The organism is Shewanella sp. KX20019, from assembly GCF_016757755.1.
Classification (GTDB): Bacteria; Pseudomonadota; Gammaproteobacteria; order Enterobacterales; family Shewanellaceae; genus Shewanella.
Genome location: NZ_CP068437.1, coordinates 865,073 through 922,743 on the forward strand (window position 1 = coordinate 865,073; position 57,671 = coordinate 922,743).

At 44.5% G+C, this 57,671-nt stretch carries 50 protein-coding genes and 1 riboswitch (1 of these 51 cut by a window edge); of the genes, 26 read left to right on the forward strand and 24 right to left on the reverse strand.

All coding sequences use genetic code 11. The annotated features are described in order from the left end of the window. Positions 1 to 571 precede the first annotated feature (571 nt). Positions 572 to 1,561, reverse strand: coding sequence for a class 1 fructose-bisphosphatase (locus JK628_RS03755; RefSeq protein WP_202287940.1), 990 nt, complete (start codon positions 1,559 to 1,561; stop codon positions 572 to 574). 233 nt (positions 1,562 to 1,794) lie between these two features. Here JK628_RS03755 and JK628_RS03760 point away from each other — a divergent pair, with 233 nt between their 5' ends. Continuing rightward, entirely contained in the window at positions 1,795 to 4,035 is a 2,241-nt protein-coding gene (locus JK628_RS03760; protein WP_202287941.1) for a S9 family peptidase, read from the forward strand. A 341-nt stretch (positions 4,036 to 4,376) separates the two neighbouring features. Here the strand turns inward: JK628_RS03760 and arcA are convergent, their stop codons facing one another. Continuing rightward, the gene (gene arcA, locus JK628_RS03765; RefSeq protein ID WP_202287942.1) at positions 4,377 to 5,093 is read right to left on the reverse strand and encodes a two-component system response regulator ArcA; all 717 of its coding nucleotides are present in this window, start codon (positions 5,091 to 5,093) and stop codon (positions 4,377 to 4,379) included. A gap of 568 nt (positions 5,094 to 5,661) precedes the next feature. Between arcA and JK628_RS03770 the strand changes: the two genes are divergently transcribed. The 4 genes from JK628_RS03770 to JK628_RS03785 all read left to right on the forward strand — a co-directional run bounded on the left by JK628_RS03770 (position 5,662) and on the right by JK628_RS03785 (position 9,566). Then, complete coding sequence (locus JK628_RS03770; RefSeq protein WP_202287943.1) at positions 5,662 to 6,090, forward strand: DUF3293 domain-containing protein; 429 nt, start codon at positions 5,662 to 5,664, stop codon at positions 6,088 to 6,090. A gap of 78 nt (positions 6,091 to 6,168) precedes the next feature. After that, positions 6,169 to 6,350: riboswitch (Lysine riboswitch) on the forward strand. Between the two features lie 158 nt (positions 6,351 to 6,508). Further along, entirely contained in the window at positions 6,509 to 7,873 is a 1,365-nt protein-coding gene (gene lysC / locus JK628_RS03775) for a lysine-sensitive aspartokinase 3 (RefSeq protein WP_202287944.1), read from the forward strand. Between the two features lie 33 nt (positions 7,874 to 7,906). Continuing rightward, positions 7,907 to 9,013, forward strand: a complete 1,107-nt coding sequence (locus JK628_RS03780) for a succinylglutamate desuccinylase/aspartoacylase family protein (RefSeq protein WP_202287945.1) — start codon at positions 7,907 to 7,909, stop codon at positions 9,011 to 9,013. A 79-nt stretch (positions 9,014 to 9,092) separates the two neighbouring features. Further along, entirely contained in the window at positions 9,093 to 9,566 is a 474-nt protein-coding gene (locus JK628_RS03785) for a hypothetical protein (protein WP_202287946.1), read from the forward strand. Positions 9,567 to 9,679: 113 nt separating this feature from the next. On the opposite strand, the gene JK628_RS03790 is transcribed toward JK628_RS03785, so the two are convergent. The 8 genes from JK628_RS03790 to JK628_RS03825 all read right to left on the reverse strand — a co-directional run bounded on the left by JK628_RS03790 (position 9,680) and on the right by JK628_RS03825 (position 18,563). Further along, a complete protein-coding gene (locus tag JK628_RS03790; RefSeq protein WP_202287947.1) occupies positions 9,680 to 13,621 on the reverse strand; it encodes a rhombosortase-dependent M36 family metallopeptidase in 3,942 nt (1,313 codons plus the stop codon). Between the two features lie 562 nt (positions 13,622 to 14,183). Next, a complete protein-coding gene (gene asnC, locus JK628_RS03795; protein WP_202287948.1) occupies positions 14,184 to 14,645 on the reverse strand; it encodes a transcriptional regulator AsnC in 462 nt (153 codons plus the stop codon). A gap of 88 nt (positions 14,646 to 14,733) precedes the next feature. After that, positions 14,734 to 15,411 carry a bifunctional tRNA pseudouridine(32) synthase/23S rRNA pseudouridine(746) synthase RluA gene (gene rluA / locus JK628_RS03800; RefSeq protein ID WP_202287949.1) on the reverse strand — a complete coding sequence of 226 codons (678 nt, stop codon included), beginning with the start codon at positions 15,409 to 15,411 and terminating at the stop codon, positions 14,734 to 14,736. A 261-nt stretch (positions 15,412 to 15,672) separates the two neighbouring features. Further along, positions 15,673 to 16,422 (reverse strand): DUF2182 domain-containing protein, encoded by a 750-nt coding sequence (locus JK628_RS03805; protein ID WP_202287950.1) that lies wholly within the window; start codon positions 16,420 to 16,422, stop codon positions 15,673 to 15,675. Beyond that, positions 16,415 to 17,041 carry a DUF1326 domain-containing protein gene (locus JK628_RS03810; RefSeq protein ID WP_202287951.1) on the reverse strand — a complete coding sequence of 209 codons (627 nt, stop codon included), beginning with the start codon at positions 17,039 to 17,041 and terminating at the stop codon, positions 16,415 to 16,417. Before JK628_RS03810 ends, JK628_RS03805 begins: the two co-directional genes overlap by 8 nt. A 279-nt stretch (positions 17,042 to 17,320) precedes the next feature. Next, positions 17,321 to 17,611, reverse strand: a complete 291-nt coding sequence (locus JK628_RS03815; RefSeq protein ID WP_202289702.1) for a hypothetical protein — start codon at positions 17,609 to 17,611, stop codon at positions 17,321 to 17,323. 27 nt (positions 17,612 to 17,638) lie between these two features. After that, positions 17,639 to 18,178: a class I SAM-dependent methyltransferase gene (locus JK628_RS03820; RefSeq protein ID WP_202287952.1), complete on the reverse strand. Its 540-nt coding sequence runs from the start codon at positions 18,176 to 18,178 to the stop codon at positions 17,639 to 17,641. Further along, a complete protein-coding gene (locus JK628_RS03825; protein ID WP_202287953.1) occupies positions 18,153 to 18,563 on the reverse strand; it encodes a hypothetical protein in 411 nt (136 codons plus the stop codon). Before JK628_RS03825 ends, JK628_RS03820 begins: the two co-directional genes overlap by 26 nt. A 442-nt stretch (positions 18,564 to 19,005) precedes the next feature. On the opposite strand from JK628_RS03825, the gene JK628_RS03830 reads away from it, so the two are divergent. Both JK628_RS03830 and JK628_RS03835 read left to right on the forward strand, forming a co-directional pair. Further along, positions 19,006 to 19,995 (forward strand): 2-hydroxyacid dehydrogenase, encoded by a 990-nt coding sequence (locus tag JK628_RS03830; RefSeq protein ID WP_202287954.1) that lies wholly within the window; start codon positions 19,006 to 19,008, stop codon positions 19,993 to 19,995. Positions 19,996 to 20,196: 201 nt separating this feature from the next. After that, positions 20,197 to 20,934, forward strand: coding sequence for a dienelactone hydrolase family protein (locus JK628_RS03835; protein WP_202287955.1), 738 nt, complete (start codon positions 20,197 to 20,199; stop codon positions 20,932 to 20,934). Between the two features lie 75 nt (positions 20,935 to 21,009). On the opposite strand, the gene JK628_RS03840 is transcribed toward JK628_RS03835, so the two are convergent. Beyond that, a complete protein-coding gene (locus JK628_RS03840) occupies positions 21,010 to 21,534 on the reverse strand; it encodes a DUF3332 domain-containing protein (RefSeq protein ID WP_202287956.1) in 525 nt (174 codons plus the stop codon). A gap of 276 nt (positions 21,535 to 21,810) precedes the next feature. Here JK628_RS03840 and JK628_RS03845 point away from each other — a divergent pair, with 276 nt between their 5' ends. After that, on the forward strand, positions 21,811 to 22,554 hold the full coding sequence (locus JK628_RS03845) for a spermidine synthase (RefSeq protein ID WP_202287957.1): 744 nt from the start codon (positions 21,811 to 21,813) through the stop codon (positions 22,552 to 22,554). A 50-nt stretch (positions 22,555 to 22,604) separates the two neighbouring features. Here the strand turns inward: JK628_RS03845 and JK628_RS03850 are convergent, their stop codons facing one another. From JK628_RS03850 to JK628_RS03865, 4 genes are all read right to left on the reverse strand, one after another. After that, complete coding sequence (locus tag JK628_RS03850) at positions 22,605 to 23,603, reverse strand: MBL fold metallo-hydrolase (RefSeq protein ID WP_202287958.1); 999 nt, start codon at positions 23,601 to 23,603, stop codon at positions 22,605 to 22,607. A gap of 14 nt (positions 23,604 to 23,617) precedes the next feature. Further along, entirely contained in the window at positions 23,618 to 25,555 is a 1,938-nt protein-coding gene (locus JK628_RS03855) for a TonB-dependent receptor domain-containing protein (RefSeq protein ID WP_237524133.1), read from the reverse strand. Positions 25,556 to 25,683: 128 nt separating this feature from the next. Next, entirely contained in the window at positions 25,684 to 26,622 is a 939-nt protein-coding gene (locus tag JK628_RS03860; protein WP_202287959.1) for a LysR family transcriptional regulator, read from the reverse strand. A 67-nt stretch (positions 26,623 to 26,689) separates the two neighbouring features. Further along, positions 26,690 to 27,415, reverse strand: a complete 726-nt coding sequence (locus tag JK628_RS03865; protein WP_202287960.1) for a FadR/GntR family transcriptional regulator — start codon at positions 27,413 to 27,415, stop codon at positions 26,690 to 26,692. A gap of 489 nt (positions 27,416 to 27,904) precedes the next feature. On the opposite strand from JK628_RS03865, the gene JK628_RS03870 reads away from it, so the two are divergent. From JK628_RS03870 to JK628_RS03885, 4 genes are all read left to right on the forward strand, one after another. Further along, complete coding sequence (locus tag JK628_RS03870; protein WP_202287961.1) at positions 27,905 to 29,584, forward strand: FAD-dependent oxidoreductase; 1,680 nt, start codon at positions 27,905 to 27,907, stop codon at positions 29,582 to 29,584. Between the two features lie 71 nt (positions 29,585 to 29,655). Then, positions 29,656 to 30,009, forward strand: coding sequence for a cytochrome c3 family protein (locus tag JK628_RS03875; RefSeq protein ID WP_202287962.1), 354 nt, complete (start codon positions 29,656 to 29,658; stop codon positions 30,007 to 30,009). Positions 30,010 to 30,077: 68 nt separating this feature from the next. After that, positions 30,078 to 31,322 carry an OprD family outer membrane porin gene (locus JK628_RS03880; protein ID WP_202287963.1) on the forward strand — a complete coding sequence of 415 codons (1,245 nt, stop codon included), beginning with the start codon at positions 30,078 to 30,080 and terminating at the stop codon, positions 31,320 to 31,322. 454 nt (positions 31,323 to 31,776) lie between these two features. After that, positions 31,777 to 32,313, forward strand: coding sequence for a hypothetical protein (locus JK628_RS03885; protein ID WP_202287964.1), 537 nt, complete (start codon positions 31,777 to 31,779; stop codon positions 32,311 to 32,313). A 26-nt stretch (positions 32,314 to 32,339) separates the two neighbouring features. Here JK628_RS03885 and JK628_RS03890 read toward each other — a convergent pair whose 3' ends face one another. Further along, entirely contained in the window at positions 32,340 to 33,014 is a 675-nt protein-coding gene (locus tag JK628_RS03890; protein ID WP_202287965.1) for a DUF4937 domain-containing protein, read from the reverse strand. 370 nt (positions 33,015 to 33,384) lie between these two features. Between JK628_RS03890 and ahpC the strand changes: the two genes are divergently transcribed. The 3 genes from ahpC (at position 33,385) to JK628_RS03905 (ending at position 37,019) form a co-directional block, all read left to right on the forward strand. Continuing rightward, a complete protein-coding gene (ahpC, locus tag JK628_RS03895) occupies positions 33,385 to 33,954 on the forward strand; it encodes an alkyl hydroperoxide reductase subunit C (protein ID WP_202287966.1) in 570 nt (189 codons plus the stop codon). Between the two features lie 283 nt (positions 33,955 to 34,237). Further along, positions 34,238 to 35,800, forward strand: coding sequence for an alkyl hydroperoxide reductase subunit F (gene ahpF / locus JK628_RS03900; protein ID WP_202287967.1), 1,563 nt, complete (start codon positions 34,238 to 34,240; stop codon positions 35,798 to 35,800). A gap of 88 nt (positions 35,801 to 35,888) precedes the next feature. Then, complete coding sequence (locus JK628_RS03905) at positions 35,889 to 37,019, forward strand: GGDEF domain-containing protein (protein WP_237524134.1); 1,131 nt, start codon at positions 35,889 to 35,891, stop codon at positions 37,017 to 37,019. Positions 37,020 to 37,055: 36 nt separating this feature from the next. Here JK628_RS03905 and JK628_RS03910 read toward each other — a convergent pair whose 3' ends face one another. The 4 genes from JK628_RS03910 to JK628_RS03925 all read right to left on the reverse strand — a co-directional run bounded on the left by JK628_RS03910 (position 37,056) and on the right by JK628_RS03925 (position 40,321). Then, positions 37,056 to 37,253, reverse strand: coding sequence for a cytoplasmic protein (locus JK628_RS03910; protein WP_202287968.1), 198 nt, complete (start codon positions 37,251 to 37,253; stop codon positions 37,056 to 37,058). A 105-nt stretch (positions 37,254 to 37,358) separates the two neighbouring features. Continuing rightward, positions 37,359 to 38,780, reverse strand: a complete 1,422-nt coding sequence (locus JK628_RS03915) for a thioredoxin family protein (RefSeq protein WP_202287969.1) — start codon at positions 38,778 to 38,780, stop codon at positions 37,359 to 37,361. A gap of 418 nt (positions 38,781 to 39,198) precedes the next feature. Continuing rightward, on the reverse strand, positions 39,199 to 39,645 hold the full coding sequence (locus tag JK628_RS03920; protein WP_202287970.1) for a hypothetical protein: 447 nt from the start codon (positions 39,643 to 39,645) through the stop codon (positions 39,199 to 39,201). A gap of 250 nt (positions 39,646 to 39,895) precedes the next feature. Continuing rightward, complete coding sequence (locus JK628_RS03925) at positions 39,896 to 40,321, reverse strand: organic hydroperoxide resistance protein (protein WP_202287971.1); 426 nt, start codon at positions 40,319 to 40,321, stop codon at positions 39,896 to 39,898. A gap of 115 nt (positions 40,322 to 40,436) precedes the next feature. On the opposite strand from JK628_RS03925, the gene JK628_RS03930 reads away from it, so the two are divergent. The 3 genes from JK628_RS03930 (at position 40,437) to chrA (ending at position 43,543) form a co-directional block, all read left to right on the forward strand. Further along, entirely contained in the window at positions 40,437 to 40,889 is a 453-nt protein-coding gene (locus JK628_RS03930) for a MarR family winged helix-turn-helix transcriptional regulator (RefSeq protein WP_202287972.1), read from the forward strand. A 207-nt stretch (positions 40,890 to 41,096) separates the two neighbouring features. After that, complete coding sequence (locus tag JK628_RS03935; protein ID WP_202287973.1) at positions 41,097 to 42,272, forward strand: glycerol-3-phosphate dehydrogenase/oxidase; 1,176 nt, start codon at positions 41,097 to 41,099, stop codon at positions 42,270 to 42,272. 89 nt (positions 42,273 to 42,361) lie between these two features. Then, positions 42,362 to 43,543 (forward strand): chromate efflux transporter, encoded by a 1,182-nt coding sequence (gene chrA, locus JK628_RS03940; protein WP_202287974.1) that lies wholly within the window; start codon positions 42,362 to 42,364, stop codon positions 43,541 to 43,543. Positions 43,544 to 43,664: 121 nt separating this feature from the next. Here the strand turns inward: chrA and fdhF are convergent, their stop codons facing one another. Beyond that, positions 43,665 to 47,939: a formate dehydrogenase subunit alpha gene (gene fdhF / locus JK628_RS03945; protein ID WP_202287975.1), complete on the reverse strand. Its 4,275-nt coding sequence runs from the start codon at positions 47,937 to 47,939 to the stop codon at positions 43,665 to 43,667. Positions 47,940 to 48,432: 493 nt separating this feature from the next. Here fdhF and JK628_RS03950 point away from each other — a divergent pair, with 493 nt between their 5' ends. Continuing rightward, positions 48,433 to 48,621 carry a hypothetical protein gene (locus JK628_RS03950; protein WP_202287976.1) on the forward strand — a complete coding sequence of 63 codons (189 nt, stop codon included), beginning with the start codon at positions 48,433 to 48,435 and terminating at the stop codon, positions 48,619 to 48,621. A 255-nt stretch (positions 48,622 to 48,876) separates the two neighbouring features. Continuing rightward, positions 48,877 to 49,383 carry a DUF2199 domain-containing protein gene (locus tag JK628_RS03955; protein WP_202287977.1) on the forward strand — a complete coding sequence of 169 codons (507 nt, stop codon included), beginning with the start codon at positions 48,877 to 48,879 and terminating at the stop codon, positions 49,381 to 49,383. Between the two features lie 681 nt (positions 49,384 to 50,064). Here JK628_RS03955 and JK628_RS03960 read toward each other — a convergent pair. After that, positions 50,065 to 51,057 (reverse strand): pentapeptide repeat-containing protein, encoded by a 993-nt coding sequence (locus tag JK628_RS03960; RefSeq protein ID WP_202287978.1) that lies wholly within the window; start codon positions 51,055 to 51,057, stop codon positions 50,065 to 50,067. Between the two features lie 392 nt (positions 51,058 to 51,449). Between JK628_RS03960 and prfB the strand changes: the two genes are divergently transcribed. The 3 genes from prfB to JK628_RS03975 all read left to right on the forward strand — a co-directional run bounded on the left by prfB (position 51,450) and on the right by JK628_RS03975 (position 54,774). Next, positions 51,450 to 52,548, forward strand: a protein-coding gene (gene prfB, locus JK628_RS03965) for a peptide chain release factor 2 (protein ID WP_202287979.1) whose coding sequence is annotated in 2 segments (ribosomal slippage) — positions 51,450 to 51,524 and positions 51,526 to 52,548 — 1,098 coding nt in all. Because the reading frame shifts where the segments join, the coding sequence is not laid out codon by codon here. Positions 52,549 to 52,560: 12 nt separating this feature from the next. Continuing rightward, complete coding sequence (lysS, locus tag JK628_RS03970; RefSeq protein ID WP_202287980.1) at positions 52,561 to 54,063, forward strand: lysine--tRNA ligase; 1,503 nt, start codon at positions 52,561 to 52,563, stop codon at positions 54,061 to 54,063. A 351-nt stretch (positions 54,064 to 54,414) separates the two neighbouring features. Then, positions 54,415 to 54,774, forward strand: coding sequence for a nuclear transport factor 2 family protein (locus JK628_RS03975; RefSeq protein WP_202287981.1), 360 nt, complete (start codon positions 54,415 to 54,417; stop codon positions 54,772 to 54,774). Positions 54,775 to 54,987: 213 nt separating this feature from the next. Here JK628_RS03975 and JK628_RS03980 read toward each other — a convergent pair whose 3' ends face one another. Then, a complete protein-coding gene (locus JK628_RS03980) occupies positions 54,988 to 55,656 on the reverse strand; it encodes an NAD(P)-dependent oxidoreductase (RefSeq protein WP_202287982.1) in 669 nt (222 codons plus the stop codon). Between the two features lie 71 nt (positions 55,657 to 55,727). On the opposite strand from JK628_RS03980, the gene JK628_RS03985 reads away from it, so the two are divergent. From JK628_RS03985 to JK628_RS03990, 3 genes are all read left to right on the forward strand, one after another. After that, positions 55,728 to 56,681 (forward strand): LysR family transcriptional regulator, encoded by a 954-nt coding sequence (locus JK628_RS03985; RefSeq protein ID WP_202287983.1) that lies wholly within the window; start codon positions 55,728 to 55,730, stop codon positions 56,679 to 56,681. Between the two features lie 55 nt (positions 56,682 to 56,736). After that, positions 56,737 to 56,949 carry a GDCCVxC domain-containing (seleno)protein gene (locus tag JK628_RS23250; protein WP_237524135.1) on the forward strand — a complete coding sequence of 71 codons (213 nt, stop codon included), beginning with the start codon at positions 56,737 to 56,739 and terminating at the stop codon, positions 56,947 to 56,949. Between the two features lie 189 nt (positions 56,950 to 57,138). Beyond that, positions 57,139 to 57,306 carry a hypothetical protein gene (locus tag JK628_RS03990; protein ID WP_202287984.1) on the forward strand — a complete coding sequence of 56 codons (168 nt, stop codon included), beginning with the start codon at positions 57,139 to 57,141 and terminating at the stop codon, positions 57,304 to 57,306. A gap of 70 nt (positions 57,307 to 57,376) precedes the next feature. On the opposite strand, the gene JK628_RS03995 is transcribed toward JK628_RS03990, so the two are convergent. Next, positions 57,377 to 57,671, reverse strand: partial view of a hypothetical protein gene (locus JK628_RS03995; protein ID WP_202287985.1) — the 3' end only. Its footprint extends 782 nt past the window's final position; the window shows 295 of its 1,077 coding nt (coding positions 783–1,077); the start codon falls outside the window, past its right edge; its stop codon occupies positions 57,377 to 57,379.

Genomic DNA, 57,671 nt, shown 5'->3' on the forward strand with positions numbered 1-57,671 from the left:
CGCACTTAGGCTACCTCGCTGGGAAAGGGATGTTTTCGTTGAGCCCACAAGACCAATTCTGTTCCATACAGAAGTTGGCATTTCCTCCGTCCTTAGAGGTTAGACGTGCTTGCGGCGAGCCTCTACAGTGTCAGCACATGCGGTCGTTCGTTCACATCTGACCCATAGGAATATGGGAAATGTCATGATGATGTCGGGAACATCATCGATCATGTGATCACGACATTCGGACATCCTGTCCAGCACCACCGCAGGTCATTAGAACCACCTTTGCTTAAAGGTAATTTATGAGTATGCAGAATTTAGTTTTTCCAAATTAAAGTCACAAAAAAAGCGCAATTCCCAAAAAGGAACTGCGCTTTTTCTTTTAGAGTCTGCTAATTCTTAAGCCTAGATCCTTTCCGTCTCAGACTTTACAGGCTGTATCGTCTTTGCTCTTCCTAGAACCTTCTATGAACTTTCCGTCTCAGATTTTACCGGCTGTTCCGTCTTTGCTCTTTCTACCTTCTAGAACCTAGAACCTAGAACCTAGAACCTAGCTCCTAGAACCTAGAACCTAGCTCTTAGCATCTTAGATCGTTGGCTCTTCGCTGTAATCTTGAGTGTGATACTCAAGGCAAGCATCAACTTCGTTGGCTGAACCTAAGATCACAGCGACACGTTGATGGATCTCTGTAGGCTGAATATCCATGATGGTTTCATAACCCGTAGAAGCCTTACCACCTGCTTGTTCTACAAGGAACGACATTGGATTAGCTTCGTACATCAAGCGCAGTTTGTATGGTTTGTTTGGGTTCTTGTTATCAGTCGGATAAGTAAAAATTCCGCCGCGACAAAGTACGCGGTGAACATCGCCGACCATGGCCGCAATCCAGCGCATGTTAAAGGCTTTCTCACGCGGTCCAATAGTACCCAGCAGCAGGTCGCTAATATAGGTCTGCATTGGTGCTTCCCAGAAACGCTGGTTTGACATATTAATCGCAAACTCAGCCGTATCTTTGCTGATGCTCATGGCTGCATCTGTTAACAGGTACTCGTTAGTGTCTGGGTTTAGGGTAAACAGCTGCACGCCCTTGCCAGTGGTCAATGCCAACATGGTTGATGGGCCGTAAAGCACATAACCGGCAGCGACTTGGTTGCGGCCTGCTTGCAGGAAGCTCTTTTCTGAAAACTCACCCGCTGGTGCAGGTAGTACCGAGAAGATGGTGCCAACTAATGAGTTGATATCGATGTTTGACGAACCATCAAGTGGGTCAAAACAGACTAGAAACTCACCGTTAGCATCTGCATCAACGACATAATCTTCCTCTTCAGACGCGATTCCACGTACTGTACCGTCAGCTTTTAGCGCATCTTTGAGCATATCATTGGTGATGATATCCAGTTTCTTTTGGGTTTCACCTTGAACGTTCTCTTGCTCTGTAGCGCCCAGAATGCCTGCTAAAGCACCGTGGCGAACGGCGTGGCTGATCTCGATTGAGGTTTCAGCTAGGGTCAGGATCAGTTTTTCAAGAGCGGGAGAAATCGCTTGCGATGTCAGGTTTTCAGCCAGAGTCTGCATGTTGTTTCCTATGACAATTTAATAGCACTAAATTGAGTTAGAGGTCGGGAATTGAGGTTTTAAACTTATAATTGCTGGCGATGATACCTGAGAACGGCAGTTTTTTCAGCTGTAAAGCACGCCCGCCAGTGCATATTGTCTGCATTGTTTTTGTTTTAGTTATGATTGAGGCACAATGTAGTCGAAATTTCAGTCAAAACGTGCCTCTTTCGCACGTTATCCAAGGAATAATAATGAAAAAAAATTGGATGAACTTGCTGCTTGCTACTCTCCCCATGGTGATGGCATCGACGGCAGTTGCACAATCTTCAGCATTAACGGGTGGCGACAAACCGCTCACTATCGAACGTATGTACGCGTCCCCTGCACTTGCAGGGACCAGTCCTCGCGGGCTTAAGTTATCGCCGGACGGTAAGAGAGTGACCTATTTAGCGGGTCGGAAAGATGACCAACATTTTTATGACCTGTGGCAGATGGATGTGGCCAGCGGCAAGCAGAGCCTTCTGCTTGATGCGGATAAGCTTGTTGCTGGCGAATTATCAGATGAAGAGAAGGCGCGCCGTGAGCGTCAACGTATCTATGGCCAAGGGATCATGGAGTATTTCTGGGCAGACGATAGTCAAGCTATCCTTATACCAGCATCTGGGCAACTGTATTATTTTTCTGTTGATAGTAATCAAGTCAAATTGCTTAACACCGGTGAGGGCTTTGCAACTGATGCGAGGCTGTCTCCTAAGGGCAATTTAGTCTCTTTTGTGCGTGAGCAAAACTTGTATGTGCTTGACCTCAAGAGCGAGAAAGTCACAGCGCTAACAACCGATGGCGGTGGTGCAATCAAAAATGCCATGGCTGAATTTGTGGCTCAAGAAGAGATGGGCCGCATGACGGGCTATTGGTGGTCACCGGATGAATCGTCGATTGCTTATACCCGCATCGACGAGTCTGGCGTTGAGCAGGTAACGCGCAACGAGATCTATGCCGATGGCATTAAGCTGACTGAACAGCGTTACCCCTATGCAGGCAAGAATAACGTTAAAATTGACTTGGGTGTCGTTTCACTTAATGACAAAAAGGTCGCTTGGGTCGATTTGGGCAAAGAGACTGATATCTATCTTCCGCGGGTTAAGTGGTTACCAGATAGCAAGCAGTTGTCATACCAATGGCAAACTCGTGATCAGCAAGCGCTCGATCTAAGAGTGGTCAACATTGATGATATCAAGCGTAATAAAAACCTAGTTCAAGAGCGCAGCCAAGCGTGGATTAATCTCAATGATGACCTGCACTTTTTAAAGCAACAAAAAGCCTTTATCTGGGGATCTGAGCGTGATGGCTTTAACCACCTCTACTTGATTGGACTTGATGGCAAAGTTATTCGTCAGCTCACCAAGGGCGAGTGGGCAGTAGATGGAGTTGAGTTCATCGATGAAACAGCCGGTCAAGTTTACTTTACTGGCCGCCAAACTAAAGTGACAGAGAAGCAGTTATACCGCGTCGCTATTGCGGGTGGCAAGGTGGAGCCAATCAGCACTCGTTCTGGTATGCACTCAACGGTGTTTGCTGACAATCAAGCGGTCTACTTGGACTATTTCAGCAGCTTATCACAACCACCTCAGGTGAGTTTGCATAACAATTCTGGCAAGCGATTAGCGTGGGTGGAGCAAAACGAAGTGAAATCAGGGCATCCGCTCTACGATTACTTTGGTCTATGGCAGGTACCTGAGTTTGGTGAGTTAACCGCTGAAGATGGTCAAGCATTACAATATAGAATGTTTAAACCGACGCATTTTGATGCCAGCAAAAAATATCCGGTGGTGGTACGTGTTTACGGCGGCCCACATGCTCAACTGGTGACAAACAGCTGGAGTCATCAGGATTATTTTACTCAGCATCTACTGCAGCAGGGCTTTATCGTTTATCAACTGGATAACCGTGGTTCTGCCCATCGTGGCACTAAGTTTGAGTATGTCATCTATAAGCAGTTGGGTGAGGCTGAGGTGAACGATCAAAAGGTTGGGGTAGATTATCTCCGCAGTTTGCCTTTTGTTGATGGCGACAATATTGCTATCTACGGTCATAGCTATGGCGGTTATATGGCATTAATGAGCTTGTTTAAAGCGCCTGATTACTTCAAGGCCGCTATTTCAGGTGCGCCGGTGTCTGATTGGTCGCTATATGACACTCATTACACTGAGCGTTATCTGAGCCATCCTGACACGAATGCTAAAGGTTATGAGGCCAGCAGTGTATTGCCCTATGTTAAAGGCTACCAGTCTGGATTGCTGATGTACCATGGTATGGCAGATGACAATGTTCTATTTGAAAACAGCACTCGAGTTTATAAAGCCTTGCAAGATGAAGGCAAGTTATTCCAGATGATTGATTACCCTGGTTCAAAACACTCTATGCGTGGTGAGAAAGTCAGAGTGCACTTATATCGTTCTTTAGCTGACTTTTTAGAGCGCGAACTCAAATAGTAAAATCGGTATTTTCAAAATAGGTCTGGAGGTGCTTTTTATGACTTTCAGCCTATATTTGATTAACTGAAGATTAAATATCGTTAATAAGAAGATTATTTATTCTGAAAATTTAAAGGCAGAGCGGAAGAGTACTCCTAAATATATATAGAATAATGACCATCATATTTGACAAATCAAGTTTATCTGCTAGCGGAATTTAACTGGGTAGAGAATGTTTTTAAGGTTTAATTAAGCTTAAAGTTGTTTTTTATAAGGCTACTTTTACTATTGATGAATTCAGATTATAGAAACAAAAAAGCCAGTCAATTGACTGGCTTTTATTTCATTCGATTATCGAATTAGTCTTCTAAGTTACCACAAAAACGGTAGCCTTCACCATGGATCGTAGCGATGATTTCTGGCGTATCTGGCAAGCTTTCGAAGTGCTTACGGATGCGACGAATCGTTACGTCAACAGTACGGTCATGTGGCTTAAGCTCACGACCAGTCATCTTCATTAGTAAGTCAGCACGGCTAAGGATCTTGCCTGGGTTTTCTACAAAATGCAGCATAGCGCGGAATTCACTACGTGGCAGCTTGTATGACTCGCCCTGTGGGCTAACAAGAGAACGGCTGTTTATTTCTAAGCTCCAACCGTTAAAACGGTAGAACTCAACTGCGCTTTTCTCTTCAGACTCAACACCAGTGCTGTTCACTCGTGTTAGTAGGTTGCGAGCACGAATAGTCAGTTCACGAGGGTTGAATGGTTTAGTGATGTAATCATCTGCACCGATTTCAAGTCCAAGGATCTTGTCTACTTCGTTATCGCGGCCCGTTAGAAAAATAAGGCCAATGTTATTTATTTCACGAAGCTCACGAGCTAATAAAAGTCCGTTTTTACCTGGTAGGTTAATATCCATAACGACCAAGTTAACTTTATTGTCTTGCATAGCTTTATGCATTTCAGCGCCATCATTGGCTTCAGAGACCACATATCCTTCTGCTTCAAAAATACTTCTAAGTGTGTTTCTTGTAACGGCTTCATCTTCAACAATCAGAATGTGCGGGTTTTGCATATTAATTACCTAATGTCTGTCAATTCTATTCTAACCATGAGTATAAATATTTTTATACTCCATCGATTCATGCTGATATTTCACTGATACACGTTGGTGTTTTCAAAAATTATTCTGAAACGGCAACACACTTCATGATAAGTAAAGTATGGGTATCTCACATATGGAAAACGTGAACTGTATTAGCTTCGATAAACAATAAGTAGAATAAGTTCCTTAACTATTGTTTTTTTCTGAAGTATAAATGTTAAATCAAACATAGATCACATTTGATACAGCTGTGTGGATTACTCTTCTATCTGTTTCAGATATATGTAACAAGATGTGTCATTACATGTATTCAGTGTGAGTCAATCAACAAGACCTATTGTACTCGTTTTAGGCATTTGTTAACAAATGAAATGTTAACAAATTTACTGCAAGATATGATTTAGATCACGTGAATACACCTAAGTGCATGATAAATAAGACATGCAGAATTTTATTTACTGTGACCGATATCACGCACCTAGGCAGCCCTAACGATTTTGCTATAATAAAATCACTTCAAGTGGAGAATTTGTTAGCAATGAATCAGTCAATCGAGTGCCTTTGGCGTAAGTATCAGCAAACGCAATTCCTGTTCACGCAGTGTTTGTCCTCTAAAATATCATTCGCCATTATCACTGCGCACAACCCAAGAGGAGAGATACTGGCTCCTTGCCAAAATCGATTGTTAGACCGAAAACTGCAGCAAGAGATCCTAAAATTGCGCCGGCCTTATCGCGCCATGGTGGGGGCGTCGCAAGATTGGAAACACATGGAAAAAAGCTGGGCTGTATCGACCGACAAGGCCTCCGCCATTGAGCTGGGGCGTAAGTTTAATCAAAACGCCATCTATTATGTTGATGCCGATAAGTTACAGTTAATCCCATGCTTATTGTCACAACTAGAAACCTCGCTCGGCGCTTTCTCGCCGCGGGTCAATGTAGTGCATGAGTTACCCTATATGGTGTAATTCTAAAGTTGTATAAAATTCGTTTGACTTAGTAGCGTAATTTATATACTTTTCACTTTCTTGATTTGTATACAGATTGAGTACAGAAGAGGAGCGTTAACTAGGTAATGAATGATAGGGGACCAAACCCCATTGACCATTCATGATGGAGATTGACGCCGAGATACATAAAACGATTTGGAACTGTCTTATGTATTGGTCGCTCAGGCTGAATCCTGACGATTGTCACCTATTTATTATGGTGGAGAGCTTCTGGTGACGATCGCTGTTTCCCATCTCTGGGGTGCATATCTTAGCACCAGGCTCTTCGAACGAAGTTAGTTCGGAGCTTATTCATGCTTTTTTTCAAGTTAGTTTTCAAGCCAGTTTTAAACAATACCTTATCCACACTGTGCCCACTTAATGTGGAGGCATCTTTATGTCTGTAATCCACGGTTTAACTGTTGCTAAGTTTGGTGGCACCTCTGTTGCCGATTACGACGCTATGCATCGCTGTGCCGATATCATCATCAATAACTCAGCAACTAAAGTTGTGGTAGTTAGTGCGTCTAGTGGCGTAACGAATAAGCTTGTGGCGTTAACTCAAGCGACAACAACGGGCGAGCAAAGTAAACAGCTGATTAAGCAGATCGCTTCAATTCAATATCAGATCCTCGACAGGTTAGGCAATCCAACGGATGTAGCCGCAAAAATTGACGCGGTACTCAGCCATATCGCCGTTTTAGCTGAGCGATTAGTGTTAACACGTAGCAAGGCGGTTATGGATGAACTGTTATCTCAGGGAGAGATGTGTTCATCGCTGTTTTTTGCTGCGGTACTTCGAGAAAAAGGTGCATCAGCCTCGGCATTTGACGTTCGCCAGGTGTTGCGTACCGATGGTCATCATGGTCGTGCAGAGCCACAAATTGAGTCCATTGCTCAACTTGCTGAAGAACATTTAGCGCCATTGTTGAGTTCTCAAGTAATAGTTACCCAAGGTTTTATAGGGGCTGATGAAGAGGGAGCAACCACGACTTTGGGGCGTGGCGGCAGTGATTATTCAGCAGCACTATTAGCAGAAGCGCTGCGGGCAACCGCGGTTGAGATCTGGACTGATGTTGCAGGGATCTACACCACTGATCCAAGACTTGCACCCAATGCTAAGCCTATTGCTGAAATCAGCTTTAATGAAGCGGCTGAGATGGCCACTTTTGGCGCCAAGGTTCTGCATCCTGCTACTATTTTGCCCGCGGTACGGCAAAAAATTCAAGTCTTTGTGGGATCTAGCTGGGCGCCCGAGCAGGGAGGGACGTGGATCCGTCATCAAGTGTCCGATGAGCCAGTATATCGAGCAGTAGCTGTAAGAAGAGATCAAACATTATTGAACCTGCACAGCTTGCAAATGTTGCATGCGCAAGGGTTTCTAGCCGAGACGTTTGCAACACTAGCACGGCATAAAATCAGTGTTGATTTAATCACTACCTCAGAGGTTAATGTGGCATTAACACTAGATAAAACCGGATCAGATTCAAGTGGTCATGGTTTATTGAGTGAGCCATTGTTGCAAGAGTTGTCGCTGCATTGCCGGGTTCGTGTTGAAGATGGTTTAGCACTGGTAGCGATTATTGGTAATAAAATTGCTTCAACGGCGGGTGTATGTCGCCGAGTGTTTGAGGTTCTTGAGCCGCATAACGTGCGCATGATCTGCCAAGGGGCTAGCCCTCATAATCTGTGCGTACTGGTAGAGGAAGCTGAGGCAGCTGATGTCATTCGCGCCTTGCATGAAAACTTATTTGAATCTTAAACCACTGTTGAAGCAGGGAATAGAGTACACAAAATGAAATTTACCCAATCTAGCCTCAATGTTGGCGAGCTTGCGACGGGGCAAGAGCTGAGTATTCCGGTGTACCATTTAGCAGCAAAAGATCCATCTGCGCCCAAAGTGTTCGTGCAAGCCAACGTTCACGGAGCTGAAGTGCAGGGCAATGCGGTTATTTTTCAGTTGTTGAAGCAGTTGGAAAATATGGATGTGCAAGGTGAAGTGACCTTACTACCGCTTGCCAACCCTTTGGGGATAAATCAAAAGAGTGGTGAGTTTACACTCGGGCGTTTTGATCCCATTACTGGGGTGAACTGGAATCGAGAGTATCTAGAACACTCCTTTGATATTCCAACATGGTATCAGCAACATTGCGATCTAGATAACGGGCAGCTGGCAGAGGCATTTAGGGCTCATCTGCTTGCCTCTTGTGAGGCTCATTTAGCCAACCCTTGGGGCGTTACCACGGGGAAGCGATTAGCGATAAGCTTACAAATGCTGGCCCATCAGGCTGATATTGTCATTGACCTACATACAGGCCCTAAGTCTTGTAAGCATCTCTATTGTCCGGAGTACGAACGCAGCTCGGCACGATTCTTTTCTATCCCCTATAGCCTTATCATCCCTAACAGTTTTGGCGGCGCGATGGATGAAGCCGCATTTTGTCCCTGGTGGGAGTTAGTGGAGTATGCCGCTAGTCAAGACCGAGATATGCCTGTGCCGGTATCCGCTTTTACGCTGGAACTCGCAAGCCAAGAGCGTATTGATATGGAAGATGCCTTAGAGGATGCGATGGGCATTTTGGCATATTTTAGTCATCGTGGCGTGATCATGGATAGAGTGGTTCCAGCTGATATGGATCGCTTTGGTTGTTTACTCGAAGACTATAAAAAATATTACGCCCCTAAAGGCGGCCTAGTTGAGTACCTAGCTCAACCAGGAGTGCCGTTAAAAGCTGGCGCTCCGCTGGCCAATATTCTCAGGCTTGACTGCTATGGGACCAAAGAGGAACTAACCTCTTTGCAGCTTGAGCAAGACTGTGTGCCTATTCTTCATTTTGCCTCAGCTTCAGTCTATCAAGGGACGGAGCTTTATAAGTTGATGACCAATCTGTTTGAGCTTTAATATCATCCACTAGGTAAGGGCTGTTTAATGTTATGCTAATGTTTAAATAAAACATTATCGATAAAGGATGGTGCGAATTATGCGACTAATCCCACTATGCGCAGTGTTATTGCTAGCTGCGGGTTGCACTGCTGACAAAGCGACTCAAAATAAGAATGTGGAAGCTAAAGTGACTAAAGTCGCTGAGGTTGAAGCCATCGCTATAGGCAGAGATAAGATATCGGCAAGTCATTCGATTAGCTTCCAGCTAAACGGCGGTAAGTTTTTTGCGGAGTCTACTTTTTTAACCAAAGGAACTCGGGTCTTCAACCCCGAAATGAGCCAGGGCGGAGTGTTAAAAGGTAGTTTTGTCGTTCAAAGCGAGATTGGAGTGGATGAGCAGAAGAAGCTTTTTTATATTGAGCAGATAGCGGCAGAAACTTACCGACTAATACCAATGGGCGAAAATGTTGACCTGTTAGTCTTGTATAAATCATTACAACAGGATGTCAGCTTACGTACAGTCGAAATTGAAATAGATTATAGCCGCCCTATAGAAAGGGACGAATACTAATACCTCTTCAAGTTAGCTAATGATAGGCAATAAAAAAGCCATAACTTTCGTTATGGCTTTTAGTTATCTGTTACATTTCTCAATACATTTGATAATTGTCGATTATAGCAGGCTTACTTGCGGCGACGGAACGCTGCAAATGGCAGTAGCATCAATGCTATCCAGCCCATAGAGCCACCGCTTGAAGAGTTCGATGCTGGCTTGGCAACTTCTGGAACATCCTTAACGTAAACTTTGATTTCAGATACGACATCGTCTGTACCATCATTTACCGTTAGGTTGAACTCCAAGGTTTCGCTGCTAGCGACTGTTGGTGCAATAAAGGTCGCTTCGTGAGTATCAGCTCCCGTTAATGTTGCTGATGTGCCAGCTGTTTGTACCCAGCTATATGTATGGCTATCAGCTGCATTAGCATCGACAATGACTGACGATAGCGTAACAGAATCACCTTCATTAACGCTTGAAGCGCTTGCGCTTATTGAGACGTTAGGTAAGCGATTGTCACAAGCATTGGTATCACCAGCGATTTGTGTATGGAACACATTAGAAGTGATATTGCTGAATGTAACGTTATCGACAATCCAACCAAATGAGTTAGTGTTGCTATCAGATACAATACGGAAGCGGAATTGAACTTCATTGCCATTCAGTGCCGTGCCAAAGTTAAGTGATTCGGTCTCTCCTGGAATAGGTAAATTACCTGTAAATGCTTTTCTACCCGGTAACAGGTTTTCAAGCTCAGCAGAGTAACCTGTGCCACCAAATACGCCCCCCATTTCTGTTACATCTGCCCACTCGCCGCCATTGACACGTATTTCAACAACGCCACCATCATACTCGGTTTCGATTTGATAGAATTGGAACCAGCTCACGCTGAAATCGCCGCCATATCCAACAGTAAATGGTTTAGTCTCAAAGGCTACATCAGATGTAAAGCCGTTGTTTCTAATGTACATGTACTGCTCGCCAACAGGGAAGTAGCTTGTATAGCGTGAATCAAGTGACGAAGTGCCTTCTGCTAGCTCTCCACCGCTTAGCACCACTTCTTGGAAGTCGGCTAGGCCTGAGTAATCTTCCATATCGCTGGTAGACATACTGTTTTCAATATCTTTACTTGCAAAGTCCATGTTTACAGCTGTACTTAGGATATAGTCAGCTGGTTTGATATCTTCATCGAGATCAGGGAAAGATAACTCGAAAGTGACTTCGTCGGCAGTGCTTGCTTCATCTAATGTAAATTCAATCGGAGTACTCGTCGCATCATTATATGGAAGTACGTTAGAGAAACTGACTTTGCCTTCATTCGCTAAAGTGACTTTATGATCACTGGTGACTTTAACAACAGCATCGATAGTTTCAAATACTTCGCTACCTTTGTTGGCGACTGTAAATGAGATGGTAGCAGTTTCACCTTTATCGACGATGCCATCTTTTGAGCAGTAACCTACAGTCATGCCTTCGTAATCGGCATCGATTTCATGATCGGCAACAATGAATTTTGCCAGTGTTGCTTCGTACGATTCAACAACACCCGTGTGCTTTTTGTCATGACGAGCTGGCGATACTGCTCCAAAACCCATACCGCGGCGCGCAAACGCTGCCATGATTAATTCGTAGTCCGCCACATCGTTTGCATAGGCTGCAGCAAGAATTGCATCACGAGCTTCAGTATAGGTTGGTGCGACTGGAGTCATCTTATAACCAGTAACGAGATAGTCCATCATCAAGCTACGCGCTTCAGCAAAAGAATGGCGCTCATCATTGATAAGGGCTACATAGCTATCCCAAAGCATTGCTGCCCATGGTTCACCAGCATCATGTACTTCTGCGTTTCCGTACTGATCTGGACCAGTACCGTTACCTAATTCAACATTGGCAAAGGTGAGTGGGTTAACTTTCATATCAGTACTATACGGGTAGTTACGAATACCTGTGTAGAAAGACCCTACGTAAGATACTGCAGCGTATGCTTTCTGGAACATTTCGTTGCCTTCAAGCATTGCATCGTCTGCTTCAGAAACTAACAATAGTGCGTGGAAGTCACCCCAACCTTCACCCATTGAGCGACCTTGCTGGTTATATAGACCTGAAGCGTTGCCTACTAAACGGTTAGAGATGTAATGTCCCCATTCATGGGCAACAATTGCATTATCCCAAGAACTTGCCTTGTAAGGCTTTTGGTTAAACATCGACACAGTGACGTCTTCACCACCATCAAGTAAAGCATCGATAGCTTTAGCATCATTGAGTGATAATCCCATGCTTGGGATTGTCACTGTATCATCACTGCCACCCATTGGAGCGGGCTCAGTTGTACCAGAATTATTAGCAATTAATACCGCGATTGCACCGGCATCCTGCGCGTGCTTAACTTTCTGGGTAAACGCACAAGCGCCGCGATCAATTAGTGCTATATTGCCTGCTATCTCGACTCCGTTGGTGGTTGCTTCACAACCATCTTTAACAGTGCCGTCAATTGTTCCGCCTTCACCGTCATCAGTTAAAATTGACCCATCGTCGACACGAACAATAGAGCCTGAAAGGTCAAATTGACCTTGTCCAAAGCTAGCTCGCTGCGATGAGAGAAGTAAGCCTACAGAGTCATCAGAGGTTACCGTTACACCGTAATGTTCACCAACAACGGCATCTTTGCTATCCCAAAGGTACATTTGCATACGTGGCGATGCACCATCAGCAGGTGTGCTCATATTGGCGTTATTAAAGCCGGAGTTATCTTGCACTTCTGCACGTATTGGGTCGCCCTCAACACCACCACGGTCAAAGTTTAGTGCTTGTGCATTACCTGATGCTTCATCAAAGCCATGATCGTAGAAAGTATCATGTAAGTAGTTGTTAATATAGAAAAGATTAACGATTGCTGCTTTACGGTTATTGACAGAGCTTTCTGCTTCTTCAGTGTTGTATTTATAGTCGAACGAGTTAGCACTAGTCACTTCAGCAGCAAAGTCACCATTAGAGAATCCATCTGGTGCGATAGCATCCACATAAGCATTAACGTTATTACCTGAAGTGGTAGTGGCATCAGCTGCAAGCCAAGCATCTTTAGTGCTGATAGGGCCATGGGTCATTGTCACCATTGGTGCATCAAGGTATGCAGTGGCGTCAACTTGTTCTGCGCTTGCCGCTGGAATCACATTGCCGTGTGGGCTGTCCCAAGGTACACCCGTTTCATCTGCATATACACGGTAGTTAAAAGCTGAATCTTCAGAAGTTAAGTTGTGTTTGAACAGTACTTCCTCTGTATTGGCGTCGATAATGAAACTGTAGAATTCAGAATCAACACTTTCAGAATCTGCAACTTCTAGCTCAACATAATGAGCTGCAACGAGGTCACCTTTCTTATCGAAGTAAACTTTTTTAGCTCTAGGTTCTCCAACTATTTGTTTGGAACCTGATGCATTTGAGCTTAAATATGATTGATACTTTTTAGAGTCAGAATCTACAGCTGTTAGAGTGACTAAATTGCCGCCCATGTCCGAGAATGCAGTGTTAATGGCCGTAGAAGCTTCGCCAAAGTTGTGCTGAATACCGGTAATACTGTTGTTTGAGTGAGAAACGTTAGCAAATTTACCAGAACTGGCGACAAGGTTGAATTCACGATCCATCATGATGTTTACTTCATGATTAAATACTTCAACGCCATTAATCTCTTGGCTGTATTTAGCAACTGAAGCCCCGCGACCATTATCATGCATGCTGGTCAATACCGCTTTTGCAGCACCTTTATTAGCAGATGAAATTCCAGTAACTTTATTTAGGTAGTAGTCTGCAGCCGTTGCAGCTTTGTACTTTTGTTCTAGAGCGCCTAATGCGGGTGCTTGCTGGCCTTTTTTAGCCCACTGAAAGGTAGCCTTACCTGATTTTGCATCATATTGATCGCGCATACCGCTGATGCTTGATGTTGTCACTTGCGACTGATGTGCGACAGTTTGAGGTATTTGGCTAATAGTTGCATTGCTTGCAGAAGCTGCAACCGCGTAGGTAGCCGATGAAATAAGCGCAGCCGAAATGGCTATTGATAGTTTAGTTTTCACAACGATTTCCTTGTCAATTTTGTTGTAACTCCAAGACCTACGTGGGTTTTGGTTATTTTTATTTGTTGGTTTTTTGTTATGGTTGCGCTGTTGTATCCACAGGCTACCACCGGCTTTGTAACACAAAAGACTTATTTTAGTAACAAATGTGTTAAAAAAGGTCGTAATTAGCGTTTTTGTTGATACATTCGACTGATTTTTGAGCCGTGATTATGGGTTGGCTAACAGAAAGCTAGCTATAGCAGGGGGTTGAACTAGTAAAAAGTATATTTGTGTTGTTTGCTATTCAATGAAGTGACAACTGATAATCTGGGCTGGTAATGGAAGAATGGAACATTGGCTTTACAGGTGGATAGTTATTGTCGCTATTTTTCTGCTTTATTTCGATATTTTATATAAATTTAATAGAAAGTACTGCCTAATTTGAATGCTCATAGATAGGTCTTTTGTTAACGATAGAGTTTGCTCGCAAGTCAATGCTTTCGTTTACTTCAACTCGATGATTTAAAAACGTTATTGCTACCACGCATATTGATATACGTGGTAATTCAGTCTGCAGACGTTAAGGCTTAACCGCTCTAACAATCGGGTTTTGTAGGCTAATGAGTGTTTCCGTAGATTGAATCTCATCAATCGATTGAATACGGTTAATGAGAACATGCTGCAGTCCATCAATGGATTGGCACATCACTTTGACAAACACGCTGTAATTCCCTGTGGTGTAATACGCTTCGACTACCTCTTCAAGTGCATTTAGCTTAGATATGGCTGCGGGATAATCGCCAGCGCTTTTTAAGTTAATACCGATAAAACAGCAGACATCATAGCCAAGCGCTTTCGGATTGACGGTGATTTGAGCCCCGGTGATTATTCCTGCTTGCTTCATTTTTTCGACGCGAACGTGGATCGTGCCAGCGCTTACACCAAATCGCTTAGCAAGCTCAGCAAATGGGGTGCGTGCTTCCTGCATAAGTGCAGAAAGAATTTGATTGTCGAGAGCATCTCTTTGAAATGAGGTTTCCATAATAAATACGCATATTATTTAAGGGAGTTGTAAGTAATTTACGTATTTTTGTATGGATAATCTAGTGATTTATGCTTTTAATGGTGAATTATTGCTCTGGCTCAGCATCCATAAAAGGTGCTTCACAACTAAATGTCATACTCTCTTTGGTATAAGGGTGAGTAATCGTTAATGATTGGGCATGTAGTAATAAACGCGCTGCTAAGCGTTTCGCTAACGGATCAGCATAAAAATTATCGCCCAAAATAGGGTGGCCTAATGCCATCATATGTACCCGTAGTTGGTGAGAGCGGCCGGTGATGGGGGTGAGCTTGACCAAGGTCGAACGTTTGTCACGGCTGACAACATCGTAATGTGTCTGTGATGCTTTGCCAATTTTATGGTCGACCTTTTGTTTGGGTCGATTAGGCCAGTCACAAATCAGTGGCAGGTTAACGGTGCCTGTGTCTGCTTTTACATGGCCCGCAACGCGTGCATAGTAAGTTTTAGCGGTTTCACGGTCTCGAAATTGTCGCTTAAGTTCAGATTCTGCGCTGCGCAGTAGTGCTACCACAATGACGCCAGAGGTGGCCATATCGAGCCGATGCACAATCTTAGCGTCTGGGTACTCGGCTAATACGCGACTATAGGTACTATCATGATGCTCAGGCGCCCGGCCAGGCACAGATAATAGGCCTGAGGGCTTGTTGACTACCATTATATCTTTGTCTTGATGCAAAATATCGAGCCAAGGGGTCGTCGGCGGTGAGTATACGAAATCAGTCATGATAGAACCTTTTTGAAAATGCGCCGCAAAGATACCTCTTTGGCTGTTCTTCATGCAAGTAGATTATCATTTTTGGGTTAACTATCGATGGTATTTGGACAAAGCCTACACTCTATGCTGGCTGCAAGATGATGTCGCCAATGGCGCTTTTATCAGAGGCTAAACTGATACCGCTATGAACGTAAATCATTTCCTGCGCTGTGTAACAAGATCAAGCGGGTTTGTTATTGAATAATGGGGCTGGTAAAACCAAAGTCAGCGTTAAATCAAGTAATAAAAGCCGGCCGCAACTAATATGCAACCAATCACCCGACTCGAAAACCTGCCAAAAGGCAGTAGCTTCTCCAGCATCACCAATAAGGTAAGCAACAATATCCATTTAAGGTTCATCACTCCGGTTGCAAACAGCAATGCCATAAGAAACCAGCAACAACCTAAGCAATACTGTCCATGCTTAAAGCCCATCCAGATAGCGCCATCTATACCCTCTCGCCATTGGCTGCTAATAAAGCTAATGGGCGAGCGACACTGGCTTAAACAGGCTTGTTTCAATGGAGTGAATTGGTATATCCCAGCGATTAAAAGCAGTGCCGCGGTAAAGGTATTATTAGCGCTGACCATCATGCTGTTAAGCAGTGATAAATGATGTAGCGCATATTGTACTAGGGTGATTATCGCACTATAGAAGCTCCAAGCGAGCAGGTAACCCAACATAAAGTATAAGCTAGGAACATAGGTGCTGTGGCGGCGTTTACGTTGTTGATTGAGCTTTTCAACTAATAAAATAACCGGCGCGGCTGATGGCAGCATCATGCCTGCCATCATGATTGCCCACATTACAAAAAGCATCGCAATATCATATAGCTGCCACTGCCGCACCGGTTCCATATTCATGCTCATTGCAAACAGCATGTAATACCAACTTAGGGTAATGGCTAAAAGTAACGTTAACGTTACTAGGCTGCGTTTGAGTCCATATGGAGATAACCATTGCTGAAACAAACTAGGCATTACTCCAGTTAACAACGGCTTTAGCAGCAAATTGACCGACATGCTCGAAGGTAACGTCGCCATAATTCATCGACATTTTATCGGTAGTTCCTATAATTCCGTCATTCCACATAAAGCCGCCATCGGGGAAGGTAATGTGGACATTTTGGTCTTCACCGGAGACTGGGTTTTTTAAGGGACGCTGCTGTGCTTCGGTTACACCTGCGATAGAAAACCATGAATGAGTATCCGAGGCATCCATTTTTATATCTTTTATAATTGGCCCTTCAAATGCACTAAAAGTGGTGGCCAAGGCTTCTAATGGCATCCCATTAGCTTGACCTGACATAATGGTCGCTAAGGCTGTAATTTGGTCATTATTGGCTGCAGAGTCGATAAATAACACACCTTTACCGTTACCCTCATGCATCGCTTTAGGCCACATCGCGGCAAACACCATTTTTAACCCTGACAGATCTAAATCGCCGTAATGTCCATCAATAATCAAAAAACCCAAAATCGCTTCACAACCGCCATTCTCGCTATCTGGAAATCCACCAAATTGACAGCCACAACCATGGCTGCAGCTACAGTTTTCAATTTGATGCATCGATAAGGCCCAATCTTTAATATCCGACATATTACTTCACCTTGAATAGTCAATATTCGCTTGAGTATAGTTCAGTTGAAGTCTGTCGCTGTGGGGGCGAACCGGATGAGTTGATGCATCAAACAGGCATTAGCAGTAAACAATACAACTTTCACTATTATTCAATCGTCTAGGGTGATATCTATGCTCAAATTTCATTGATAGAATAAATTTGTCTATTAACGACTAATGACCAGCGAAAAGGTGATTTACCCTCAGTTGGAGGGCTCGAACAGATTAATAAAGTGGTGTTTAAAGGCTGTAGGCGATTTATGAAAAACCACGGCCGTTGACGTGCATGATGCAAAAAGTCCACACCACAAACGCCAGTGAACAATGCACCAGTGCATAGAAAGATTGATCGAGTCGGCCCATGCTTCTGGCATCCCAAATAAGGACCAGATGGATGAATATCACAAGGGGAAATAGAGCTAACAGTGGGTAGAGGCTAAAAGTGCTGGCATCGCCAAAAATTAATCGACTTAACAGTGCCCAGACTACCATGGCTCCAGTAATGATCGGAGGGGCTGCAACACGATACCGCTCTGGGTAAGGAAATATCATTCGCTACTCATCCTTAGCTGCTGTTTACATTGGTTTTTGCGCGATTATCTGTGCTTTGTAACTTGCATTTGCTAATTCACCCATTAGACCCTCAGAGTAATGTAGCCAGCGCCAGTTAGCAAATAAAGCTTTTAATTCGCCCGCTTTGAGTAAGAAGTTTGGATTACGCGGTCGACCTATGGTGGCTTGCTCTGTGGTAAATGTTTCGTAGATGATTAAACCGCCGGGCTTTATAGCATCAATTATCTGCGAGAAGAGCGGCCGGTGTAAGTAGTTAAACACCACAATCACATCATAGCGGTTAACGGGGAGTGTGGGCGCATCGTTAGTTTCGAGATCCCACTCTAATAATGAGATATTAGCGCTGTCATCACTCTGCTCAAGTCGACTTAAATCGCGATCCAAATAGGTAACTTGGCAGCCTTGCTCTGCAAACCAATTGCCATTTCGACCGGTGCCACAGGCTAAGTCCAGCACGTGACTACTTGCTGAAACCAAGCCTTTGAGTTCCGTAGATTGGCTAATTAACGCTGCGGTTTTAGCCTTTAACTTCTTTTCTGCCATCTATTCTGCGTCCATGTACAATTGAAAAGTGTCTGAGGCCTGCAGGCCCATGCGAGACAACAACCGACAATAACACAACCGTGATCAGCAGTTCTGGTTTATAGGTGGCCAAGGGGATGAATAGGCAGAGTAGCCCAAGTTTTACCAAGGTGAGCACCCCTTTTAATTGGATCAGCCAGCGCCAGTCTCGAACGACTTCCCAAAGCATCATGGCTGCACCTGTGCTCATCGCCATTATCCAATAAACAAGCCATTGCTCTTTGGGTACATGCATTAAAATGCCGCCGCCGGCCCCGGTTATGCCCAAAATATGGATGGCACGTAATGCGGTTTTGGAAAAACGTTGGACCCAAAATTGTTTCTCTGTGAGTGCTTTTCTAGCCATGATTGATTGCGAGCTCCTTATTCTTTAGGCAAAGCTTATCAGCAAATGCCCTAAAGGTAAGCCGAGATTGATCACAGCTTGATTATCGAGGTCACTCACTAAGGTTGATATTGTCACGGCTGCCGCGGAGTTTTATGGCGTAATATTGACATGATAAATGTGAACCAGCGGGCAATACTGTACGATATATAGTGATAACGTATTGCTACCAGCTTTAATCACTACGGATAATCAGGGTCGTTGGTTCCTCATCCCTAAATGTTTGCCACAGGCACTTTCCTCAGCCTGTTAATAAACAGGATTAAGTTGGTAAGCGAGCTGTCAGGGGCTCGCTTTTGTTTATCTGCTGCTAAAACATATTCACCAGCTGGCGAGACAAACTTACCAATATCACATAAACTTGCTTTCCATATTATCTACTTATTTTGGATAAGGTTCTGCAATGAAAATCGGTTTTTTTAGCGCTAAGCATTACGATATGCAGCATTTTGATCGCACCAATAGCGCATTCGGTGCTGACATAGAGTATTTTGACTATCGCTTGTGCATGCAAACGGTAAAGCTTGCTGCGGGCTTTGAAGTCATTTGTGCGTTTGTAAATGACTCTCTTTGTGAAGAGGTGTTAGTGGAGCTGGCTAAAGGTGGCACTAAGATTATTGCCATGCGCTGTGCAGGCTTTAATAATGTCGGCCTAGAAGCTGCAGAGCGATTAGGTATGAAGGTGGTAAATGTTCCGGCATATTCGCCAGAATCTGTTGCCGAGCACACTGTCGCTTTGATGTTGACTCTGAATCGTAAAATCCACAAAGCATACCAACGTACCCGCGATGCTAACTTTTCACTAGAGGGCTTAGTGGGCTTTAACATGCACGGCCGCACTGTGGGTGTTATCGGCACCGGTAAAATAGGTTTGGCGACCATAAAAGTCCTACAAGGCTTTGGTTGTAAAGTGATTGCACATGACCCATTTCCAAGCCAAGCCGTAGTTGAATTAGGCGTTGAGTATGTGACGCTTGATGAGATGTACCCTGTCTGCGATGTGATTAGTTTGCACTGCCCATTAATGGCAGATAATCACCACCTACTGAGTGAGAAAAGCTTTGCTAAAATGAAGCCAGGTGTGATGGTGATTAACACTAGCCGTGGCGGCCTACTAAACGCACTCGATGCGATGGAAGCCCTTAAAACTGGCCAGTTAGGTTCACTAGGGCTTGATGTTTATGAGAATGAAAAAGAGTTGTTCTTCGAAGATAAATCGAGTGAAATTATTCAAGATGATGTGTTTAGGCGTTTATCGGCCTGCCACAACGTAATCTTTACTGGTCATCAAGCTTTCTTAACGGAAGAAGCGCTAGGGGCCATCGCTGAAACGACGCTAAATAATGTTAAGCAGCTATTAGCGGGTGAGAAGTGTCCTAACGAACTGTTTTAAACGTTCGCGCATTGACCATAAAGCAGAATCCTCTTTTTTATTGCTAGCAATAAAGTCGGTTCTGCTTTTTTGTGGCTAAAAAACGCTAGCTGTTTTAGGCTAGAGCCTGATGTATAACTGAAACATGCTGGTTACTTGACGTAATATCTTGCTAGGTTTAAATAATCAGCGTCTACGACTGAATCTAAGGAAAGAAAGCCGATGATCATCACCCAGGAAACCCATGATATTGCGACTGCCACAGGTACGATGCGAACTTACCTCTATCGCCCTGATTGTGAAGGTCAGTTTGCAACGATTATCTTCTACTCTGAAATTTTTCAGCAAACAGCGCCTATTGCACGTGCAGCTGCCATACTTGCAGCCCATGGTTTTGTGGTGCTGGTGCCAGAGGTGTTTCATGAGTTAAACCCACTGGGCACGGTGCTGGCTTACGATGATGCTGGTAAAGATAAAGGTAATGCTGATAAATTTGCAAAATCGTTAGAGCATCACGACAGTGACACCGAAGCCTTAGTCGATTTTGCCCGAAGTCTCAGCTTTTGTAGCAGTCATGTCGGCAGTATGGGGGTTTGTATTGGCGGCCACTTGGCTTACCGAGCGGGATTAAACCCTGACATTCAGGGAGCATTCTGTTTATACCCAACCGATATCCATTCCAATACATTGCCTTGTCAAAAAGGCAACGATTCACTATCGCGTACCGCAGATATTGCGGCAGAGTTAGTGATGATTTTTGGTAAACAAGATCCACATGTATCCAGTGAAGGGCGCAAGCTTATTTACGCTAAGCTTGAAGCGACTGAGTGCAACTTTAGTTGGCTAGAGGTTAATGCGCAGCACGCATTTATGCGTGATGAAGGTGAGCGATATGACGCTGCTATTGCGTTGCAAATGTACCTAAAAGCGGTGGCGTTTTTTCAACGAACCTTGAAATAGGCTTTTGGGTATTTTAGGAAAGAAAGGGCGAACACAGTTCACCCTTTTTTATCTTTTCGACTTAAGCAGCAGTCATTAGCCTCGCTGGTAATTTACCAGTTCATCTAAATCTACTCGTGCGATAAAGCTGTCATCTAAATAAAAGTCGACATGCTTATCTTGCTTGATACCAGACATCAGCTGTTGGCTGCCATCTTCATAGGTTAGTACCATCAATAGCGTGTTTTCATCTTTTGCTTCTAAGGTCGCTCTAGTCAGCTTTACATCGGTTAGAGGCGCTTTAGTTAAGTCATCGTCTAAATGCTGGTTTACCTTAAAGATGGCTTCCACTGGCATATCGACCACTGCAGGTGATTTTCCGGTTACCGGGTTAGTGCCAGTCCAGAACTCGACGCTATTAATGATAAATAGATCTGCTGTGGCGGCAATGCCGTAAATTGGGCTCATTAATACGAAGAGACCCGCACGGCCGTAACGGTTGTCTACCGCGCTTAAGTTACCCTTGGTCACCATTGCACTGAGCCCCATCTGTCCCATACAACCACTTAGTTGACTGGTGAGTAATACGGTTAATGCAAGCGCTGATATTTTCTTTTTCATTTATAGATTCAAGTCATTTAAGCAGGGGGCTGATTGTATGCATTAGTGCAAAATGAAATGAGATCTTGGTCGCGTTTCAGTGTTAGTTATTGGTTTTAACTGTTAGCTAGATTGATGACGTTGATGATTGCTATGGCTGGATGCTTTAACGCTTGCGTAGTTGTGTTTAATTGGTGGGCTTAATGTTGGTGCAGTGTGGGTTAGCCGTGGCAGGTAACGGGCATTCTATTGGCGCTTAATTTAACGCATAATAGCGCTCCGATTACTGGAGAACCCATGTCTGATTACCAAGTATTACATCAAACCGAAGATGAATATGGCCCACTTATTGTTCTAGACGATAAAGAGGCGAGGATTCTAGCGTTTGCAGAAAACGATGAGCAAAGTAAATTACTCAAAGCAGCGCCGCATATTCCGCAGCACACTTATGTGCAAGCGATGTTACTGGTATTGCTCTATAGCCAACCTAAAAGTGCCATTGTACTGGGGTTAGGCGGAGGCGGACTTATTCATGCTCTGCGTCATTTCGATGCTGGAATTAAGCTGACTGCCGTCGAGCTTCGAGCTGATGTGATTGAAATTGCCAAGCGCTATTTTCAGTTACCCCTTAGCAAAAAGCTAAAGCTGATCAATCAAGATGCGACTCAGTTTTTAACGCTTGGCGACCACAAACGAGTTGATATTATTTTTACCGATATCTATAGCGCCGAAGGTGTTGATGCGGCGCAGGTATCAGAAGCATTTATCGCCCAATGTGCAGCGTTAATAAAAGCCGATGGTTATCTGGTGTTGAATTGCTGGAAAGAACACAGCAAAAACCGAGAGCTATTAGCCTATCTTGAGCTGCATTTTGTTGAAGTTAGAGCCTGTTTAACCGGTAGCGCAAACTGGGTGGTAATTGCTGGCAAGGCAAAACGAGAGATCAGTGCCAGCGGATTAAAGCAGCAAGCGCAAGCACTGTCTCAGAAGCTTGATTTTCAGTTGGGCCGATCGCTTACCCGTTTTGATGTCTGGCAGTAGCCCAGCTTTTTACCAAAAGTGAAGAGAAGTGAGACCGTGATACTGATGTACTAATCTCTAGCGCTCTCGTCGATTCGTAATACCTGCGCATAAGTGCATTTATTTAGCATATCAAAGGCTTTCAGTGCTTGTTGCTTGCCAATAACAAACGGATGAGGTTCACTTTTTTTACGTGTAAGCATAGCTGGAAAACGTTCTCTTGAGCCGTCAATAGAAGGGTGATTAGACAGAAAAATATCAACACCTGCTGTCTCCGCTATCCCTTTAAAACGTTCTGCCGTTTGGCTGTAGGTTAGAATTCTCTCTCTATCAGAGCCGTAGTTTAGCCCAGTTCCACCCCACAGGCTGACCATGTGTTGCTGGCCATTATCAAACACTGGAAAGATGAGCGAGATAGTGCCCGGCGTATGACCTGGAGTGACATGTACGCTTACCTTAGTATCGCCGAGTTCTAGGGGCTCACCGTCCTTAATCGTGATATCGCGAGTTGGTCTTTTCCCCCAGCGGGGGCTGGAAAAATCGAGCTCCGGCTGCTCTAGCCGAGTCCACTCTATGTGACTCATGACTAACCTAGGCTGGTACTTTTTCACTAAAAATTCTTGCCCACCATAGTGGTCGCCATGACCATGGGTAATGATGAGGTACTTTAAATCATTAGGATCTAAGCCAAGCTCGATAAGGCCTTGCTCAATGTACTTTTCTGCTTCACTGTTATTGTTGAGCGCATCAATCAGAATGAGGCCTTTATCAGTCTTAAGTACCCAGCTCGAGACACCGCCAGTACCAACAAAATACAAGTTGTCAAAAACCTGTGTTGGCGCTACTGGCGCAGAACGGGTGCGCTTTCTCTTTGGTTTCTTCTCTGATGCTGCAGGTCTGGTACGTATTGCCGCATTACGCAGCGGTGTTTCGATGTCACAAATACGTACTAAGCCTGGAAATACACCGGCGTGTTGCATTCCCTTTTCTGCATAATCTTTTGCCGTTAATGTTTCCGCAGTTACGGGTAAGGCCAAGCAGTAGAGTATCCCCATTAGGTAACTTTTCATGTAAACCTCAATAATTAAAATTTAGTTTCTGCAGCAATCCAGTAACGGCGGCCATCTTCAACATAGCCGTACTCTTCGTAGGTTACTTGCTTGTCGAGTAGGTTATAAATACCAAACATGAGTTTGATATTTGTGGTGGCTTGCCAGTTTCCACCTAGATCAACATAGGTGGCTGATGGAGCTTGTACTGCTCTAGAACTCAGGGTGCTGGCCTGGCTCTCTTTACCTCTATAACTGGCTCTGAGCCAAACATTAGTATCATCATCGATGGCCCAATTGCTGTTAGCCGTAAACAGATGAAGCGGGATCTGCGTTAAAGGTAATCCCTGATTATCTCCCGTTTTTTGCTCAGAATAGGTATAGGCATATGAGGCGTTGAAAGAGATGTCATCAGTGAGGCTTTTAGCTAAAGTAAATTCGGCACCATAAGTGATGGCATCATCGATATTAACGTTGTGACGGGTATCCTCTGCACCACAGACAGACATGGGACAATTTACTAAATTGATCTTATCCGAGAAGTCGTTATGGAAAACAGTCAAGCTGCTGGATAGGTCATTGTCGCTTAAATAGTAAATACCCATTTCAGTGTTGACTGAGATTTCAGGTTTTAAATCAGGGTTACCATAAATATCGCCGCCACGACTTTCTTGCACCCAATCTTGTGACATATCCCTTAGATCAGGGGCACGGTAGCCAGTCGATATTCCTGTTTTAAGGGTCCAGTTATCGTTGACTGTCCACACTCCGTAAACACGTGGGCTTAAATGGGTGTCAAACTGCTCGTTATTGTCAAAGCGTAGACCCATGGTGAGGGTAAAGTTGTCGGTTAGCCACCATTCATCTTCTGCAAAAACAGACCATTGTTTGTTCTCGATTGTTTCTTGATTATCTTGTAAATCTTCTGATTCTAATGTGGCTCCCACCGATAGCAGATGTGCATCTAATGGCAGGCTCCATTGGGTGTTGAAGGTGACATTGTCTGTGGTGATTGCACGACCGACATTTTCAACTGATTCACTTTGAAGATACGAAGTTGCCGTGCCCCAGTCATAATCCCCGCGGTGGGTTAATGACATAGAGTTACGATTATTATCGGTTTGAGTTGATTTACTGCTTTCAGGTAATGATTTTCCAGAAGTGGAAATACGAGTTTGCTCTTGTTTGGTAAAATCAAAGCTAAATTGATCTTGTTCAGAAGCCGATAAGTGCACTGAACCACGATAGTTCTTGAGCTGTTTCTCGCCGTAGCCACGCTCGATATCGTCTTCAACTCGATCTTGATAAAGACTGGAGAGTGAGGCACTTAATAGCCCTGGGATGATTGGGCCTGCAACATAGAGTTGACCTTGGTAATAATTACCTGAATCTTGGTTTTCTTGTACGGTGGCTTCAACGCGTAGGTTACCCTGCCATTGCTGGTAATCCTTCTTAGTGATGATGTTGATCACTCCGCCCATGGCATCTGAACCATACAGCGTTGACATAGGTCCGCGGATCACTTCAATACGTTCAATGGCTTCTAAAGGTGGTAACCAATCTTGCTCAAATCCGCCACTGCCACTTGGCTGTGTTTCACGGCCTGATTGTTTTTTACCGTCAACAAGCAATGCGGTGTACTCTGCAGGCATGCCCCTGACTGAAATATCTTGTCTTGCACCACCGCCCGTAACAGTGACTCCCGGAATATCTTTAAGTGCGTCAGTGAGGTCTTTATAGGCGCGGTTCTCAATCTCTTGACGGTCAATCACACTAATGGATGCTGGAGCGTCATTGATACTTTGTTCGTGCCCCGATGCAGTAACAACCATGCGTTCCATTATTTGTTGTACGCCAGTATCTATGTCAGAAGGGGTTTCTGCTGATGCTATTGCCGACAGTGGCAGCATCAGACTGATAGAGATAAAGAACTTTCGCTTAGTATGCAGCGGGAAATAGCAAAAATGTGACATGGCGCAACTTAATGAGAGTGGGATTGATAATAATTCTCATTAGGCGTGTTTGATGATTGTTTTACAAGTTATTTTGTATTACTAGAGCTGAATATGACTATCCACAAACTGGATAGTGAGCTGGTAGTTTATGCATAAATGTCTTTGTCTGCATACAGTTCTTTGAATAAAGACCGTATCCAAGCACAGGCCGGATCGTCATGAAAACGTTTATGCCAGTATAGATAGACATGTATAAAATGTAGCTTTAATTCTGGCGGTACATCGCGGGTTATCAATCGACTGTCATTACAGGCATCGGTAGCAAAAGGTGTGGGCACATGAAAGATAATATCGGTTTGTGCTGCAATATTTGGCGCCGCACCAAAGTTACTCAGCTGTATGGGTACAGATAGCTGACGCTTTTTATCGGCTAAACCCAACTCTTTATATTTATACTCCAGCGATAGTGTTTTTTCGCCCTGTAGTGATATTTGGCCAAACTGGTATTCACGCAATTTTTCAGCGCTAATATCTTGATTGGCCAATGGGTGATTTTTACTCATTAACAAACTAAAGTTACGTTTAGCGATTAACATGCTATGGATGTTTTGTTCGGCGCTAGATGGCCGATGGGATGAAAGTGCAAAGTGCACATCGCCGTCAATGAGTGCCTGAAAGTGGCGTTTTGGGGTGCTATCAAGACTGACAACCATATTGGGTGCTCGCTTGCGGATTAGCTCAATAACATTAGGCATTAAGCTATTAATCTGTGGCTGCAGCCCGTAAAAACTCACGGTACTATTAACGCTTTTAGGATCAAAAGTTTGCTTATGAACAAGTTTCTCGACGCTATTAATCACAGCTGAAATATCTTGCTTAACCGTTTCAGCCTTTGGAGTTAGCTCGTAGCCATAGTTGGTTCGAACGAGTAATTCATCATCAAAAAATGCTCTCATTTTATGCAGAGTTCGGCTTACGGATGACTGGCTCATATTCAGTGATAGAGCAGTGTTGGAGACATGCTTTTCTTCTAGTAGGCGCTTTAAAACAAATAATAAATTTAGATCTAGCTGAGATGCACCCATTAATTTTACAACTCCAATGAACTGCCTGATAACATTCGGTCAATTTGCTACGGTGAGGCAGCCATAATCAAGGGTTTGACTTAGTTTGTCTGTAGTCGTTTTCGATACCCTCGAGCAATAATAGAAACTCTAGCAGATGTTCTCTCATCGCTGTTTCAGCACCCGCTTCATCGCCTGTTATCACTGCATCAATAATAGCATTATGCATCCCGGGTGGATGTATTTTGTCCGTGTCTGGCTGAAACTGGCTCGCAATACTCCCCACTAACTGAATTAAGGACTTATCTATTGCGGTCAAAAAACGGTTATTACACATATCTGCAAGTAGATAGTGCACTCGACTTCTGAGCATGACAGTTTCGGGATACTCCAAGGTACTGCTCTCATTATCGTTAGCTTCTATTAATAGTTTTGCCTGCTTTGGAGTGCAATGTTTTGCCGCTAGGCCAGCGACAATAGGCTCTATTGATAAGCGGGCTTGACAAATTTCATCAAAAGACATGTTACCCAAAAAAAACAAGTCCTTACAATCATTGCTCAGCCTTTCAAAGGTCAACTCTTTTACGAAAGCGCCACCTGTTGCACCCTGTTTGATCTCTACAAGTCCACGGGCCTCTAATGCCTTTATCGCTTCACGAACAACGGTTCGACTTACCATAAACGTCTCGATCAGTTCTCGCTCAGACGGCAGCTTGTCTCCGGCGAAATAACGCCCTTCAAAAATAGCATGTCGAAGTTGCTTAGAAACTTCATCGGAAGCCTTTACCTTCTTGATTGGTTGGAAGTTATTCAAGACAGATCCTGTAAGTTAGAGACACACAAAATTATATCACAGCCGCCATAGCACAAAGTAGCCCCCTTCAAAAAAGACCTAAACGCGACTAACAAAGCTGATGTTTTGGTTGATGATTTTGTTCAAAACAGATCATTTTCATCCAAGTTTGTGAATATTAGAACATTATAAAATTAGAAAATTAGCGCATTACAATCTTGTCACTTATCAGGTCACAAAATAACTTTTTATTGAGAGCTACTGCAAATATGTAACATATAAACCTTTTTGTCATATGTTATATGTCATACATTTAAATCGTGAAAGGTTTGACGCATATTTAGCCAGTGCAGTGCTATTAAGCAGCGACTTTCTCAAACTCGCATGCTACTGCGAATCTAATTTCTGAAGTAAGTAGAACAGAGAAGCTCTTACGCTTATGGCCAGATCCTGTGTCGCTGCAAACGATGTTGCATCCAGCGTAAACCGCAAGAGTAAAAGGAATATAAAATGACAAAAGAAAATTCACGTAAAGCCAAAGAGATCGATCAGTACACAGCTAACGTTCTGCAAAACGGTATTTCCCGTCGAAGCTTTCTAACCCGCGCAGCAATGGGGACAGGTGCTGTGGCATTTACTGGGTTAACAGGTGGTGCAGCCGAAGCTGCAACCGCTGCTGACACTGCAAACATGGCTAAAAGTGCTGATGGTGGGGCAACGCTCGACTTTATGCCGAAGCCTAAACTCATTGCTGACAGCCAAATTTCTTCGACTCAAACTTTTGATGTCGTAGTAGTGGGGGCGGGTGCCTCTGGTGTTCCTGCTGCACTATCTGCTGCAGAAAACGGTGCCAAAGTCGCTGTGCTGCAAAAGCAGTCGATTGTTGTATCTCAGGGAAATACTGGCTCTGGTCTTGATTTAGCTAATTGCGATAAGGCTGCAGTGGAAGCCATGGTATCTCGCTTAATGGGCGACAGTGCTCACCGCTGTAGTCCTGAGCTCATTAGAGAGTGGGCTTATAACTCTGGGGAAGCTATTTCTTGGGTTATCGACCGTGCTAAAAAAGGTGGCGCTCAAGTACAGGACCAAGGAACTAAAGTTCAACACGGTATTCACGGTGTAACAGAGCATAAACTGAATTTTGTGACTTCCTACTTTGGGCCCAAGCCTTATACCGCGGGTGACGGCATGCGTGACCTTGCCAAAACGGCTGTAAAAGCGGGCGTTAAGTTCTTCTTTAACACCCCCGCCAACCAACTTATTCAAGATGCTAGCGGCAAAGTTATTGGTGTCATCGCGCAAAATCGTGATGGTTCTTACCATAAGTTTATGGCTAAAAAAGGTGTCATTTTATCTGCTGGTGATTATCAGAACAACGAAGCTATGTGTAACTTCTTTATCCCAGATTTGAAGAACTTCGAACGCAAACAGATGGATCGTACTGGTGACGGTTTCTCGATGGCTTATTGGGCTGGTGGAGTTATCGAGCCCATTGGTCACACTAAAATGTTGCATGACTTTGATGCTGGTCCAGCCTCTATGTGCGACATGCCTTTTCTTGCTGTTAACCGCAAAGGCAATCGTTTCGTCAATGAAACTGTTGCAATGTCATTGATGAATAATTACTTACGTGATGAAGAAAACGCAGGTAACTACTCGCAAGTCTTTGACTCAAACTACATGGAACAAGCTGCTGACTGGCCGGGCAAATTATATTCGCCTGAAGAGATGAAAAAGTACATGCCTGAAGACCCAGCAGAGAAAAAGGGTGTATATGCATCTCAAACCAATACCTACTCCGCCAATACCTTGGAAGAGCTTGCAGTCAAGCTCGAATGCGATCCTAAAACATTCGTTGCGAATATTAAGCGTTACAACGAGTTATGTGAAACAGGTAAAGACGACGATTTTGGTAAACCTTCATCAAAGATGCTGCCAATCGTCAAAGCACCTTTCTATGGCATTCACCGCCGCATGCGTATTTCAACCCTTTGCTCTGGAATGTTAGTCGATAAGAACCACCAAGCACTCGATGCTGACGGTAGCAAGATTGGTGGTCTATTTGTCATCGGTAATTTAGGGGGGGGCTTCTACGGTGGCGTTGATTACCCATTGACTGTTTTCGGTTTATCACTGGGTCGTTGCTACACCTTTGGTTACTTGGCCGGTAAGTACGTCGCCAAGCTATAGCGCCTTAGCATCACCGACTGTGGCTACCTGTTATTTGGGCTGCCTTCCAAACGAAATTATGGAATAAAAAAATGAAAAAATTAACACTCCACAACATAGTGCTTGCTCTTGCATTAGGTTTCTTTGCAAGTGGCGCCATCGCTGCTGATAGTCAGTTGCTAGAGGTGACTCACAAAGCTGCTGGGCTTGTGTGTAACGATTGCCATAGCAAAAACAAAAAAGAACAAGTGCGTATTACTAAATGCTTAGAGTGCCATGACACACAAGCGCTTGCTGAAACAACGGCAGATTTTGAGCCAACGAACCCTCATAAAAACCGTCACTTCGATACTGAAACTAACTGTAGTTACTGTCACCACCAACACAAAGAGTCTGAAAACTACTGCAGTGGCTGCCACCTTCGATTTGATTTCGTTACACCTTAATCGAGAACAATAGACTTGAGACTTGATTATCCCGATAAAAATCAATATTTAAAGCAAGGATGATATAGATGAACACAAAATTACTGCCAGTCGTGGTTGCTTGTTTGGCTGCTAGTCCAGCTTTTGCAGCAGACCCAATCGAAAATTTGTTTAATGACGCTACTTTCAAAGGTCAACTACAACTTTTTGATTTCCAGCGTGACTTCGATGGCGAAAGCACTGATAGGCGCGATACCTCTTTTGGTGGACTTTTTTACCTGCGCTCAGGCGAAGCGAATGGCGTTAGCTTTGGTGGATCCTTTGCCTCTGCCAATCCTATTTGGGACAACGATGACGGCATTTACGGCCTAGTCGGCGGTGGAACTCCTGGTTCTAAAAATGAGCGTACCGCAGTTAACCGCCTACAAGAGTACTTTGTTAGTGGCAATTGGTATGACACAAAAATCACGGTTGGTGCGCAAGAGTTACGCACCCCAATGATGAATCCATTCCCATTGCGCGCAATACCATTCACCTATCGCGGTGCTAGCATTAAAAACACTTCAATCGATAACCTCGCTGTGTCTGCGTTGTATATAACAGATTACATGGGTTGGACCAATGAAGAGTTTGCGAGTGTTGCCGATGGTATAAAAGGCGAATTTGCTCGCAAGGGCGTCATCGTCGACGTTGAAGACAACCCTATGTTGGCCTTAGGATTTGACTATACGCTACCGTTTGAACAGGTTAAAACTAAAGCCAGCCTTTGGCACTACACCATGGAGGATGTTTACAACCAAACCTATTTTAAACTCGATATGAGTGGAGCATTAGGCAGCACTAATTGGTACTTCAAACCGTCTTATTTGAAGCAGGATTCTAGCGGTAAGCTAAGTCAGACTGCAGCTCAATTTGATACTTATCAAGCGGGTTTTCATCTTGGTATGAAGTGGAGCGGTTTTGATGCCACGGTGAAGTACGTTAAAACTGGCGATGGCGATATAGTGGCTCCATTTGGTGATAATAAAGTTATTATTCAGCAAGTGGTTCAGTCATCTCGTGCCAATGAAGATGCATATGGTGCTCAGTTAGCGTATCGCTTTGCACCAAGCTCAGCACTCAATGGCGTCAGTGCCTATTTAAACTGGGCTAGCTATCAAATTGATGGCGACTCTAGCCTAGATATCGACGAAACAGACATCTCTGTTCGCTACGATCTAAATGAATATGTAGAAGGTCTAAGCTTACGAGCCCGTCACGCCATTGTTAATTACAGCACTGGAGACGATCTGACTGACACGCGCTTTTACATCTATTACAAGTTCAAAATTTAACCCTCAATTTCATCATCTCCCATAAGCATATTGGGCCGCCCCTCGGCCCTTTTTTCTCTATTTGAATCAAGAGTAAGACAGGATACTTCCATGAAGCATAACGCGCCTAGCTTGTGTATTACGCCTTAGCGGGTATGTTTTTGAGCTGCAATTGGCGTTGGCTGTTAGAACCACTTCTGCGTGAAGCTAACCTCACAAATTTGGCGGTCACTTCTGTATTAAGAAAGTAGTGGCTCTTGGTCATCCTTTTATTAAGGCGTCGAACGACAAAAGAATTCAATTTACGACAAAGGTTTAGCGATGCTACCTTGCGGTAGCCATTGAGCTGCGAGTACCGCTGTGGTGTTACTATTGAAAAGGAATTTTGAATGAGAATGATGAAGTATATCGGTCTTACATTGTTAGCGTTGCTACTCAGTACTTCATCGGTTGCTGATGCTGATGAAGTACTGAGTTGGTTAATAAACTGGTAAAAATCATTGAGTCTGAAGGCGCTATCAATGGCGTCGAAGTCGCCATACTTAATGGAGTTCGTGTTGAATCTATGCTGGTCAATCAGCTTGATGGCCATTTTAAGAAAACGGACAAAACAACAATGATGGTTCAAACCTCCCACCCCGATATGCCGTCTGTGGGAGTAAGCTTAGACGGCGGGGGCAGTAAAGAATCTGGAGTCGGGGTTTTTCAAAAGGGAACAGGTGAGCCCTATGCTAGCTTTGTCGATAAAGATGGTGATGGTGTATTTGATTTGCTGATGTATTCTGCTCTGGATCGTAACGGAAAACGTCTGCTGGAGGTTGAAGACTATGGCATGGATGGCCAAGCGGACTTTAAGCTTAATCTTGAAACGGGTGTGGCATCTATTTATTTTGAAGGGCAGTGGTATCAATCAATAGCTGAAGTTGCCAAAGATAAGTATTTTCTCATTAACAATGAGAAGGTCAGTATACGAGTAGCAGTTAGACGCATGCGGGCTTTGTATGGCTTTTAACAAGTCTAATTTTATCCATTTTGGCATCACTGTAATAAGGCAGCTGTTATACGCCATTGTGGAACAATGTTAATTTGGCCACCTTGGATCTCTTCAGCTACTGGCATGACCTTAGCGAGAGCCTTAATACCGCCGGAAACGTGCCTAGCATAGTGCTGGTGACTAGCTTCTGATAACCAAAAAGTGATGACTAAGAATTGGTTGTCACTAGTGCTTGAACGTAATAACAGCCCGCCTAACATACCGGTTACCGTTACCATGGCTGGGTTCCATAAATTTCGCTGCTCTTCGATAAAACCATCGACCATTTCTGCTGAAACGCTGCACTGCGCTGTACGGATAAACTGTGCATCAGCCATCAACTTGGCCGCTCTCACGGTACTGTCTGTGATCTGTGAGCTAGAGGCGTTTTGCTGGCCCAGAATATCTAAAACGTGCTGCCAGTAACCTACTTCAAGACGGCTATAGCTACCCTGTTGATTAGCATCCTCAGCAATAGCGTCGTGGGCTAACCGCATAAAAGAATCAACCGCCGATTTTGCGTCCCATAACGCTAAGATCCTCGCTTGGTTACCTTGCCACCCGCCCGTCTGAGCGATAAAGCCAGCCGATTGCGCCGTACGCCGCCAACGATGCTGCCCCTCACTAAAGGCTGATCTCAAATTGGGCTTCACTTGACAGTTAATATATTTAACGATCATCTACGCCATCTTCCTTGTTTTCATAGAGCTGCTGTAGAACGACTAAGCGTCGTTATCTACCTTTGCAGTTACTGAAGTGGCTAATGCCACTGAATTCGTTGACCCAATGTTTGTTACTCATCTCGCCCTCTTATCGGAGTGATGCTGACCATAGCATAGCTTTATCGTTTGCAACTATCACTCGGAATCTTCATTCGGAAAAACAGATTAAGATAATAGCTTTTATCCGTTATCTTATTTTTTTGTACTGTTCTATTATTCTCACATCGAAAACGAACTGGCTTTTAGGGACTCATCATCACTCGTCTCAGTTTGTTGAATTAAATAGAAATTTCCCATTTATTTTTAAATTATTAGACCGGAGCTTTACATGACTCAATCCATTATTAACTCAACTATCAAGCCATTTTCAGCAACAGCTTTCCACAAAGGTGATTTCCACCCAGTGTCTGAGCAAGACCTTCTAGGTAAGTGGTCAGTTGTTTTCTTCTACCCAGCTGATTTCACTTTTGTTTGCCCAACTGAATTAGGCGACATGGCTGACCACTACGAGAAGCTACAATCTATGGGCGTTGAAGTGTACTCAGTATCTACTGATACACACTTCACTCATAAGGCATGGCATGCAAGCTCTGACACTATCAACAAAATCCAGTACCCAATGATTGGTGACCCAACTGGCGCTATTACTCGCAATTTCGGTGTGATGATTGAAGAAGACGGTCTAGCACTACGTGGTACTTTCGTTATCAATCCTGAAGGCGAAATTAAAGTTGCCGAAGTACATGACCTAGGTATTGGTCGTAGCGCATCTGAGCTAGTTCGTAAGATTCAAGCTGCTCAGTATGTTGCCACTCACGACGGTGAAGTTTGCCCTGCAGCATGGCAGCCAGGTGAAGCAACACTTGCACCATCAATTGACCTAGTCGGTAAAATCTAAGTTACTAGGTTAAGGAAAAACTCTAGATAGCAGCACTAGCTTGCAGCATAAGTTATGAGTGCCGAGACTCAAGCCGTTTTCTAGAGAATCATCAGTAGTTATTATGTAAATTGGTCAGCTTGGGTTCCCCCTGCAGCTTGGGCTGACCAGTTTTTTACTTCCATATCAACATCGTTTCATTTTTATTTTCAACAGCCATTATTTATTTTTCCGCGTGAAATGACTCTGCCGCAATACAGATCATTTTGTCGATGTGTAACGCTTTCAAGAAATAGGAATCATCATGTTAGATGCAAACGTAAAGAATCAACTGAATACCTACCTGCAGAACCTCAAACACCCAGTTGAGCTTGTTGTGTCTGCGGATGATAGTGCCAAGGCGCAAGAGCTTAAATCACTTGCTGCAGATATTAATAGCCTGTCACCCCTCATATCTGTGGTTGAGAAAATGGGCGAGCGTACTCCGTCAATGTCAGTCATTAATCCACAGCTTGCCAGCACAATTACTTTCGCGGGCTTGCCAATGGGGCATGAGTTTACCTCCTTAGTATTGGCGTTGCTTCACAGTGGCGGTCACCCAGTTAAGCTTGATCAAGATGTAATAGATCAAATTCGCCAGTTACCCGGTGAGTATCGCTTCGAAACTTACGTGTCACTTAGCTGCCAGACCTGTCCAGAGGTGGTGCAAGCGCTGAATATGATGGCGGCAATTAACCCCAACATTACTAATGTGATGATTGATGGTTCGTTATTCCAAGACGAAGTAAACGAGCGCAATGTGATGGCCGTGCCTTCGGTGTACTTAAATGGCGAACAGTTCTCAATGGGCGCGATCAGTACTGTTGAAATTATTAACAAACTCGATGTGAATGCTGCGGGTAGAAAAGCTGAACAGCTTAATGAAAAAGAGCCATTTGAAGTGCTCGTAGTTGGCGGTGGCCCCGCTGGTGCCTCCGCTGCCATTTATGCCGCTCGTAAAGGGTTACGTACAGGGATAGTGGCCGATAAATTTGGCGGTCAAGTTGCCGAAACCGTTGGCATCGAAAACTTTATCTCAGTAAAAGCCACTGAGGGTCCAAAGCTGGTGGCCAATCTTGAAGCTCACGTGCATGAATATGATGTCGATATTATGGATAACCAACGTGCATTAAGCCTAAAATCTGGTGAGCTATTTGAGTTAACACTTGAAAGCGGTGCAGTGCTGCGCAGTAAAACCATACTGCTGGCAACGGGAGCTCGCTGGCGTGAAATGAACGTACCGGGTGAGCAAGAGTACCGTGGTAGCGGTGTTGCTTATTGCCCTCATTGTGATGGTCCACTGTTTAAAGGTAAACGTGTGGCAGTCATTGGTGGTGGTAATTCAGGTATCGAAGCTGCGATTGATTTAGCTAACATTGTTGAGCATGTCACCGTACTTGAGTTTGATAAAACACTGCGCGCCGATGAGGTATTGCAGCGTAAAGCTAACTCGATGGCTAATATCGAAATCATCACTCAGGCGATGACCACTGAAGTGACTGGCGATGGCAAGAGAGTGAACGGCCTCAATTACACTGATAGAGCGACTGGAGAGTCGCACCATGTCGAGCTTGCAGGCATATTTGTTCAAATCGGCTTGGTGCCAAACTCTGAATGGCTTAAAGATACTATCGATATGACTGCGCGCGGCGAAATTATTGTAGACGGCAAAGGTGAAACATCAACAGCAGGAGTGTTTGCAGCGGGTGATGTGACTAACTCAGCTTATAAGCAGATTATTATTGCGATGGGCAGTGGAGCCACTGCATCATTAGGGGCATTTGATTATCTCATTAGGCATGACGTCGGTGATTCCATCGCGGCATAATCGCTGATAAAACAAGTATGAAAGCCAGTATCTGCTGGCTTTTTTTATTGGGATTTTCGACTAACATTGATGGTGTGAGTAGCCCATTTTGTGGAGAGTCGCCCTGAATAGCCGTCAATATAAACATCAGCTTAAAATAGAAACTCAGAACCTGCTGCAACGAGGCATTTTTTGGGCGATGTATATGACGCTATTTCTAGTGGTTGTGGTGGTACTAAATACTTACTATTTTTCCTATAGCATTCACGACATCAAAGATATTCTGCCTGAATTAGCCCCGGTGACGTTATTGGTGGTCGTGGGGTTCCTTGCTATAAAATTGCTGGCGTTGGATGAAGTAACCAGTCAGCAAAGCTATGCTTTCCTAATATTATTAGTCCTAGGGTGGTGTTATTTACTCTACGGCTTAGTGCAACTATCCGGTGAACCCATGCCGGGTTTAGAGTCTCTTGGCGACATTCTGGCATTGGTATTTGTGTTTGCACTGTTCCCCAATCGTAAGGTGATGTTACTGGGGATCTTACCTTTTCTATTGTTTTCTTGTTTCTATCGATGGCATGAGTTTCCAGACTCACCAGTATACCCATTGACTAAATTTGCCTGTTTGCTGGCTATTATCATGTCGGGACAAAAGATCATTTCTGGATGGTTTATTAAGGCGGTTATTCGTGATTTTGAAAAGCAAAAGTTAGTCAAACAGTTTAAGCGCCTGGCGCTAATCGATGGTCTGACGAATATCAGTAATCGTCGTCACTTTGATGAAATTTTAACCCAAGAGATCCGTGCATCGGAACGCAATAACCATGCATTAGCGATTATCTTGCTTGATATTGATTTCTTTAAGCGTCTCAATGACACCTTAGGTCACCAAGCGGGTGACGAGCATTTAATTAAAGTTGCTGAAATTGTTAGCTCGGCGGTTAATCGCCCTCGAGATCTCGTTGCACGCTATGGAGGGGAGGAGTTTGTTATTGCATTGCCCAATACTGATCTTATAGGTGCAATTCGTGTGGCAGAGAAGGTAAAAAACTTGCTAGAAGAGGCTCAGCTAGCTCACCCTTGTTCTGATGTATCTGAATGGCTGACGTTATCTCAAGGTATTGCTCAGTGGGAGGAGGGGATGAGCAAAGACAGTATTGTTCAAAAGGCTGATCGCATGTTGTATCGCGCCAAAGCAGCCGGCAGAAATACTTTCTGTAGCGATAAAACGCAGGGCTAAAGTCTATTGCTCTGTAGTTAGTACAGTTAAATACTACTAGGCTTTAGTACTTATTATGTGGCCTGCATTTCCGACTGGGGCTGGTGCCGCTTCAGGTAAAGCAGATTCAATCAGTTTAAGCGCAATATCACCCTCAATTTTTTGCTGCTCTTTAGACATTTGCGCAACTTTTAAGCCAACGTTGCCATGACTCATATTAGGCTCAAGGTTTGGGGTTGATAATGAAATACTCATAGTGGACTCGCTTTTATTTAGACTACCTATCTATCGGCGCTACATACTATTGCTTAAGTGTTTTCTTGTTACAGTATGTAACGCCGTGTCAGCGAAGTTTGAGCCCTACTTAATTGCGTTTGCTCTGTTTCTCTTCTCAATCACTTTGCGGGTAAAAGTGATGATAAAGGTGATAACAATCGAGCTTAAGATGAGCCCTATCGCCAATACCACATTTTGTAACGCGGTAGGGTCAATGGCCAACATTCCCCCTAGACCCACCATCATAATGCCTGACATCAATTTTAAGGTCTGACCCTCTTTCTCAGTGAGCTTGCGCTTACCTAACGAGACACTGAAAGCGATCACAATAATGGCAAGTGGGATCACGTAGACAATGTTGTAAAACGCAAGGTACATATAGCGCTCCATTGTCGGTAGATCGTGCATAGAGAGCACACTGGTATAGATCATTGGGAAGCCAGCGGTACAGAGTAACTCATAGGCATTAGCCAAAATCGACAGTACTACGGTGCCTGCAATCATTGCGGTCATGCTGCTGGCGCTGGTGAGTTTACCCATACGCTTGATGAGGCCGGTTCTATTCTCGGCCGACATCGATAGTGTGACTTCCCCCTTGGTAAAGAAGTAGTCCTTTATATTGACGGCTCCCGCAACGAGGGCGAGCATACCGGCACCGAGAATAATCCAGCCGCCGTCGCTGCCAGCCCCGAGTAGTTGGAAGATATTGAGCCATGCGCTCATGAAGATAAAATAGATAAAGCCAGAAAAGAACACAAAAATGCCACCGACAATCAGCATTCGGGTGCGGCTCTTTGCATTGACCATAATAGATAGCAGGAACAGCAATACGAAGAAGGCACATGGATTAAATGCATCAACGCCTGCGAGAACTACCGTTAATAGCGGCAGTGACATCTGCTCTGGGTGAACCACGCCGATTAGTGGCAGTTCAACAGGCTGTACATCTGCAGCGCTAATGTCGGTGGCGCTATCAAGATCCAAATCGCAGGTTCCCGCAGTGGCTGATTCGCTACAGGTCTCAAAGAAAGCTCCAGAGCTAGCAGGTGTATCTACGGTATATTGGTTGTCTTGTTCTGCAGCAAGCTTACCGCCAAGTGAGGTGTAATAGGATGTTAAGCGTTTAACTAAAAACTCACCCGTCACAGCTTGGCTGCTGTAGCCCATAACTGCTTTTTCACCACTGGCGAAGTAGGGCACAGAGCGCGCTTCTGTAGCAGTTTGTTTGGCAATACTTTGCCAAATAGCCATGGTTTCTGGATCTGAAATCATATGTGCTTCAAGCTCTACCCACGGATAACGTTCAGGCAAGCTATCAATAAACGGATGCGCTTCTTTACAGTGTGGACAAGTTTGTGACCAAAAGAAATAGAGCTTAACTTTTAGCTCTCCAGCATCATTAGTGTAATGCCAAACGGTGGGTTGTTCGGTTAGCGATGTGGCAAAGCTTGGTAGTGAAAAACTCGAGAATAGCACTGTAACTAAGATTAAAATATATTTGGCCATCGGAACTCCAAACGAGCAAATGAAGCGTGATTATTGAGATTAGTAATAGATACTTTACTGAAATGGCGACTGATTGATAAATTAATGTGTCAAATATGCGGGTGGATTCTCGAATAAATCACTTTTGGGAACAACGACTGATTTTCAGGATTAAATTTAAACTTTTCACTGATTTTATAATCAGTTAGTTTAGATTGTCGTTAATTAGAGGCTAGCGACAAGGTGGGTAAGTGTTGGGCATGTGTTGCAGTTAGGTTGACATGGCTTAATGTCTGAGCTCGACCTGGCTAGTAAGGGCCTTTAATTACACTCCAACTTGGAAAGTAGATTATATTGCGATCGCTACCCGTCGCAACAATTTATCTCGCTAACTAGAGGCTGGCTTATCCTGCATTAAAGGCCTATTTTATTTCTTTGTCTAATGGGCTGCGGGCACAGCTTCACTGATTTTGGCGAGGCGAAGGTGCAATTCATCGGTTTGTGTATCACACCAGTGAACGGCAACGGAGCGATCTGTTTCATTACTGGCAGTTAAAATACGGCTGATAATCGGCGCTGAATAGCTGGCTTGATTGAAGTAGTTTCTAATTCGCTCCACTCTTCGGCTCGCCAGCCACTTGTTGTAATGCCTGACATCTTCACTGCGTTGCACTTTATTCACTTTAAACTCTAATAGCAGGTAACCCGATTGTGACTGATAGTGAGTCACGATGTCGTCAAGCCGTGTGCTGTACTTGTTGCTGAAGTAAGAGCTGTTTTTCGCGTAGGGGATATCGGTAATATGGGTTTTATTAGCGCATTTCGCCATCACATTAGTCGTGGTTAAAATTAGAGTAATAAAGCCGATTATGACTATAAACTTCATTTTTAGCATTCCTTTGTAAAATATAAGTCTTTAAAAATCAGCTTGAGCAGCATTTACACTTGATTTTTGTGCGGGGAATTTATGCTATTGCGGCATTGATTGCAACGGTATTCTGTTGTTTAGTTGGGTCTAAATTATTACGAGCATTTTTTTAAAAGAGTGTCATAAAATGAACGCCCAGCAATACTGGCTTGCTTGGGTAGTCGTCTCATTTTATGACAATTTATTGACTGTATTTAAGTCAGTTGAATTATTTTAATGCTTGGTTGTTTACTGTTAACTGAACATCAATATTATTACGGATAGCGTTCGAGTAGGGGCAAACTTGGTGGGCGATACGAACAAGCTCCATCGCTGACTCTTGTTCGAGATCGAGTTCAATGGCTAACGCTGCTGTAAGCGCAAACCCGCCAGACTCATTAGCACCGATCCCTATGGTGGCGCTCACAGGTGCTGCAGTAATGGCAATCTTTTGCTCGCGTGCCACGTGCAATATGGCATTAGAGAAACAAGCTGCATAACCTGCGGCAAAAAGCTGTTCAGGGTTAGTGGCAGTGCCTGCTCCCCCCATCTCTTTCGGGTAGCTGAGGTTTACATTGAGTAAGCCATCTTCTGTTGTCACCACACCGTTACGTCCAGCGGTTGCGTTTGCAGTGGTTTGATAAATTGTTTTCATGTAATTCCTTTGGTATATATATTGCGCGCAATCTAATTGCGGGCAAGTTTATATCGATCTTTATGTTTAACGCAAGTATATTGTGCGCAATTAAGTTTTAAAGTGAGCTAGATTGATGTCAAATGAGCAAATGCGCGATCCACTATGTCTTGATAACCAAGTATGTTTTTCGCTATATAGTGCGACCAACGCGATGGTGAGGGCTTATCGACCTTTATTGGAACAGTTAGATCTAACCTACCCGCAATATTTAGCCATGATGGTCTTATGGAAAAGTGACGGAATTAGTGTCAAGGAGTTAGGCAATGCCCTGCATCTAGATTCTGGTACGCTAACGCCGCTGCTGAAGCGCTTGCAAGCAAAAGGATTGGTAATTAGAGGGCGCAGTGAAACGGACGAAAGAGTGCGGGTGCTGCACGTCACTGCTGCAGCTAGAACGCTAAAACTGGAAGCTGAAAAGGTGCCTGAGCAGATGATGTGCCAGTTAAGAACCTCGGCGGAAAAGCTGATACAGTTAAAATCACTTTGTGATGAGGTATACACCGAGCTTACTAATACCAAAGGGTAGTGGGGTTATCGTGATTAATGCAAACGGTAATGATGTTAATGGTTGTTACTGAAAGCAATTCAGATAATACTCAATGATAGACGAATAGACGAATAGACGAATAGACGAATAGACGAATAGACGAATAGACGAATAGACGAATAGACGAATAGACGAATAGACGAATAGACGAATAGACGAATAGACGAATAGACATATGGAGGTGAAATGTCAGCAGTTGATCTAGTGATTGTTGGTGGTGGCATTAATGGTGCTGGTATTGCCCAGTGTGCGGCTGCAGCGGGCTACAGTGTTATGCTATTGGAAAAGGGCGTGATTGCTGGCCAAACCTCTGCTAACTCCAGTAAACTGATCCATGGTGGCTTACGTTATCTTGAGACTGGCCAATTGGCGCTAGTGCGGCAGTCCCTTGCTGAGCGCCGAGCATTGTTAAGGCTCGCGCCCTCTTTAGTCAATCCCATCCCGTTTTACATTCCCGTTTATGAAGATAGCCGCAGAAACTCTATCGCAATAAGGGCCGGGCTAAGCTTGTATTCGATGTTAAGTAATTTTGACTCTTTAGGCCAGTTTAAATCCATTCCAGCTATCCATTGGGCGAAGATAAAGGGGCTTAAACTTGGCGGCCTTAAAGCACTTTATCAATACTGGGATGCGCAAACCGACGATAAACTGCTCACTGAAGCAGTGGTGAGAAATGGCCGTAGCTTGGGCGCAACTATTCTCGAACATGCTAAATGCACCCAAATAGAACACCTGAAAAGTCACTGTGTTGTGCGTTATGAAAGCCAAGGGCTACAGCATGAAGTTGAAGCGCTTGCGGTAGTAAATGCAGCTGGCCCGTGGGTTAATGATGTACTCGATTGTGTCACGCCAGCCGTGTCGCCCGTACCTATTGAGTGGGTTCAAGGGAGTCATCTGTTACTGGATATTGCGGCAAACGATGGTATTTTGTATCTTGAATCTTGTTTCGATAAACGGGTGATATTTGTAATGCCTTGGAATGGCAAAACATTGATTGGTACCACCGAAGTGGTGCTTGATGAGATTGACGGTCGTCCGACTCCAACAGCATCTGAAGTGGATTATCTGCTGGGCATTTATAGTCACTATTTTCCATCAATGGGTGATAGTGACAGTTTGAAATCTCGCATTATCGATACCTTTTGTGGCGTACGGGTATTGCCTAAACAACAAGGTAATGCGTTCGATAGACCACGAGACACTTTGCAACAAACCAGTCTATCCCATCCGCATCTACTTACTCTCTATGGTGGCAAACTAACGACTTACCGAACAACAGCAGTAGAAGTGCTTAACTGGGTTGAATCGCATATCGGCAGTCGTAATGCGCTGGCAGATTTCAACCATTTACAGCTAGACTAGATTTGAACTGATAATTAGCGCTTCATTAAACTGTCATCTTTGTGTCATATTCTGTGGCTGATTTATCATTGGCATTTAGGAAGTTGACCATGCTGCAAATCTTTATTCGATTTTTTTCTCTTGGTTTAGTGTCGTTTGGCGGTCCTGCTGCTCATATCGGTTATTTCAGACAGACATTTGTGCAGGAGTTGCAATGGCTTGATGATAAACATTACGCCAGTCTTGTTGCGCTGAGTCAGTTTATGCCAGGTCCAGGTTCGAGTCAGGTCGGCTTCGCTATTGGTTATCATCGTGGTGGTTTATTAGGGGGGATCGCCGCCTTTTTAGGCTTCACGCTGCCGTCGTTTATCCTACTTTTCTTGCTAGCCGTCACCAGTAGTCAATGGCTGGACTATTCCATCACCCAGGGCGTGATCCACGGCCTTAAGTTGTTAGCCGTTGTGGTTGTCGCTGATGCCATCTTGATTATGTTTAAGCAATTTTGCCAACGAAAACAAGCCAAGTTACTGATGGTATTTAGCTGTGTGGTTATTTTACTGCAGCCTGCAATGATTATTCAATTTGCGTTACTCGTCATCGCTGCCATTATTGGCCGCTATTACCTAGCGGCAACCGATAGCACTGATACTCATCCGTCAGCCCAAGAGCCGGTGCAACTGAACTTTTTTTGGTTGAGTATTTTTGCCGGTTTGCTCATCGCTTCTTTAGTGGCGATAGGCTTGTCTAAACAAGCGGGGATCAATAATCTAACCGAGTTATTCAGCCAGTTCTACCAAGTGGGTAGCATGGTGTTTGGTGGCGGGCATGTGGTATTGCCGTTGCTGCAATCGAGTATTGGTGATGCCATTAATAACGATCAGTTTTTAACGGGTTACGCATTGGCACAGGCTGTACCTGGGCCTATGTTTGCCTTAGCGGCATTTTTAGGTGCCGAAATTTGGGTGTCACAACCGTTAGTCGGCGCATTAGTGGCGACAGTAGCAATCTTTCTACCTGGCTTTTTACTGATGCTAGTGGCGCTTAAAAGCTGGCATGGGATTAGTAGTCGACCTAAGGTCACGGGCGCAATAGCGGGCGTTAATGCCTGTGTGGTCGGGTTTTTGTTGGCAGCGCTCTATAACCCAATATTCAGCAGTGCAGTGCTGACACCGCTTGATATGGCGTTAGTGGTATTAGGCTTTGGTCTGTTTAAAGTATTTAAACCGAATGTGTTTATTTTAGTGGCTGGTTTTGCTATCTCTGGCGCGGTGATTTCAGCTGTTATAGCTTAATGCCGTAGGCGTTAACAAAAAGCCGCAGAGTTTATCTGCGGCTTTTTAGTCTCTGTAAATGACTAATTTTAGAAGTTAAAGCGACCTCAGTCTTTACTTTTGAACTGCAATTGTTAAAGCATTAGGCTGACTCAGTAACGGCTACCTTTTCAACCTTTACCGCACACACCTTAAATTCAGGGATTTTGGCAACAGGGTCTAAGGCATTGTTAGTCAGCTTATTTGCAGCGGCCTCCGCAAAGTGAAACGGCAAGAAGATGACCCCAGCTTGTGCACGTTTTGTCACAAAGGCATCAATCTCAATTTCACCACGTCGAGTCGAAAGTTTAAGCTTATCGCCATTGTTGATCTGCAGTTCTTCAGCGTCAAATACCGAGATCATCACCCGTGGTGTGGCAAGCTCATTAAGCCCTGCTGTTTTACGGGTGAGTGTTCCGGTATGGAACTGCTCCAGCAGGCGCCCAGTAGACAGCATTAACGGGTAGTCATCGCAGGGCATTTCAGCGGGCAGTCGATATTGCACTGGGCGCATCTTGCCTCTGCCATGGGTAAACTGCTGACTATGCAATATTGGTGTTCCAGGGTGGCCTTCTGCCGGGCAGGGCCACTGCAGCCCTTGACGGCCATTGGCGGTTTCACTGTCGATTACATTCCAAGTAATACCACGATACTGCGGCGTTACTTCGGTGATCTCATGCCAGATCTGTCGCTCAGTTTGATAGTGCCAATCGTCGCCCATCTGCTGGGCAATAAGCTGGATTATCTGCCAATCGTTCTTGGCTTGACCCGGTGGCGTTACCGCGGGCAGTAACTGCTGAACTCGGCGCTCGGTATTGGTAAAGTGGCCCTGTTTTTCAGCAAATGCCGCAGCAGGTAATACCACATCGGCAAGCTCGGCCGTTTCGGTCAAGAAGATATCTTGTACCACCATAAACTCGGCGGCCTTTAAGCCTGCAAGCACATGCTTTTGGTCAGGATCACTTAATACTGGGTTTTCACCCATGACATATAACGCTTTGAGTGAGCCATGAGCCAGAGCGTGCATCATCTCGGTGGCCGATACTCCTCTTTCAGATGGCAAGTCATCTTTGCCCCAAGCTTTTCTAAAGCGCTGCTGGATTAACGGGTCATCCAGCTTTTGGTAGCCAGTAAAGTAGTTTGGCAGTGCGCCCATGTCGCATGCCCCTTGAACATTACTTTGGCCACGCAGCGGGTTGATGCCAGCACCTTTGATACCGATATTGCCGCACAGTAACTGTAAGTTAGAGATCGCAGTAACATTGTCATGGCCAGAGGTGTGCTGCGTGATCCCCATAGCGTAATAGATGGCAGTTTTTTTAGCTGTGCCAATCAGGCGAGCAAGCTCAACGATATCGTCTGCGCTTACTCCAGTGATAATGGCAGTATTTTCGGGGCTATAGTCGTCGCTCATCACTTCATCGAACAGTTGGCTAAAGCCTTCTACCCGTCGTTGAATATAATCCAAATCATGCCAATCATTCTTGATGATCTGCTGCATGATTGCATTTAGCAGCATCACATCGGTGCCGGGCCTTTGCGCCACATAAAGCTGCGCTTTATCGGCGATAGAGACTTTTTTCGGATCGGCAACAATTAGGCGAGCTGCATGATCTTTTATCGCTAACTTTATATGTGAAGCGATAATGGGGTGAGCACTTTCAGTGTCAGATCCAATGATAAAGATCAGATCGGAATGTTTAATACTGGGGATATCATTAGTCATTGCGCCGCTGCCAAGGCTTTCGCGCAGTGCTGTAACGGTTGATGCATGACAAAGGCGAGCGCAGTGATCGACATTATTGTTACCGATAACGCTGCGGAACAGTTTTTGGAATAGGTAGTTATCTTCGTTAGTGGCTTTAGCCGATGACAGGCCCGCGATAGACTTGGCGCCATGCTCTGCTTTTATCGTGCTAAATTGCTTGCCAATTAGGCTAATGGCCTCCTGCCAGCTGGCAGGGGTTAACACACCATTCTTACGAATAAGCGGTGTGGTTAGGCGCTTGTCACTGCTAACAAAGTCAAAACCAAAACGGCCCTTAACACAGAGCATTCCTGCGTTGACAGGCGAATTTATATCACCGCTAATGTGGCGAATTTGATTCTTTTGTTTATCGACATGCATCTCAACGCGGCAACCAATACCACAATAAGTACAAATGGTTGAGACTGTTTCCAATGGTGCTTTCTGTTCTGTAGTCAATCCTTGCGTCTTATCGCGTGAGTCGACTAGTGCACCGGTTGGACAAACTTGCACACAGTTACCACATTGGACGCAATCGCTGTCATTCATGCTGGCGCTAAAGCCCACTCTTGGAGCATTACGCTGAGCGGCTTTATTTGAAGATGGCAGCACTTGATAATGATCTTTTTCAAAGCTGATCGCGTTGTGGCCGCTGGCACCTTGGCAGGTTTCGACACAGCTGCCACAGCTAATGCAGCGGTTGGCATCAAACGTGATAAAAGGCGCACTGGTGTCGACGTTAAAATGTTGCGCTTTGCTGGTATCGAGTTCTGCAGCCTTGACCTTGTACTCGGTGGCGTAATCTCTCAGCTTACAGTCAGTGTTGGCCTGACAGGCACATTCTAGGCAGCGGGCAGCCTCTTTCATGGCTTCATCTGGAGCAAAGCCCAGTTCCACTTCGCTGAAGTTAAGCGCGCGTTGCAGTTTTGCCAGTTCAGGCATTTTACTGCGTAGTTGTCGCTGGGTATCAGGGTAGAGCGCATTGCCGCCAAGCGTTGTCAGTTGGTTGGTTTTTTCTGCCTTAGTTGCATTGAATGGCTGCTTTTCAAGCTCGCAGGTCAATCCTTGTGTTAGCAGCTTTTCAATGGCGTCGGCGGCTTTTCTGCCATCGGCCACGGCGGCAACCGCAGTTGCTGGACCGGTTCGAGAATCACCGATGACAAATAGCTTATCAAGCCCAGCTGAATGCCCGGCAGACATTGTATGTTCACAACCTTCAAAGGTATTCCAGCGAGTCAGTGCGACAGCACCTGTCGCTAGTTGACTGTCAGGGTGATCTAAAAATTCCATATCAGGTGTTTGTGATACAGCCGGGATCACAGTATCAAAGGCTTCGATAAAGGTTTCGCCGGTCGGCTTTGGCGAACGACGCCCTGAGGCATCTGCATCACCGAGTGCCATTACCTCGAAGGTAACCTGGTTGATGCGGCCAGTTTCATCACTGTGGTTTTCAATCGGGTTAGTGAGGAAATGGAACTTAATTCCTTCCTGTTCAGCTTCATGGATCTCGTACGGTTCAGCAGGCATTTCAGCGCGAGTACGACGATAGATTAAGGTGACATCAGCGCCATCTCGCTTTGCGGTGCGAGCGCAATCGATGGCTGTGTTACCGCCGCCAATGACGGCGACTTTGTTGCCTGTTCGGTAAGTCTGTGCAGTGCAGTAATCTTTAAGGTAGTCAACGCCCAGGTAACAGCCATCGAGTGTGATACCTGGGTAGTTCATCGGCACCGCTTTTTGCGCACCAATGGCGAGGCAGACGGCATCGAAACCGGATAATAGCCCGTTTAAATGGATATCTCTGCCAAGGCGAACATTAGTCTGAATATCCAGCCCATTTTTGCATAACAGATCAATCTCTTTATCGAGAATAGCCTTAGGTAAGCGATATTCAGGAATACCGTATCTTAGCCAGCCACCTGCTTGCGGCATGGACTCAAATATCGTGACATCATGGCCATTATTAGACAGATAATAGCCTGCCGATATTCCCGCGGGGCCGCTACCAATGATGGCGACTTTTTTGTGAGTCGCTGGCAATTTAGGCGGCACATAAGGGGTATCACCTTCAAGATCGAGATCGGCTGCGTGGCGTTTTAGTTGTCGAATAGCAACCGGTTCATCTACTAGGCCGCGTCGACATTCTGTTTCGCAAAATGCCGGGCAGACACGCCCAATGGATAAAGGTAGAGGTAGCGTTTGCTTAATCACCTTGACCGCTTCGCTATGGTCACCTTGCGCTATGTGATACAGGTAAGACTGTACATCGACGCCAGCGGGGCAGGCGGTTTGGCACGGAGCTTCACAATCGGCAAAGTGATCCGACAAAATAGTGTGTAAGGCGGCTTTACGTTGTTTACTCAGTGCGGCTGATTGAGTGATCACTTCAATATTTTGCGAGTCAATATCAGCCACTTTGGTTTCACAGGCGCGAACCGAACGGAGTTCTCCATCGGTACTTTTAAGCTCAACATGGCAGAGGTTACAGTGCTGCTTAGTGTCGATCACCAACGAGCTTGCAGGGCTTTTGCACAAATTGGGGATCGCGATATCAGCATTTAACGCTGCATCGAGTAGGGTCTCTTGTTGATTGGCAATGAGGGTTTTGCCATCAATACGTATTTGTTTCATCGCAAGGGCCTTTTAGTTATAGGACGTCACAGCTTGCTACAGTTATTCTTCGACACTAATATGTCGTTCATTGCAGTTGTGCGCTCTGAGTGTGGACTCGGCGAAATTTGATGAATTTGAGTATACCCTCGCATCTTTTTTAGACTGAAAGTTGCAGCTTAAGTTTTTGCTGAAATTGTTGGCGGGTTCACAAAGGTTGTCAAAGGTGTGCGCTAGGGAGGCTTGATGGGTTTGTTAGTGTGCGTTAGGTAGTGTTTGTTGTGGCTGCAGCTTATGCGGCCTTACGGCCGAGAACGTCGTGGTGCTTCGCCCACACCCGAGCCAAGGGGCAAAGCGCTTGTACCCGCTCTTGATTTTATAAGAGTCAAACCCTCAGCGCCCCGGCGAAATTTAAACAGCAAAATTTCCAACGGGGAAGAATGGCGTGTTCTGCTGGCTATGCAGAGTGGTGACTTTTGTGCTTTTAAATTGAAAACTCAAATGGTGAACTGTTGTGATTTTCATACCCAGTGTCTATGCGGCAGAGGCCTTCGATGGCATGGACGCCATCGTAGAGCATTCAGGGACGAACTTGCTGCGTGCCTCAGCAGCGTCTGCACATACGCCTGCCGCAGGCAATTGGAACCACCTTAGCCTGAAACTTACTGATTTCCACAAATTTCCTCAAGATTGTGCGTTATAAGTTCTCGACTTGCTATTGAGTACAAATAAAAAACAGAGTAAATTCAAATGTCTAAAAAGTGTACTTGCACGGTTTGCAGGATATATGAGGCAAGTTAATCCTCTATTCTCGTTTTCCAGCAGGTGTATTTTGGGGAATAGTTAAAAGCGTTTATAAATTAGCTGTTTATTTATTGATACGCGTGCTGACGGGTCTAACCTGATAAACGTATAACGCGCAAATACTAAGACGTTAGCAGTAATTTAGAGATCATATATGGCCGGAATATTTAGTTTTAAATGCTCTTCATGCGATAAAATCCATGAAGGCTCACCGAGTTTTGGCTTTAACGCTCCAGATCCCTACTTGGATCAGAGTGAAGATGTAAAAGAACAGGGGAAACTTACTGAGGATCTTTGTTTTTATACTGACGAAGATGGTACGCACTATTTTGTGCGAGCTGTAATGGAAATTTCTATAGATGGTGTAAGTGAACCATTTACTTGGGGCGTATGGAGTTCGCTGAGTAAATCTAGTTATGACCGATACGTTGAAACATATGATAACCCTGATTTAAAAGATTGCTTTTTCGGGTATTTATCTAATTATTTGCCGTATTATAAAAATACGTATGCACTAAAGTTGGAAGTTCAACCTCAGGAAAATAATCAAAGGCCCCAGCTGGTTCCACATGAATCTGAGCATCAGCTAGTTATTGATTTTAAAAATGGTATTAATATTTCAAGAGCACAAGAGATTGCAGAAAAGTGCATGCATAGCTGACCAACGCTTGCAGTCTGACGCCAAAACCTCCGCGTTTTGTGTTACTTGCTGCGTTCAGGTTTATGATGGGGGGCATTGATTAATAATGGCTGGCCATTACTGATATTTTTCAAAATTATCAATGCAAGAGCTAAAGTCAGTTGCATTTAACTAAAACATGGAACCAAATGCTTAAGAAATTATTATTCTCTTTTATAACCTTATTATCTATTTCAGGGTAGCGCTACTAAAACTATCGGCCCGACACTTGCAGGTGAAAATACTTTTGTAATTTCAAGACAAGAAGGTGCTTTCCCATCTGGCGATGAACCGTTACTCGCAGAAGCTTTAGGTGAAGCAAATCGCTTTTGTGGTAGTTTATCTAAAGCGTTCAAACTCATTAATACTCACGAAAACTCTGGGCCTTATATTTTAGGTCACTATCCTAAGGCCACAGTCACTTTTGAGTGTATTAATAAAACTAATGGTAAAGTGTAACTGGCTTATAGCGAGAATTAAAAGTGGGACTGTTAACAGCTTACTTTGTTTGACTTCGCTTCACATTTTAGCGAACCATTACTTAATCTGTTATTTGGGTGTTATTGATTACCAATATCTGACTGGGATATAGAAGTTTAGTGTCTAGCGTATTAGGGCCTTGGAAAGAGTGAATAGCGATTAAAGCTTATTGCCTTCGGCCAACTATCTGGTCATCTTTTTTACAAATACCACCACGAATAACGCGATGGTAAAGCTGCCAGTGAAAGCTTCGAAGGCGGCTATGGCGCGCGAGATCCCTATGGGGGTGAAGTCGCCATAACCAAGGGTGGTAAAGGTCACTACCGAGTAATAAATACAGTTTAGAAAAACCATTAAGTTAGTGGTAAAGCTGTTGTTTAAGCTGAATTGATGTATCTCTCCGTCAAAGTTCAACCCGGTGAAAAAATACAGAATCGCGCTAAATAGGATCAATACCATAGAGAAGCCAATGACCCTTAAAGGTGCTTCGCCATAGCCGCAAAATAGATCAATGCTTTTAGATAAAAACCTTTTGAAACAACGTTTAGGCATTTGGTGACGACGCATGGTCAGCTCTTTACGTATATAGTCGCCAGACATGGCAAATAAGCCCTCACGCTCCGCTGCTTTACGTAGATCACGATAGATCTCCTCAGCTTGTTCAAAATAATCCATGGCCTTCTCTATATTGCCATTTTTCTCAGCCATTTCAGCCAGCTTCTCTTGGCGTAATACGCTACCTGCTCGCATATTTTCTATCTTCGAGCCGGCCCATTTAATGCCTAGTAGGTTACAGCCACTAAGGTTAGCGCAATGCAGATTGGCTTCACGTAAGTCTGCTTTCATTAAACTGGCATTGCTGAAGTTGATGTTGAATAGGTGGCCGCCGCTTAAATCGGCGCGATACAACTCGGCATTGCTAAAGTCATAGCCGACTTTTTGATTATGACGAACCAGGTCGATTCCGGCGAGTTTTGCATGGTTGAGGCTAACGCCTCTCAATTGGCCGCCGCGCCTAGCGTACGCTTCAAGTTGCTGAATATCTTCCGCTCTATCTTTAATAAACTTAGGGTCATGCCAGTAGCATAGGCCAGAATCACCTGCTGCCTCATGGCAGGTGTGGGTGTTGTCTTCATGATAGCGACATGTCTGCGTTTGGTCGTGTGAGGGCTGCATTACTTGATTAACACCTCAGTGCTGAATAATCTTTTTAGTATAGTAATGGCATTGTCAGTTTGCAGATTTTGAGTTTATACCTATCCTGCATCTTCAAGTCCGATGGGGATATGCCCTTATCTAACCTGCATTAGCTTTTCAGAGGTCGATTGGCTAAAAGTAAATGACACAGCAGTAATGGGATGGCTCTAGGCTAAACAAAAAGTGACTTTTTAACACTTAAGCTAATATTGTTGAGTAAAATTGCTATTTTGATCGGTTTTGCGGCTAGGCTTCAATCCATGCATAGGTTAAAATAGTGGGTTATCGAAATGAATATATTTAAGACAATGACGCGGGTGTTTATCTGCGGCTTGCTAGTGTCAATAAACTCATTAAAAGTTGATTAAATCATGTTTGAAGTAAATCCAGTTAAGTTCAAAATCAAGGAGCTCGCTGACCGTACCGACCTTCTTCGGGGGTATCTTTGACTACGATGCCAAAAGTGAGCGTCTAGAAGAAGTTAGCCGAGAGCTTGAGAGTGCAGAAGTTTGGAACAACCCAGAAAATGCCCAAGCGCTAGGTAAAGAGCGTGCATCGCTTGAAGCAATCGTCAAAACTATCGACGATATGGATAGCGGTCTTGAAGATATTCAAGGATTAGTAGAGCTTGCCGTTGAAGAGGATGACGAAGAAACCTTCAATGATGCAAGTGGTGAATTAGATGATCTTGAGAAACGGTTAGAGGAACTCGAATTCCGCCGTATGTTCTCTGGTCCACATGATATATCAAATAGTTACTTAGATATTCAGTCAGGTTCTGGCGGAACCGAAGCGCAGGACTGGGCCAATATGGTGCTGCGTATGTTCCTACGTTGGGGCGATGCTCACGACTATAAGCCTGAACTGATTGAAGTGACTGACGGTGATGTTGCCGGTATTAAAGGCGCCACCATTAAGTTTACCGGCGAGTATGCTTTCGGTTCACTACGCACCGAGACTGGCGTACACCGTTTAGTGCGCAAATCACCGTTTGATTCATCTGGCAAGCGTCACACCTCATTTTGCTCGGTATTTGTTTATCCAGAGCTTGATGACTCGATTGAGATTGATATCAATCCAGCGGATCTCAGAATTGATACCTACCGCGCCTCGGGTGCGGGTGGTCAGCACGTGAACAAAACCGAATCAGCGATTCGTATTACTCACGTGCCAACGAATACTGTGGTGCAATGTCAGAATGACCGTTCGCAACATAAGAACCGTGATGCTGCGATGAAACAGTTAAAAGCGAAGCTGTATGAGCTAGAGATGCTGAGACAGAACGCTGATAAGCAAGCCGCCGAAGATGCCAAATCAGATATTGGTTGGGGCAGCCAGATCCGTTCGTACGTGCTCGATGATGCACGTATTAAAGATCTACGTACCGGTGTTGAAAACCGAAATACCCAGAGCGTTTTAGATGGCGATCTGGACAAGTTTATTGAAGCTAGCCTTAAATCTGGCCTTTAACGAGAGAAGAAGATGACTGAACAAACACAAGATGAGAACAAGTTAATTGCAGAACGCCGTGCCAAGTTAGAGCACATTCGCGCCAACTGCCCTGCAAACGGTCACCCGAACAACTTCGATCGAAAACATAAAGCGGCAGATATTCAAGCTGAATATGGTAACCACACAAAAGAAGAGCTTGAAGGCATGGACATTCAACGTTCAATTGCCGGTCGTGTAATGGCTAAGCGTGGCCCATTCTTGGTTATCCAAGATGTGTCTGGCCGCATCCAAGCCTATGCAGGCAAAGATGTTCAAAAAGATCTTAAAGCGACTTTCCAAGGTCTCGATATCGGTGACATCATCGGTGTGACCGGTAAGCTACACCTTTCAGGTAAAGGCGATCTTTACGTGAATATGGAACAGTACCAGCTGCTGACTAAAGCACTGCGTCCACTGCCTGAGAAGTTCCACGGATTGTCAGATCAAGAAACCCGTTACCGTCAACGCTACGTTGACTTAATCGTTAACGAAGAGTCGCGTAATGCTTTCATCATGCGTTCTAAAGTGGTTTCTTCTATCCGTAACTTCATGATTAAAAAAGAGTTCATGGAAGTGGAAACGCCAATGATGCACAGCATTCCTGGTGGCGCTACCGCACGTCCATTTGAGACTCACCATAATGCACTTGATATGGCGATGTACTTGCGTATTGCACCTGAGCTATATCTTAAGCGTCTAGTAGTTGGTGGTTTTGAGCGCGTATTCGAAGTTAACCGTAACTTCCGTAATGAAGGCCTATCACCACGTCATAACCCAGAATTCACCATGATGGAATTCTATATGGCTTACGCTGACTTTAACGATCTAATGGATCTTACTGAAGAGATGCTAAGTTCAATCGCAACTGAACTTTGTGGTTCAACGCAGCTTCCATACGGTGAACATACTGTTGATTTCGGTGGTCCATATGCTCGTTTAAGCATGTTGGATGCGATTAAAAAGTATAACCCAGACAACGAAACGATTCAGTCTATGACTTATGAAGAGGTTAAAGACGTTGAGTTTATGCGTAACTTGGCTAAGAGCCTTGGTATGACTATCGAGAAGTTCTGGACTTGTGGTCAACTACTCGAAGAGATCTTTGGTGAAACGGCTGAGCCTCAGTTAATGCAACCTACGTTCATTACTGGCTACCCAGCGGATATTTCACCTCTTGCACGTCGTAACGATGATAACCATTTCATCACTGACCGTTTTGAGTTCTTTATCGGTGGCCGTGAAGTGGCTAACGGTTTCTCTGAGCTTAACGATGCAGAAGACCAAGACAACCGCTTTAAAGCGCAAGTTGATGCGAAAGATGCCGGTGATGATGAAGCGATGTTCTACGACGCAGATTATATCCGCGCATTAGAGCACGGCCTACCGCCAACTGCGGGCCAAGGTATCGGTATCGACCGTTTGGTTATGCTGTTTACTAACACGCACACAATTCGTGACGTGATCTTGTTCCCTGCGATGCGCCCACAAGGCTAATCGTTAATAACAAGCTGAGTCGCTAAGCCATTTGCTAAGTGACTCAGCCTAGATTAGAAAGCAGTTAAGCGTCAGCTTAGCTGCTTTTTTTATGGCGAGTTTATTCATTTTCATTCGATGATGACTTGACCGATGAAATATCGTCTCTAGCTAGAAAGGCTGCATTATCTCCCAAAAAGTAAGCCTAAAAGGGCATTGGAACGAACAGCATACCGCTGGCTATTTCCGCCGCATTCAACATTTCAGTGTACAAATATTTGCTCATTATTAGGGCGCAATGTTTCAGTGTTTCCTACAATGAGTAGTTAGCTTCTATAGTGAATTACTACCCATTGATTTAGGAGAAAAGCAATGAGCTTAGCTGACATAGTACAACGTGGTTGGGACGCTGTTGGGAATGGAAATTTCGATTTATTAGTTGCAGATTACGTAGATGAAATGACATTTATCATGCCGGGTCAAACTGATATTCTCAGTGGTCGACAGCAGTTTCGAGCTGCATTAGATGGCCTTGGAGGGATCCTTCCGCCAGGTTTCGAAATTACAGGGCTGCGACAGATTGAAGGGGAGGGTGAGGTCGTCTCGATCGTCGAGTGGAAATCCAATAAGATCACAGCCTCGCAACTGTCAGTTCTGTTCAGGTTTGAAGACCACAAAATTTATGAGGAGCGTTGGTTCGTTGATACTGAACAGTGGACAAGTGCTTTTTAAGTCGTAAACAAACATACAATAAGAGGAGACCACATACTGCCGCTGCCTCTTCTTATTGTTGAACAAGCCGAACATGCTAGAAGCTATAACGTTTAATCACACTCTTTATTTGGTCAATAATAGCTCGAGATTTCGCTCTATTTGAAAGAGCTGGCTGTGATAAGTTCTAGCTCTGAAGAGTTCCTCTAAGGTTGGATTTAATCTAAGTTGCTATTAGTTAGTTGCTATCAGCTCTGCTGGTTGGCTAAAGCGATCTTGTCTGGCTGCTGCATCTAATAGCCATTTGGCCACCTCGGCTCTGGAGATGGTTGATGACAGACCATAGCTATCGACTATGCCTGCTTGCTGTGGCTCTTGGGAGTCGGTCAAGCCAACTGGGCGAACAGCAAGAGTATCGAGCTGACTCTGTTGCATGACTTGCTCCATATTAGTAAGATCGGCGATTGAGAATTTAACATTACTGAGCTGAATTAAGCAGTTCATTGCGAAGCTACCATTCTTCTTGCTATCAGCTGCTCCTGCAGAGCTTACTGCTATAAAACGTTCGACCTGATTTTTTCCCATTATCTTGAGTACTTTGCTAGTAACTTGCTCGGTAAAGTCTTTTGGCGATACTAGCGCTGACCATGGGTTTTTACCATTTTTACGTTTGATACCTAAACAGGAGATCACCGTGTCTTGGCCTCTAATCGCTTGTGTTAAAATCACCTCGTCTAGTACGTTACCCTCAATGACCTTGATCGACTTATGCTGGGCCACACTGGCCTTGTCCCGCACAATAACAGTCACCTGCTGACCGCGCGCAACTGCATACTCAATAACCCTTTGCCCAATAGCACCAGAGCCCCCAAGAACGAGTAAATTACTCTTAATTTCAGCCATAATCATATTTCACTTTGTTTGTTCTGCAAAAAGATAACCCTAGATTAGCGGTTGCGGTAATGTGATACTAGATGGCAAATAACCAACACAGAGTTGCTAAATTGGAAACCAATATCAATTTGCGTGACCTGCGCGCTTTCTGCGCTGTTGTCGATCAAGGTTCAATTACCGCCGCAGCAACCAAGTTGGCGGAAACCAAAGGTGCTGTGAGTCGACGTATCTCTCGCTTGGAAGATAAGTTGGGAACCCCCTTAATTCAACGCAGCTCCGGCCGCGCGCAAGCGACGGTAGAGGGGATGGCTTATCGGCAGCGAGCAGTAGAGGCGTTAGAGATATTGGATGCAGCTCAAGGTGAGTTACTTGAACAGCGGGTGACACCACAGGGGCATCTGCGAGTGACGGTAGTGCAGGGACTTGCTAACACGTTGAAGCTGGGAGATTGTCTGGGGCGTTTTGCCCAAGAGTATCCACAAATTAGTGTCGATATGATTATGACAACGGATATTTTGTCACTGCAGGGTGATCAGATCGATTTTGCTTTTCGGCTCTCCTCTGGAGATTTACCTGATTCGAGTCATCGTGCACTACTTCTGGCTAAAGTCTGTCTTGGGTTTGCCGCTAGTCCTCAATATCTTGAAAACCACGGTACGCCAAAACACCCTAGCGAACTGCAGCATCATAGGTTACTGCTGCCGCGGACCTTTGGAACTGGTATCAGCATCGGCATGCAGCCACTGCAGCAAGCTGAAAGGGGAGAGGTATTCTACTTAGAGGGCCACATAACTTGTCAGGACACGCTTTTTTTAGCTGACTCTGCATTAGCGGGCGGGGGCATCGCCTTGATGTCACCGTCAGTGCAAAAAGCTTATGTCGACAGTGGTGAATTAGTGCCGATCCTTGCGGATTGGGAATCGACTCAGCCTGGGAATTTGTATCTGGTTTACTCTGGCGGACCGCTTTCACCTAAGGCGAAGGCGTTTAAAAACTTTATTAAGGCGGCCTTTCGTCACTCGCCCCTTATCTAGCTTTGGTGTGTTCATTTATACTGGAGCTGCTAAATAGTTAAATATCGAGGTTCAAATGGTCAATATAATTCTAGAATCGATAGTTACCTGTCCTGAATGCGGTGCTAAGAAAAAGGAAGTCATGCCTACGGATGCTTGCCAGTATTTTTATGAATGCACGTTTTGCCATAAAATCTTTAAACCTTTGGCTGGTGATTGCTGTGTTTACTGCTCTTTTGGCACCGTTAAGTGTCCACCAATTCAAGAAGGTGGCAGCTGTTGTAACTAATGAATCCTAGGGCATTACTTGAGTCTATTGTCGACAGTAAACCGACTAAAGAGCAACCATCATAAACTAGCCTTTTAGGTTATTGTTTTGCCTAGATGTTGTCGTTTATTCTGATCTGGTAGCGCGTCAATCGACGCGAATAAATTGACTAGACTAGATGTTTGCGGTTGGTCTTAATTAAGGATGATTATGAAAGCTAAAATACTAGCACTACTGACAACACTATCTCTAGGTGTAGGACTTGTTACAGCGGTAAATGCCAATCCTATGCAAGATGAGCAGCGCTACTGCGCCGCCAATCCAGTAGATTGCTATTGCGAGTACCGCGGTGGTGCTAAGGTGTGTTTTATTAAGTAATTTGACGCGTTATTTAAATATAAAAACCAGCTGCAAGGCTGGTTTTTGTATTTTGCTCTTGGTTACTTTTTTAAAGCTTAGCGTCTTGCGCCGTATCTGCAGTTTGCGATTTTATTGCAGGTGTAAAGAATGGCTTTTCACTCGTTAGCCCTTTGGCTGAATTGGCGGCATAACGGGTTATTTTCTTATGAATAGGCTTCTGAGCCAGTGTCGCCAATACCTCTTTATAGCGACCATTTTTACTGTTACTTAGCACCTTGCATAGCCAAGCTAGTGAATCTGCAAAATGCCCATCTTGAGTGTCTTGATTATCCCAAATATATTGTGCGATATGATCGAGTGAAGCTTGATCGGTTAACGGTAAC

What these genes read in the sequence shown, in the direction of transcription:
- JK628_RS03755 (WP_202287940.1), bottom strand. Translation starts at nt 1,561, where the DNA reads ATGCAGACTCTGGCTGAAAACCTGACATCGCAAGCGATTTCTCCCGCT.
- JK628_RS03760 (WP_202287941.1), top strand. Translation starts at nt 1,795, where the DNA reads ATGAAAAAAAATTGGATGAACTTGCTGCTTGCTACTCTCCCCATGGTG.
- arcA (WP_202287942.1), bottom strand. Translation starts at nt 5,093, where the DNA reads ATGCAAAACCCGCACATTCTGATTGTTGAAGATGAAGCCGTTACAAGA.
- JK628_RS03770 (WP_202287943.1), top strand. Translation starts at nt 5,662, where the DNA reads ATGAATCAGTCAATCGAGTGCCTTTGGCGTAAGTATCAGCAAACGCAA.
- lysC (WP_202287944.1), top strand. Translation starts at nt 6,509, where the DNA reads ATGTCTGTAATCCACGGTTTAACTGTTGCTAAGTTTGGTGGCACCTCT.
- JK628_RS03780 (WP_202287945.1), top strand. Translation starts at nt 7,907, where the DNA reads ATGAAATTTACCCAATCTAGCCTCAATGTTGGCGAGCTTGCGACGGGG.
- JK628_RS03785 (WP_202287946.1), top strand. Translation starts at nt 9,093, where the DNA reads ATGCGACTAATCCCACTATGCGCAGTGTTATTGCTAGCTGCGGGTTGC.
- asnC (WP_202287948.1), bottom strand. Translation starts at nt 14,645, where the DNA reads ATGGAAACCTCATTTCAAAGAGATGCTCTCGACAATCAAATTCTTTCT.
- rluA (WP_202287949.1), bottom strand. Translation starts at nt 15,411, where the DNA reads ATGACTGATTTCGTATACTCACCGCCGACGACCCCTTGGCTCGATATT.
- JK628_RS03805 (WP_202287950.1), bottom strand. Translation starts at nt 16,422, where the DNA reads ATGCCTAGTTTGTTTCAGCAATGGTTATCTCCATATGGACTCAAACGC.
- JK628_RS03810 (WP_202287951.1), bottom strand. Translation starts at nt 17,041, where the DNA reads ATGTCGGATATTAAAGATTGGGCCTTATCGATGCATCAAATTGAAAAC.
- JK628_RS03820 (WP_202287952.1), bottom strand. Translation starts at nt 18,178, where the DNA reads ATGGCAGAAAAGAAGTTAAAGGCTAAAACCGCAGCGTTAATTAGCCAA.
- JK628_RS03825 (WP_202287953.1), bottom strand. Translation starts at nt 18,563, where the DNA reads ATGGCTAGAAAAGCACTCACAGAGAAACAATTTTGGGTCCAACGTTTT.
- JK628_RS03830 (WP_202287954.1), top strand. Translation starts at nt 19,006, where the DNA reads ATGAAAATCGGTTTTTTTAGCGCTAAGCATTACGATATGCAGCATTTT.
- JK628_RS03835 (WP_202287955.1), top strand. Translation starts at nt 20,197, where the DNA reads ATGATCATCACCCAGGAAACCCATGATATTGCGACTGCCACAGGTACG.
- JK628_RS03840 (WP_202287956.1), bottom strand. Translation starts at nt 21,534, where the DNA reads ATGAAAAAGAAAATATCAGCGCTTGCATTAACCGTATTACTCACCAGT.
- JK628_RS03845 (WP_202287957.1), top strand. Translation starts at nt 21,811, where the DNA reads ATGTCTGATTACCAAGTATTACATCAAACCGAAGATGAATATGGCCCA.
- JK628_RS03850 (WP_202287958.1), bottom strand. Translation starts at nt 23,603, where the DNA reads ATGAAAAGTTACCTAATGGGGATACTCTACTGCTTGGCCTTACCCGTA.
- JK628_RS03855 (WP_237524133.1), bottom strand. Translation starts at nt 25,555, where the DNA reads ATGTCACATTTTTGCTATTTCCCGCTGCATACTAAGCGAAAGTTCTTT.
- JK628_RS03860 (WP_202287959.1), bottom strand. Translation starts at nt 26,622, where the DNA reads ATGGGTGCATCTCAGCTAGATCTAAATTTATTATTTGTTTTAAAGCGC.
- JK628_RS03870 (WP_202287961.1), top strand. Translation starts at nt 27,905, where the DNA reads ATGACAAAAGAAAATTCACGTAAAGCCAAAGAGATCGATCAGTACACA.
- JK628_RS03875 (WP_202287962.1), top strand. Translation starts at nt 29,656, where the DNA reads ATGAAAAAATTAACACTCCACAACATAGTGCTTGCTCTTGCATTAGGT.
- JK628_RS03880 (WP_202287963.1), top strand. Translation starts at nt 30,078, where the DNA reads ATGAACACAAAATTACTGCCAGTCGTGGTTGCTTGTTTGGCTGCTAGT.
- JK628_RS03890 (WP_202287965.1), bottom strand. Translation starts at nt 33,014, where the DNA reads ATGATCGTTAAATATATTAACTGTCAAGTGAAGCCCAATTTGAGATCA.
- ahpC (WP_202287966.1), top strand. Translation starts at nt 33,385, where the DNA reads ATGACTCAATCCATTATTAACTCAACTATCAAGCCATTTTCAGCAACA.
- ahpF (WP_202287967.1), top strand. Translation starts at nt 34,238, where the DNA reads ATGTTAGATGCAAACGTAAAGAATCAACTGAATACCTACCTGCAGAAC.
- JK628_RS03910 (WP_202287968.1), bottom strand. Translation starts at nt 37,253, where the DNA reads ATGAGTATTTCATTATCAACCCCAAACCTTGAGCCTAATATGAGTCAT.
- JK628_RS03915 (WP_202287969.1), bottom strand. Translation starts at nt 38,780, where the DNA reads ATGGCCAAATATATTTTAATCTTAGTTACAGTGCTATTCTCGAGTTTT.
- JK628_RS03920 (WP_202287970.1), bottom strand. Translation starts at nt 39,645, where the DNA reads ATGAAGTTTATAGTCATAATCGGCTTTATTACTCTAATTTTAACCACG.
- JK628_RS03925 (WP_202287971.1), bottom strand. Translation starts at nt 40,321, where the DNA reads ATGAAAACAATTTATCAAACCACTGCAAACGCAACCGCTGGACGTAAC.
- JK628_RS03930 (WP_202287972.1), top strand. Translation starts at nt 40,437, where the DNA reads ATGTCAAATGAGCAAATGCGCGATCCACTATGTCTTGATAACCAAGTA.
- JK628_RS03935 (WP_202287973.1), top strand. Translation starts at nt 41,097, where the DNA reads ATGTCAGCAGTTGATCTAGTGATTGTTGGTGGTGGCATTAATGGTGCT.
- chrA (WP_202287974.1), top strand. Translation starts at nt 42,362, where the DNA reads ATGCTGCAAATCTTTATTCGATTTTTTTCTCTTGGTTTAGTGTCGTTT.
- fdhF (WP_202287975.1), bottom strand. Translation starts at nt 47,939, where the DNA reads ATGAAACAAATACGTATTGATGGCAAAACCCTCATTGCCAATCAACAA.
- JK628_RS03955 (WP_202287977.1), top strand. Translation starts at nt 48,877, where the DNA reads ATGGCCGGAATATTTAGTTTTAAATGCTCTTCATGCGATAAAATCCAT.
- JK628_RS03960 (WP_202287978.1), bottom strand. Translation starts at nt 51,057, where the DNA reads ATGCAGCCCTCACACGACCAAACGCAGACATGTCGCTATCATGAAGAC.
- lysS (WP_202287980.1), top strand. Translation starts at nt 52,561, where the DNA reads ATGACTGAACAAACACAAGATGAGAACAAGTTAATTGCAGAACGCCGT.
- JK628_RS03975 (WP_202287981.1), top strand. Translation starts at nt 54,415, where the DNA reads ATGAGCTTAGCTGACATAGTACAACGTGGTTGGGACGCTGTTGGGAAT.
- JK628_RS03980 (WP_202287982.1), bottom strand. Translation starts at nt 55,656, where the DNA reads ATGGCTGAAATTAAGAGTAATTTACTCGTTCTTGGGGGCTCTGGTGCT.
- JK628_RS03985 (WP_202287983.1), top strand. Translation starts at nt 55,728, where the DNA reads ATGGCAAATAACCAACACAGAGTTGCTAAATTGGAAACCAATATCAAT.
- JK628_RS23250 (WP_237524135.1), top strand. Translation starts at nt 56,737, where the DNA reads ATGGTCAATATAATTCTAGAATCGATAGTTACCTGTCCTGAATGCGGT.
- JK628_RS03990 (WP_202287984.1), top strand. Translation starts at nt 57,139, where the DNA reads ATGAAAGCTAAAATACTAGCACTACTGACAACACTATCTCTAGGTGTA.